Origin of the sequence: Burkholderia sp. 572 (assembly GCF_040545135.1) — a bacterium.
In the GTDB taxonomy this organism is placed as follows: Bacteria; Pseudomonadota; Gammaproteobacteria; order Burkholderiales; family Burkholderiaceae; genus Burkholderia; species Burkholderia cepacia.
Map to the genome: position 1 here is coordinate 1 of NZ_JBEPLH010000015.1, position 55,712 is coordinate 55,712.

A 55,712-nucleotide genomic window follows, 5' to 3' on the forward strand; every position below is an offset into this window, starting at 1 on the left:
CGACACTGCAGCACACCACCAGCTTTGCTTCCCTCTCCCGCGCTGCGTTTCCGTTAGCGCGAAAGAGGCGTGATTCTAAGCACCCGCCCCCATCTACGCAAGCCCTTTGTGAAAATATTTTGAAAAGCCTCCGTGCGCTGGCGCGCACGGAGGCTGGGGCTCGGCGGGCCGAGGGTTATTACACCGACAACCGATACCAGCCAGGCACCGGCCACCTACTTCGGGCAGCGCAATCAGCGGTGCTTGAACACCGGCTTCCGCTTTTCAACGAATGCCGCCATCCCCTCCTTCTGATCTTCGGTCGCGAACAGCGAATGGAACAGCCGGCGCTCGAAGTGAACGCCCTCGGCCAGCGTCGTCTCGTACGCACGGTTCACCGACTCCTTGACCATCATGACCGCCGGCAGCGAAAACTCGGCGATCGTCGCCGCGGCGGCAATCGCCTCGTCGAGAAGCGTCGCGGCCGGCAACACACGCGACACGAGCCCCGCACGCTCCGCTTCGGCTGCATCCATGAAGCGGGCCGTCAGGCACATATCCATCGCCTTCGCCTTCGACACCGCGCGCGGCAGACGCTGCGTACCGCCCGCACCCGGCATGACGCCCAGCTTGATTTCCGGCTGGCCGAACTCGGCCGTGTCCGCCGCGAAGATGATGTCGCACATCATGGCCAGCTCGCAGCCACCGCCCAGCGCAAAGCCCGACACCGCCGCGATGATCGGCTTGCGGATTTCGCGAACCGTCTCCCAGTTACGTGTGATGTAGTCGCCCCGGTAGACATCCATATAGGAATAGGTCGCCATCATGCCGATGTCCGCGCCAGCCGCGAACGCCTTCTCGCTCCCGGTCACGACGATCGCGCCGACGCCATCGTCCGCATCGAACGCCTTCAGCGCATCACCCAGTTCATCCATCAGCGCATCGTTCAGCGCGTTCAGCGCCTTCGGACGGTTCAGCGTAACCAGCCCGACACGCCCCCGGGTCTCCACCAGGATGTTCTCGTAAGCCATCTATTTCTCCTCGATCAATGAAATGAGAAACGCCTCGCACATGCGAATAGTTTGATGCTACCATTCTCCGACCAACCGGTCGGTTAATTAATCGATCCAACCCCTCTCATCGTCCATCAGGCTGCCGCCATGACCCATGCACTGTTCACGAAGCACGAAGACACGCTGAAGCACGCACTCGCCGCCATCGAGAGCCGCGGGTACTGGAGCCCGTTCGCCGAAATGCCGAGCCCCAAAGTGTACGGGGAAAGCGCGAACGCAGATGGCGAGGCCGCGTTCAAGTCATACCTCGACAAGACGTTCGCGCTCGACCAGCCGGCGTCCGGAGAAACGGTCGGCGCGGAACGGTCGCCGTACGGCATCGCGCTGGGCATCCGGTATCCGAAGTCGACGCCCGACGAACTGATCGCCGCCGCTGCCGCCGCGCAGCGTTCATGGCGTGAAGCCGGCCCGAGCGCCTGGATCGGCGTCAGCCTCGAAATCCTCGCGCGCCTGAATCGTGCGAGCTTCGAGATCGCCTACAGCGTGATGCACACCACGGGGCAGGCATTCATGATGGCGTTCCAGGCCGGCGGCCCGCACGCGCAGGATCGCGCGCTCGAGGCCGTTGCCTATGCGTGGGACGAACTGCGCCGCATTCCGGCCGATGCGCACTGGGAGAAGCCGCAAGGCAAGAACCCGCCGCTCGCGATGCACAAGCGCTACACGATCGTCCCGCGCGGCACCGGCCTCGTACTCGGCTGCTGCACGTTCCCGACCTGGAACGGCTACCCGGGATTGTTCGCCGATCTGGCCACCGGCAACACCGTGATCGTCAAACCGCATCCGGGCGCGATCCTGCCTCTCGCAATCACGGTCCGGATCGCTCGCGACGTGCTGCGCGAAGCCGGCTTCGATCCGAACGTCGTCACGCTCCTCGCGACCGAACCCAACGACGGCGCACTCGTTCAGGATCTCGCGCTGCGCCCCGAGATCAAGCTGATCGACTTCACCGGCAGCACGCAAAACGGCACGTGGCTCGAGCGCCATGCCCACCAGGCACAGGTCTATACGGAGAAGGCAGGCGTCAACCAGATCGTGATCGACTCGACCGACGACCTGAAGGCCACCGCCAAGAACATCGCGTTCTCGCTGGCGCTGTACTCCGGCCAGATGTGCACGGCACCGCAGAACATCTACGTGCCGCGCGACGGCATCCGGACGGCGGACGGCCATGCCAGCTTCGACGAAGTCGCACAGGCAATCGCCGTTGCAGTGCAGAAACTCACCGGCGATCCGGCCCGCTCGGTCGAACTGATCGGCGCGATCCAGAACGAAGGCGTGACCGCACGCATCGACGACGCCCGCCAGCTCGGCCGCGTGCTCGCCGACAGCCTTACCCTCCAGCACCCCGCGTTCCCCGATGCCCGCGTGCGCACACCGCTCGTGCTGCAACTCGACGTGGCCGATCGCGAGAAATTCACGCAGGAGTGGTTCGGCCCGATCTCGTTCGTGATCGCAACCGACTCGACCGCGCAGTCGCTCGATCTCGCCGGTGAGATCGCGGCAGAACATGGTGCGCTGACGCTCTCCGTCTACAGTACCGACGAAGCCATCGTCGATGCTGCACACGATGCGGCGGTGCGCGGCGGCGTCGCGCTGTCGATCAACCTGACCGGCGGCGTGTTCGTGAACCAGTCGGCAGCGTTCTCGGATTTCCACGGCACGGGCGCGAACCCGGCAGCCAACGCGGCGCTGGCGGACCCGGCATTCGTCGCCAACCGGTTCCGCGTCGTGCAAAGCCGCGTCCATGTTGCGCCGAAAGCGGCACCCGCGGAAGCCGGTCAACCTGCATAACCCGAATGGTCGACGTGCAAACGCCGCCACGTTCTCTACCATGAACGAATCCGCCACCCGGCGGGTTCGTTGCTCATCGATACGCCCATGACAGACGCCTATATCTGCGACGCGATTCGCACCCCCATCGGCCGCTACGGCGGCGCCCTGAAAGATGTCCGCGCCGACGACCTCGGTGCGGTACCGCTCAAGGCGCTCGTGGAGCGCAACCGTGACGTCGACTGGTCAGCGATCGACGACGTGATCTACGGCTGCGCGAACCAGGCCGGTGAGGACAACCGCAACGTCGCGCGCATGTCCGCGCTGCTCGCGGGGCTGCCGACCGACGTGCCCGGCACGACGCTGAACCGCCTGTGCGGCTCCGGGATGGATGCGGTCGGCACTGCTGCGCGCGCGATCAAGGCCGGGGAGGCGCGCCTGATGATCGCGGGCGGCGTCGAGAGCATGACACGCGCGCCGTTCGTGATGGGCAAGGCCGCGAGCGCATTCGCGCGCCAGGCCGACATCTACGATACGACGATCGGCTGGCGCTTCGTCAATCCGTTGATGAAACAGCTGTATGGCGTCGATTCGATGCCGGAGACGGCCGAGAACGTCGCGGTCGACTACAACGTCAGCCGCGCCGATCAGGATCTGTTCGCGCTGCGCAGCCAGCAGAAGGCTGCGCGTGCGCAGCAGGACGGCACGCTCGCCGAGGAAATCGTCGCGGTCACGATTCCGCAGAAGAAAGGCGATCCGCTGGTCGTCTCGCGCGACGAGCATCCGCGCGAAACGTCGCTCGAAGCGCTCGCGAAGCTGAAAGGCGTCGTGCGCCCGGACGGTTCGGTGACGGCCGGCAACGCATCGGGCGTCAACGACGGTGCGTGCGCGCTGCTGCTCGCCAATGCACAGGCAGCGGACCAGTACGGCCTGCGCCGCCGCGCACGGGTCGTCGGAATGGCGACGGCCGGCGTCGCGCCGCGCGTGATGGGCATCGGGCCCGCACCGGCCACGCAGAAACTGCTGCGCCAGCTCGGGATGACGATCGACCAGTTCGACGTGATCGAGCTGAACGAGGCGTTTGCGTCGCAAGGTCTGGCGGTGCTGCGCATGCTCGGCGTCGCCGACGACGATCCGCGCGTGAACCCGAACGGCGGCGCAATCGCACTGGGCCATCCGCTCGGCGCATCGGGCGCGCGGCTCGTGACCACGGCGCTCCACCAACTCGAGCGTACGGGCGGCCGCTTTGCGCTCTGTACGATGTGCATCGGCGTCGGCCAGGGTATCGCGCTCGCGATCGAACGCGTGTAACCCACGCACCGCGCGCCTATAACGAAGTCATGAAGGAGACACTGCATGTCCTATCAGGCGATTCAGCTGGATATCGATCGCGCCTCGAACGTGGCCACGATTACCCTCAACCGCCCCGACAAGCTGAACAGCTTTACGCGGGCGATGCATCGCGAACTGCAGTCGGCACTCGATGATGTCGAGGCGGCCGGCGCGCGCGCACTGATCCTGACTGGCGCGGGGCGCGGCTTCTGCGCGGGCCAGGACCTGGCCGATCTCGACTTCACGCCGGGCGCGTCCACCGACCTCGGCGCGCTGATCGACGAGCACTTCAATCCGCTGATCCGCCGCCTGCAGCGTCTGCCGATACCGGTCATCGCCGCCGTCAACGGCACCGCGGCCGGCGCCGGCGCGAACCTCGCGCTCGCGTGCGATCTCGTGTTCGCCGCCCGCTCGAGCAGTTTCATCCAGGCCTTCGTCAAGATCGGGCTCGTACCCGATTCGGGCGGCACATGGTTCCTGCCGCAACGCGTCGGCATGGCACGCGCGCTGGGGCTCGCGCTGACCGGCGACAAGCTCGGCGCCGAACAGGCCGAGCAATGGGGCTTGATCTGGCGCGCGGTCGACGATGACACCCTCGCTGCGTCAGTCCGCCAGCTCGCCACCCAGCTTGCGCAGCAGCCGACGCTCGCGATCGCATCGATCAAGCAATCGATGCGCGACAGCGTCACGAACACGCTCGACCAGCAACTCGACCAGGAACGTGACCTGCAGCGCAAGCTCGGTCAGTCGTACGACTATGCGGAAGGCGTGAAGGCATTCATCGAGAAGCGCGCGCCGCGCTTCGAGGGGCGTTGACATGACGGACGCCACTGCCACGCTCGACCCCGACTCGCTCGCCCGTGCCGCCGCGCGAGCCATGTACGACGCCGACGCATGCAGCCGCGCGTTCGGGATGGAAATCGCCGAAGTGCGCGCCGGCTACGCGCGCCTGCAAATGCGCGTGCGGCCCGAATTCCTGAACGGGCATCAAACCTGCCATGGCGGGATCATCTTCACGCTGGCCGATTCGACGTTCGCGTTCGCATGCAACTCGTACAACGTGAACGCAGTCGCGGCCGGCTGCTCGATCGAATTCCTGCGCCCCGTGCACGGTGACGACGTACTGACGGCCGAGGCGATCGAGCAGGCACGCGCCGGCCGCCAAGGGATCTACGACATCCGCGTCACGAACCAGACCGGGGAAACCGTCGCGATGTTTCGCGGCAAATCCGCCCAGATCAAGGGTACGGTCATCCCGGAAGACCGCTGACGCCGACGGCTCGCACATAACAAACACTGGAGACATGCATGACTACCCCGCTACCGCTCGAGCCGATCGAGACCGCCTCACGCGACGAGCTGACCGCGCTGCAGCTCGAACGCCTCAAGTGGTCGCTCCGGCATGCGTATGACCACTCTCCCGTCTATCGTCGCAAGTTCGACGACGCGGGCGTCCATCCGGACGACCTGAAGACGCTCGCCGACCTGGCGCGCTTCCCGTTCACGACGAAGAGCGACCTGCGCGACAGTTACCCGTTCGGGATGTTCGCGGTGCCGCAGGACCAGATCTCGCGCATTCATGCGTCGTCGGGCACGACCGGCAAGCCGACGGTCGTCGGCTATACGGCCGGCGACATCGACACGTGGGCGAACCTCGTCGCTCGCTCGATCCGCGCCGCCGGTGCGCGCCGCGGCGACAAGGTGCACGTGAGCTACGGCTACGGCCTGTTCACAGGCGGGCTCGGTGCGCACTACGGCGCCGAACGCGCGGGGCTGACCGTGATCCCGTTCGGCGGCGGCCAGACCGAAAAGCAGGTGCAGCTGATCCAGGATTTCCGGCCCGACATCATCATGGTGACGCCGAGCTACATGCTGTCGATCGCCGACGAAATCGAGCGCCAGGGTCTCGATCCGGTGCAGAGTTCGCTGCGCATCGGCATCTTCGGCGCGGAACCGTGGACCAACGACATGCGCGTCGCGATCGAGCAGCGGATGGGCATCGACGCGGTCGACATCTACGGACTTTCCGAAGTGATGGGCCCCGGCGTCGCGTCCGAATGCGTCGAGACCAAGGACGGCCCGACCATCTGGGAAGACCACTTCTATCCTGAAATCATCGACCCTGAAACCGGCGAAGTGCTTCCGGACGGCGAACTCGGCGAGCTCGTGTTCACGTCGCTGACGAAGGAGGCACTGCCGATCGTCCGCTACCGGACCCGCGATCTCACGCGGTTGCTGCCTGGCACTGCCCGCACGATGCGCCGGATGGAGAAGATCACGGGGCGTTCGGACGACATGATGATCGTGCGCGGTGTCAACGTGTTCCCGACGCAAATCGAGGAGCAGCTGCTCAAGCAGCGCGCGCTCGCACCGCACTACCAGATCGTACTGACGAAGGAAGGCCCGCTCGACGTGCTGACACTCAATGTCGAGCCCTGTCCGGAGACTGCGCCCGATACGGCGGCGATTCATGCGGCCAAACAGGCGCTCGCACACGACATCAAGTCGCTGATCGGCGTGACGGCCGTAATCAACGTGCTGCCCGTGAACGGGATCGAGCGTTCGGTCGGCAAGGCGCGACGCGTCGTCGACAAGCGCAAGGGCTGACGGCAATCGCTGCGCGTGCACGACGTGCGGTGAATCCGCGGCTGCAAATGAAACAGCCCGATCGGCCAACGCCGATCGGGCTGTTTCATTCCGGGCCGCCTCAAGTCACGAGTTCGGGAACAGCAGCCACATCCGGCCGACCTGCTTCATCCGCCCGGCCTGATCGCCTGCGTCGTCGCCGAGCCCCCAGAAATAGTCGGCCCGCACACCGCCCTTGATCGCGGAGCCCGTATCCTGCGCGAACACGAGCCGGTTCATCGGCGTATTCGTGAGCGGGCGCGTGGTCTGCAGGAACACCGGCGTGCCGAGCGGGATCGACGACGGGTCGACCGCGATCGAGCGTTCCGGCGTCAGCGGCACGCCGAGCGCGCCGATCGGGCCGTCCGCGCCGCCGTGCGGCGCATCCTCCTTGGTCGGCATGTCGCGGAAGAACACGAACCGCGGGTTCGTGTCGAGCAACGCGTCGACGCGATTCGGGTTCGCCTTCGCCCACGCCTTGATACCCTGCATCGTCGCCTGGGCGGGCGTCAGTTCGCCGCGATCGAGCAGCCACTTGCCGATCGAACGGTACGGCTGGTTGTTGGTGCCGCCGAAGCCGACCCGCATCACCGAACCGTCGTCGAGCAGCACGCGCCCCGAGCCCTGCACCTGCAGGAAGAACGCCTCGATCGGGTCGTCGACCCACACGAGTTCGTTGCCGTTCAGGATGCCGGCGCGTTCGAGCTGCGCGCGTGCCGGCAGCGCGGCGCCCGCGCGATAACCGGCCGGCCAGCGGTACAGCGCGTACTGATACGGGCCACGACGCACGCGCGAACCATGCAGCAGCGGCTCGTAATAGCCGGTCACCAGCCCGTCGAGCGTACCGTCGGTGTTCGCGAACTGGAACGGCGTGAAATACGTTTCGAAGAATGCCCGCGCACTGCTGACGTCAAGCTCGTCGAGCCGGTCGGCAGCCGCACACGCACGCTGCCAGGCCGGCTGGCGCGCGAGCCGCGCGCAGTTCTGCCGCAACGCGGCCGTCGCGCCGATCAGCGAATCGTCCTGCCAACCCGGCACCTGCTGCCACGCGACGGGCGTGAGTCGCTTCGCGGCGACCTGCCCCGGCACGATCGCCGCGCCGGTCGGCGGCTTCAGCGACGAAGTCCGCGTCGGCGCGCCGCCGCACGCCGCAAGCAGCGCCGCCACCGCGACCGCTGCCGCCCACCCGGCCAACCGGGGCCCAAACCACATACAATGTCCGTTCTTGATGGAAACCGCCATGTCAGATTTTCTCGACCAATATCCGATGCTCATCTTTGCGCTCGAAGCCTTCGTAGCGCTTGCCCTGCTGATCTTCATCGTCGTGTGGACGTCGTCGGGCAGAAAGAAGCACGCCCGCGGCAACAACGACCGTCAGCCGCGCTGACGCGCTCCGCACGCTCAATGCAGCGTGCGCGGCATGTGGAGTGCGAACTCGTCGACCGGCGCCTCGAAACGCTCGCCGTCTTCCGCCACGCAGAAGTACGCGCCCCGCATCGTGCCGACCGGCGTCGCGATCACGGCCCAGCTCGTGTATTCGAAGTGCTCGCCCGGCTGCAGCAGCGGCTGGTGCCCGACGACGCCGAGCCCCTTCACTTCCTGCACATGGTTCTCGCTGTCCGTGATGATCCAGTGACGCGCGATCAGCTGCGCCGCGACTTGTCCCGTGTTGCGGATCGTCAGCGTGTACGCGAATGCGTATTGACGGCGATCGGGGTCGGATTGTTCCGGCAAGTAGCTGGTTTTCACCGAAACGGTGAACTGATACTGACTCATGATGTTTCCGGTGGAAGGTGACTGTCCGTGCCGGCATGGGCAACGGGGCCGCGGGCGCGCCGCATTGGTTCGGCATTCTATGCGCAATCGGGCCTCGGCCGCACGGCCCGCCGCCGCGCACGGGGTCGCCGGACGGTAGAATGTCGGTTTTGCGCCGCAACGTCCCCGCTCCCCTGCCATGACCCAATTCCGTATCGCTCCCAGCATCCTGTCGGCCGATTTCGCACGGCTCGGCGAAGAAGTCCGCAATGTCGTCGCCGCCGGCGCCGACTGGATCCACTTCGACGTGATGGACAACCATTATGTGCCGAACCTGACGATCGGCCCGCTCGTGTGCGAAGCGATCCGCCCGCACGTGCAGGTGCCGATCGACGTGCATCTGATGGTGCGCCCGGTCGACCGGATCGTGCCCGATTTTGCGAAGGCCGGTGCAAACCTGATCAGCTTCCACCCGGAAGGCTCCGATCACATCGACCGCACGCTGTCGCTGATCCGTGACCACGGCTGCAAGGCCGGTCTCGTGTTCAATCCGGCGACACCGCTGAACTACCTCGATCACGTGATGGATCGCCTCGACTTCGTGCTGCTGATGTCGGTCAACCCGGGCTTCGGCGGCCAGTCGTTCATCCCGGAAACGCTGAACAAGCTGCGCGAGGCACGCGCACGCATCGACGCGTACACCGAGCGCACCGGCCGCGAGATCCTGCTCGAAGTCGACGGCGGCGTAAAAGCCGACAACATCGCGGAAATCGCGGCGGCCGGGGCCGACACCTTCGTCGCGGGTTCGGCGATCTTCGGCAAGCCCGACTACCGCAAGGTGATCGACGAGATGCGCGCCGCGCTCGCTACCGTCGAGCGGAGCTGACGCCGTGGCCGATTCGTCGCTCGCCGGCCATGCGCCGGCCGGGGCCGCAACCGAAGCCGCCCCGATCCGCTTCGCCGCGCCGCGCATCGACGCGGCGCTGATCGATCTCGACGGCACGATGGTCGACACGGCCGACGATTTCACGGCCGGCCTCAACGGGATGCTCGCGCAGCTCGGCGCGCCGGCCACGTCGCGTGACGAGGTGATCGGCTACGTCGGCAAGGGCTCCGAACACCTGATCCAGAGCGTGCTGAAACCGCGCTTCCCGGCCGACGAAGCGCACGCGCGCTTCGACGACGCACTGGCGATCTACCAGACCGAATACGCGAAGATCAACGGCCGCCACACGCGCCTTTATCCGGACGTAGCCGCCGGCCTCGACGCATTGCGTGCGGCCGGCATCCGGCTCGCGTGCGTGACGAACAAGCCGCATCGCTTCGCCGTCGAACTGCTCGAGCAATACGGGCTGGCCGATTGCTTCGGCGTCGTGCTCGGCGGCGACAGCGTCGCGCGCAAGAAGCCCGATCCGCTGCCGATGCTGACGGCCTGCAGCGCGCTCGGCGTCGCCCCGGATGCGGCAGTCGCGATCGGCGACTCGGAAAACGATGCGCTGGCCGGCCGCGCGGCCGGGATGGCGACACTGACTGTGCCGTACGGCTACAACCACGGCAAAGCTATACAAACGATAAATTCGGATGGTATAGTCGATTCGTTGCTGGTCGCAGCTCGCGCAATTACCGCGCACAACACCGGCCGGCCAACCATCTGATTATTTCTTCCATCTGCATGTTTCTGAATAAAAAACGGAGTCTGAGCAGCATCGACCGGGGAGCCTGGCCCTGGCGTCGCTGGTCGCGCTAACCTCTTCGATGAGGTACGCTGAAGCACGTCTTCAGCGCCGTTTTTTATCTCGCTGCGCATCCGCGCGCCGACCGTCGCACCACCTCGAGTTCCACCGCGTCCGAACGCTTGCGTTCAGGATCGGCCGCAGGCTCGCGACGTTCACGCCCGGAGTGCCGGCCGGCAACAGGCACTTCTCGATCGACCGCCCTTTCGCCGACGGCAACCCGCGCAGCGTCAAATGATCCCTGGCGCACGCGCCGCTCGTCCCGAACAGGACCGGAACATGACCGAACTCGAATTCCAATCGCTCGCGAACGAAGGCTACAACCGCATCCCGCTGATCGCGGAAGCCCTCGCCGATCTCGAAACGCCGCTGTCCCTCTACCTGAAGCTGGCCCAGCCCGAACGCGCGGGCGCCAACTCGTTCCTGCTGGAATCGGTGGTCGGCGGCGAACGCTTCGGCCGCTACTCGTTCATCGGCCTGCCGGCCCGCACGCTCGTCCGCACCCGTAACGGCGTGTCGGAAGTCGTGCGCGACGGCCAGGTCGTCGAGACGCATGAAGGTGACCCGTTCCAGTTCATCGAATCGTTCCAGGCGCGCTTCAAGGTGGCGCAGCGCCCGGGTCTGCCGCGCTTCTGCGGCGGTCTCGCCGGCTACTTCGGCTACGACGCGGTGCGCTACATCGAGAAGAAGCTCGCGAACACCGCGCCGCGCGACGATCTCGGCCTGCCCGACATCCAGTTGCTGCTGACCGAGGAAGTTGCGGTCATCGACAACCTCGCCGGCAAGCTGTACCTGATCATCTACGCGGACCCGAGCCAGGCCGAAGCCTACACGAAGGCGAAACAGCGCCTGCGCGAACTGAAACAGCGCCTGCGCACGACCGTGCAGCCGCCCGTCACGTCGGCGAGCGTGCGCACCGAAACCTTCCGCGAGTTCAAGAAAGACGACTATCTGGCCGCCGTGCGCCAGGCGAAGGAATACATCGCGGCCGGCGAGCTGATGCAGATCCAGGTCGGCCAGCGGCTGACGAAGCCGTACCGCGACAATCCGCTGTCGCTGTATCGTGCGCTGCGTTCGCTGAACCCGTCGCCGTACATGTACTACTACAACTTCGGCGATTTCCACGTGGTCGGCGCGTCGCCGGAAATCCTCGTGCGCCAGGAGAAGCGCGGCGAAGACCAGATCGTCACGATCCGTCCGCTCGCAGGCACGCGCCCGCGCGGCAACACGCCCGAGCGCGATGCCGAACTCGCGACCGAACTGCTCAACGATCCGAAGGAGATCGCCGAGCACGTGATGCTGATCGACCTCGCGCGCAACGACGTCGGCCGCATCGCGGAGATCGGCTCGGTGCAGGTGACCGACAAGATGGTCATCGAGAAGTACTCGCACGTGCAGCACATCGTCAGCTCGGTCGAAGGCAAGCTGAAACCCGGGATGACGAACTACGACGTGCTGCGCGCGACGTTCCCGGCGGGCACGTTGTCCGGCGCGCCGAAGGTGCGCGCGATGGAACTGATCGACGAGCTCGAACCGGTCAAGCGCGGGTTGTACGGCGGCGCCGTCGGCTACCTGTCGTTCTCGGGCGAGATGGATCTCGCGATCGCGATCCGGACAGGCCTGATCCACAACGGCAACCTGTATGTGCAAGCGGCGGCCGGCGTCGTCGCGGATTCGGTGCCCGAATCCGAATGGCAAGAGACCGAGAACAAGGCGCGCGCGGTGCTGCGTGCGGCCGAACAGGTCCAGGACGGCCTCGATAGCGACTTCTGACCGGAGACTGACCATGCTGCTCATGATCGACAACTACGACTCGTTTACCTACAACCTGGTCCAGTACTTCGGCGAACTCGGCGAGGACGTACGCACCTACCGCAACGACGAAATCACGCTCGACGAGATCGCGCGCCTGAATCCCGACGCGATCTGCCTGTCGCCCGGCCCGAGCAACCCGCAACACGCGGGCATCACGCTCGACGTGCTGCGTGAATTTTCGGGCAAGAAGCCGATCCTCGGCGTCTGCCTCGGCCATCAGGCGATCGGCGAGGCATTCGGCGGCCGCGTCGTGCGCGCGAAGACCATCATGCACGGCAAGGTGAGCAAGATCGAAACCGACTGCCGCGGCGTGTTCGCCGACCTGCCGAAGCATTTCGACGTCACGCGCTACCACTCGCTCGCGATCGAGCGCGAATCGCTGCCCGACTGCCTCGAGGTGTCCGCGTGGACCGACGACGGCGAGATCATGGGCGTGCGCCACAAGACGCTGCCGATCGAAGGCGTACAGTTCCACCCGGAATCGATCCTGTCCGAGCATGGCCATGCACTGCTCGAGAATTTCCTGAAACAGGCACGCGCCGCAGCCGCGCAAGCCGCCTGACGGGAGCCACACGATGACGATTACCCCGCAGGAAGCGCTGCAGCGCACGATCGAACACCGCGAGATCTTCCACGACGAGATGCTGCACCTGATGCGGCTCATCATGCGCGGCGACATGTCGCCCGTGATGGCGGCCGCGATCATCACCGGGCTGCGCGTGAAGAAGGAGACGATCGGCGAGATCGCCGCGGCCGCGACCGTAATGCGCGAATTCGCGAACCACGTCGAGGTGCAGGACAACTCGAACTTCGTCGACATCGTCGGCACCGGCGGCGACGGCTCGCATACGTTCAACATCTCGACCGCGTCGATGTTCGTCACGGCCGCGGCCGGCGCGAAGGTCGCGAAGCACGGCAACCGCGGCGTATCGAGCAAGTCCGGCAGCGCCGACGTGCTCGAGGCGCTCGGCGTGAACATCGACCTGCAGTCGGAGCAGGTTGCCGCGTCGATCGCCGAAACCGGCATGGGCTTCATGTTCGCGCCGAACCATCACCCGGCGATGAAGAACATCGCGGCCGTGCGCCGCGAACTCGGCGTGCGCACGATCTTCAACATCCTCGGCCCGCTGACCAATCCGGCCGGCGCGCCGAACCAGCTGATGGGCGTGTTCCACCCCGACCTCGTCGGCATCCAGGTGCGCGTGATGCAGCGTCTCGGCGCACAGCACGTGCTCGTGGTGTACGGCAAGGACGGGATGGACGAGGTTTCGCTCGGCGCCGCGACGCTCGTCGGTGAATTGCGCGACGGCAAGGTGCACGAATACGAGATCCATCCGGAAGATTTCGGCCTGCAGATGGTGTCGAACCGCACGCTGAAGGTGGAAAATGCCGACGAATCGCGCACGATGCTGCTCGGCGCGCTGGACAACCAGCCGGGCGTCGCGCGCGAGATCGTCACGCTGAACGCGGGCACAGCACTCTATGCGGCGAACGTCGCCGAATCGATCGCGGACGGCATCCAGCTCGCCCGCGAAGCGATCGCGAGCGGCAAGGCCCGCGCGAAGGTCGACGAACTCGTGCGCTTCACGCAGCAGTTCAAGCGCTGACTCCCCTTACGAATCAAGCAGGAACCCACATGAGCGACATTCTCGACCGAATCATCGCCGTCAAGCGCGAAGAAGTCGCGGCGGCCATGCGCAGCGCGCCGCTCGAGGCACTGAAACTGGAAGCCTCCGCGCGCGACCTGCGCGACTTCGTCGGCGCACTGCGCGCGAAACACGCAGCCGGCCACGCGGCCGTGATTTCCGAAATCAAGAAGGCAAGCCCGTCGAAGGGCGTGCTGCGCGAGCATTTCGTGCCGGCCGACATCGCCCGTTCGTATGCGGAGCACGGCGCCGCGTGCCTGTCGGTGCTGACCGACGAGCAGTTCTTCCAGGGCAGCGTCCGCTATCTCGAGGAAGCGCGCGCGGCCTGCACGCTGCCGGTGCTGCGCAAGGACTTCATCGTCGACGCGTACCAGATCGTGGAAGCACGCGCGATGGGCGCGGACGCGATCCTGCTGATCGCCGCCGCGCTCGACACGCCGCTGATGCAGGATCTCGAAGCGTATGCTCACTCGCTCGGCCTCGCGGTGCTGGTCGAAGTGCACGACCGCAACGAGATGGAACAGGCGCTGACGCTCAAGACGCCGCTGCTCGGCATCAACAACCGCAACCTGCGCACGTTCGAGACGTCGATCCAGACCACGCTCGACATGCTCGACATGATTCCGGCGGACCGCATCGTCGTGACCGAGTCGGGGATCCTGTCGCGCACCGATGTCGACACGATGCGCGCGGCGAACGTGAACACGTTCCTCGTCGGAGAAGCGTTCATGCGTGCCGACCAGCCGGGCGAGGAGCTCGCACGGATGTTCTTCTGATGGCGATCGAAAAGGAAATCAAGCTCGCGCTACCGGCCGGCCAGGCCGAGGCCGCGCGACGCTTCTTCGAGACGCTGACCGGCGAACCCGGCCAAGACATCACGCTCGCGAACGTCTACTACGACACGCCCGATCTCGCGCTGGCCCGCTCGAAGAGCGCGGTGCGCGTGCGCCGCGCGCCGCAGGGCTGGCTGCAGACGTTCAAGACGGTCGGCAGCGCGGAAGGCGGCCTGCACCGCCGCCACGAATGGGAGCTGCCGGTCGCCGGCGACGCGCTCGAGATCGATGCGCTCGTCGCGGCCTGCGACGTGCCGGAGGCCGCCGCCGCGCTGAATGACGCGGCCGGCGCGCTGCGTGCGCTGTTCCGCACGGATTTTTCGCGTACGCTGTGGCGCATCGCAATCGGCGGCGCAACCGTCGAAGCCGCGGTGGACATCGGCGAGATCGTCGTCCAGGCGGAACACGAAACGCGCCGCGAACCGATCAGCGAAATCGAACTCGAACTGATCGACGGCCCGGAAGCGGCGCTCGCAACGCTCGCCGCCGAACTGCAGCAGGCGCTGCCGGGCCTCGCTCCCGAAAACATCAGCAAGGCGCAGCGCGGCTACCGGCTGCGCGCGCAATAACACGCATCACGCATGGCAACCCGCAAGACTTCCCGCGCGCCGCAACAGGCGTCGCTGTTCGACGATCCCGTGCCGGAAACGGCACCGGCCGATCTTCCGTCCCCGCCTTCCGAGCCGCCCGCGGCCGGGCGCAAGCCCGCCAAGAAAGCCGCCGCATCGGCTGCGGCACCAGCGGCACCGGCGGCACCGCAGCCTGCCGCCGCCAACGTTCCGCACCTCGCCGCGCAATTCGACGCGCTGCCTGCCGTCTGGCGCGACGTGCTGAAACCCTTTACCGACAGCGACGCATATGCGCCGCTGTGCCGCTTCGTCGACGACGAGCGTGCGGCCGGCAAGACGGTCTACCCGACCGACGTGTTCCGCGCGCTGCGCCTGACGAGCCCGGACGACGTGAAAGTCGTGATCCTCGGCCAGGATCCGTATCACGGCGACGATCGCGGCACGCCGCAGGCGCACGGGCTCGCATTCTCGGTGCCGCCCGCCGTGCGCACGCCGCCGTCGCTGCGCAACATCTTCAAGGAAATCGCCGCGAACTTCGGTCATGACACACCACGCCACGGCTGCCTCGACACCTGGGCGCGCCAGGGCGTGCTGCTGCTCAACACGGTGCTGACGGTCGAGCGCGGCGCGGCCGCGAGCCATGCGAAGCGCGGCTGGGAGCAGTGCACGGACACGCTGATCCGCGAACTCGCCGGCCGCCATCGCGGGCTCGTGTTCATGCTGTGGGGCGCACACGCGCAGGCGAAGCGCGCGCTGTTCGACGCAAGCGCGCATTGCGTGCTCGAGGCGCCGCATCCGTCGCCGCTGTCCGCGCACCGCGGTTTCCTCGGTTGCCGCCATTTCGCGCTCGCGAACGACTATCTGGTCGATGCCGGCCGCGAGCCGATCGACTGGCGCCTGCCGGAAGTCGCCGAAACGCTCGCGTAACGCGCTGCCGGTTCCTTCGTGCCGGCAAGCATGCAAAAACGCCGCGTCCCTTTCGGGAACGCGGCGTTTTTTATCGGCAATGCAGCAGGTGCGTCGCACCCGCGTCGGCCTTCCTTACGCGGCGGCGATCGCTTCGCGTGCGCTGGCGAGCGCGGCGCTCTGCGCGTCCGGCCCGAGGTTCAGGCCTTCAGCGTGAATGAAGTTCACGTCGGTCAGGCCGATGAAGCCGAGGAACGAGCGCAGGTACGGCGTCTGGCTGTCGTTCGGCGTACCCAGGTACTTGCCGCCGCGGGCCGTCACCACGTGAACCTTCTTGCCCTTGATCAGGCCTTCCGGACCGTTCTCGGTGTAGCGGAACGTGACGCCTGCACGGGCGATCCAGTCGAAATACGCCTTCAGTTGCGACGACACGCCGAAGTTGTACATCGGTGCGCCGATCACGACGATGTCGGCGGCTTGCAGTTCGGCGATCAGTGCATCGCTCTTCGCGACGATCGCATTCTGTTCCGCGGTGCGCTTGTCGGCCGGCGTGAAGAACGCGCCGAGCACCGATTCGTCGAGGTGCGGCAGCGCATCGGCCAGCAGGTCACGAACCACGACCTTCGCGCCGGGGTTCGATTGTTGCAGCTTTGCTGTCAGTTCATTGGCCAGCAGCGTGGATTGCGCACCTTGCGAACGCGCCGCGGAATTGATTTGCAGAATGGTCGTCATGTCAGGCTCCAGTAGGGTTGCGCTTCGGTAGCGCGAGTGACGCCATTGTGCGTGGCCGCATGACCGCGAAAAAGCGGGTTCAGGGCGACGGATTGTTGCAACAACAGAACAATCCTCGATCGCGCCCCGATACCCGCCTTCGTACGATCAGCCCTTCAGCCAGGCTTCCCGGGCCTTCGATACCGCCGCCGGCTTCGCGGCCGCCGTTAGCCGGTAGCGCGTGACTTCGGGGCCGTCGAGCTTCAGTTTCGCGGTGCGCAGCTCGTCGCGACGGAATGCGTGAACCTCGACCTTGTCGCCCGGCCGGTAGCGCGCGAGCAGCGCGTCGAGGTTGGTGCCCGTGACGCGCAGCCCGTCGACCGCGATCAGCGTGTCGCCGGCCGACAACCCCGCGCGATGCGCGGCGCCGCCTTCGTAGACCGCCGCGAACGTGCAGTCCGCCCCGCCGCGCAGGCGTGCGCCGATCGTCGGCTTCGCGGCAGCGCCGTTCGCGACATCCGGCGTGAGCGTCACGCCGAACGGTGCGAGCAGCTCGGCGAGCGGCAGGTCGCGCGTGCCGTGCACGGCATCGGTGAACAGGCGGCCGAGCGCGACGCCCGTCGCTTCCTCGATCAGCGTCTCGACTTCGTTTTCCTCGACGCCTGCCTGCTTGCCGCGGTAGAAATCGCGGCCGTAGCGCTGCCACAGCAGGCGCATCACGTCGTCGAGCGACTTCCGGTTGCGCGTCTGCGCGCGGATCGCGAGATCGAACGCGAGCGCGACCAGCGAACCCTTCGTGTAATAGCTGACGATCGCGTTGGTCGCGTTCTCGTCCTGGCGGTAGTACTTGATCCACGCGTCGAACGAGCTTTCCGCGACGCTTTGCTTGAGCCGGCCCGTGCCGCGCAGCACGCCGCCGACCGTGCGGCCGAGCGCCGCGAAATATTCGTCCTGCGACATCAGCCCGCTGCGCACCAGCATCAGGTCGTCGTAATACGACGTGAAGCCTTCGAACAGCCACAGCAGCGACGTGTAATTCTCGCGCGTCAGGTCGTACGGCACGAACGCCGCCGGCTTGATGCGCTTCACGTTCCAGGTATGGAAGTATTCGTGACTGCAGAGACCGAGGTACGTGCGATAGCCTTCCGTCGTTTCGGGTCGCCCCTTCACCGGCAGGTCGGTGCGGTTGCAGATCAGCGCGGTCGACGCGCGATGCTCGAGACCGCCGTAACCGTCGCTGACCGCAAGCGTCATGAACACGTAGCGGTCCATCGGCGCCTTCTTCGATTTCGGCTCGAACAGCGCGATCTGTGCTTCGCACACGCGCTTCAGGTCGGTGCGCAGGCGCTCCATGTCGAGCTGCGTCACACGCCCCGCGATCACGATGTCGTGCGGCACGCCGTGCGCGTCGAACGTCGCCAGCGCGAATTCGCCGATCGTTACCGGATGGTCGGAAAGCTCGTCGTAGTTCGCTGCGCGGTACGCGCCGAACCCGTAGCGCTTCGTGCCGCGCGCCTCGGGCAACGCGGTGCCGACGCGCCACGTGCGGAACGCCGCGCCGGCCGGCTTCCCAATGTCGACTTCACACGGCGCGTCCTCGCGGCCGGCGACGCTCAGGAACACGGCCGTCGCATTGAAGAAGCCGCCCGATTCGTCGAGATACGCGGAGCGCACCGACAGGTCCCATGCGTACACGTCGTAGCGCAGGGTCAGCGTGCCGTTCACGGGTGCGGCCTGCCACGTGTGCTTGTCGGTCTTTGCGATCCGCACCTTGCGGCCCGCGTCGTTGAATGCGCCGAGCGTCACGATGTTGCGCGCGAACTCGCGCACGAGGTAGCTGCCCGGAATCCACACCGGCAGCGAAAAGCGCTGGCCTTCGGGGTCGGGATCGGTGACCGTCACCGACACTTCGAACAGGTGCGCGGCAAGATCTTTCGGGACAATCGAATAGCGGATCGGCTGGGTCATCGTGGGAATCGGACGGTCGAATACGGCGGCGGAAACGAAGAGAGGCGCCGGCAGGTCACGCGGGCGCCCCTCGCTGGCCGGGCCATGCGGCCCGGCGTGTGGTCGGTTACTTGCTCGACGCGAGCGCCTGGTTGAGCTGGTCGGCCGATACGGCGCCCGGCAGGCGGCGGCCGTCCGGCAGGAAGATCGTCGGCGTGCCCGTGACGTTCATCCCGCGGCCGAGCGCGAGGTTCTTGTCGAGTGCGGCGGTATCGCAGGTACCGGCGCCGGTCGGTGCGCGATGGTCGAGCATCCAGCTCTCCCACGTTTTCGCGCGATCGGCCGCACACCAGATCGCCTTCGACTTCGCGGTCGAATCCGGCGACAGCACCGGGTACAGGAACGTGTAGACGGTCACGTTGTCGACCGACTGCAGCGTCGTCTCGAGCTTCTTGCAGTACGGGCAGTTCGGATCGGAGAACACCGCGATCTTGCGGGCGCCGTTGCCCTTGACGACCTTGATTGCATTCGCGAACGGCAGGCTCGCGAAGTCGATCTTGTTGATTTCGGACAGGCGGGCGTCGGTCAGGTTCTTGTGCGTCTTGGTGTCGACGAGATCGCCGAGCAGCACGTAGTCGCCCGCCGCATCGCTATAGATGATCTGCGAGCCGAGGTTCACTTCGTACAGGCCCGCGACCGGCGATTTCGACACGCTCTTGATCGGCGCATCGTTGCCGAGGCGGGCCTGCAGCGTGGCTTTCAGCTTGTCGGTGGTCTGGTCGGCCTGCGCGGTGCAGCCAAGCGTCGCCATCGTGACGGCCAGCGCCAGCGACGCGATGCGGATCGTTTTTTTCATCGAAATCTTCCTTCAGCTCAATCGGTGTTCACGGCACAGTGTACGCCGTAACGGAACCGTGTCCGACCGGCGAAGCGGCCGAAGGTTCGATCAGCCGAGCGCAGCCGACACGAGCCAGCGCTTCACGAGCGGCTGCGCACCGACGAAGGCCATGCCCGCATTGCGCACGGCCTTCGCGAGCGAGCCCGGCACCGCGAACAGCCGCTGCAGGCCGTCGGTTGCGACCATCAGCGCGCGGATGTCCTCGCGGCGCGAACGCTCGTAGCGGCGCAGCAGCACCGTATCGCCGAGGTTGCGGAAGCTTTCCTTGCCGGCGATCGCGTCGGCAAGCGCCGCCACATCGCGCAGGCCGAGGTTCATCCCCTGTCCCGCGAGCGGGTGGATCAGGTGCGCGGCATCGCCGACGAGCGCGACGCGCGGCGCGATCAGCTTGTCGACCGTCTGCAGCGCCAGCGGGAAGCCGGCGGCCGGCGTCACGCAGTCGAGCGTGCCGACCTGGCCATGAGACACGCGCTCGACCTCGGCCGCGAGCTGCGCCGGATCGAGTGCGAGCAATTCGTCCGCATGCGCGGTGTGCGCGGACCAGACGAGCGACACATGGCCGTCCGGCAGCGGCAGCAGCGCGACGATCTCGCCTTCGTGGAACCACTGGTAGGCCGTCTCGCGATGCGGCAGCGACGCCTTGAAGTTCGCGACGACTCCGGTTTGCCGGTAGTCGCGCCGTTCGACTTTGGCCCCCATTTGCGAGCGCACCCACGAATGCGCGCCGTCCGCGCCGACGACGAGATCCGCTTCCAGCACCTGCCCCGACGACAGCGTGAGCACGGCTGCGTCGTCGTGTACGTCGAAGCCCTGCGCGCGCGCCTCGAACCACGTGAGGTTCGGCTGGAACCGCAGCGCGGCGTCGAGCGACGCCTCGACCAGCGACGATTCGGCGATCCACGCGAGCTGCGGCACGGATGCCTGGTACGCGGAAAAATGCAGTTCCGCGTGCGCATCGCCGTACACGCGCATGTCGTAGACCGGTGCGAGGCGGCCATGGTCGAGCGCCTGCCAGACCCGCAGCCGCTCGAGCAACGCCTGCGAACTGGAAGACAGCGCGTAGACGCGCGTGTCGAATACGAGATCGGCGGGGCGCGGCGCGGCCGGCTGGGCGAGCAAGGCAGTCTTGTAGCCGGACTGGGTCAGCGCGAGCGCGGCAGTCTTGCCGACGAGCCCGCCGCCGACCACGGCGACGTCGAAGGAGTGGTGGGCAGTCATGGCGGGCATTATAGCCGCGGGGCCAAACCCTTACGCGGCCGGACTTTGCGGGAAATCAGCAGAATCGCAGGCGGCCGATGCAGCGCGGCGGCCCGCCGCATCGGCCGTTCGGCGCAACCCCGGAATCCGGGGCGTCGGCACGGTACAATAGCGTCTTTGACCGTCGGCCCGCCGCGCCCCAAGCGCCGGCCGCCCTTTTTTCCCGCGCCGCCGTGCCCTGTCCGGCCGCGCCGCCTTACCCGTCCGAAGGATTCCATGAGTCTCAAATGCGGCATCGTCGGCTTGCCCAACGTCGGCAAGTCCACCCTGTTCAATGCGCTGACCAAGGCCGGCATCGCCGCCGAGAACTACCCGTTCTGCACGATCGAGCCGAACGTCGGCATCGTCGAAGTGCCCGATACGCGCCTGAAGGCGCTCTCCGAGATCGTCAAGCCGGAGCGTGTCGTGCCGGCCGTCGTCGAGTTCGTCGACATCGCGGGCCTCGTCGCAGGCGCGAGCAAGGGTGAAGGCCTCGGCAACCAGTTCCTCGCCAACATTCGCGAAACCGATGCAATCACGCACGTCGTGCGCTGCTTCGAGGACGAGAACGTCATTCACGTCGCCGGCAAGGTCAGCCCGATCGACGACATCGAAGTGATCAATACCGAGCTCGCGCTCGCCGACCTCGGCACCGTCGAGAAGGCGCTCACGCGCTATTCGAAGGCCGCGAAGTCGGGCAACGACAAGGAAGCGGCGAAGCTCGTCGCGGTGCTCGAGAAGGTGCGCGCGCAGCTCGACCAGGGCAAGGCCGTGCGCGGTCTCGCGCTGTCGGACGACGAAGAGGCACTGCTCAAGCCGTTCTGCCTGATCACCGCGAAGCCGGCCATGTACGTGGCCAACGTGAAGGACGACGGTTTCGAGAACAACCCGCACCTGGATGCCGTGCGCAAGTACGCGGAAAGCGAAAATGCGCCGGTGGTCGCCGTGTGCGCGGCGATCGAGGCGGAAATCGCCGATCTCGACGATGCCGACAAGGAAGCATTCCTCGCCGACATGGGCATGGAAGAGCCGGGCCTCGACCGCGTGATCCGCGCGGGCTTCAAGCTGCTCGGCCTGCAGACCTACTTCACCGCGGGCGTGAAGGAAGTGCGCGCGTGGACGATCCATATCGGCGACACGGCGCCGCAGGCGGCCGGCGTGATCCACACCGACTTCGAGCGCGGCTTCATCCGCGCGCAGACGATCGCGTTCGACGACTTCATCACGTACAAGGGCGAGCAAGGCGCGAAGGAAGCCGGCAAGATGCGCGCCGAAGGGAAGGAATATGTCGTGCACGACGGGGATGTGATGAATTTCCTGTTCAACGTCTGACCCTTGCATCGGCCGATGCCGTGTGAATCACACGGCATCGCGCAACGCGTGCCCGGCACGAAAAACGAATGGCCCGACGGCAAGCGCCGTCGGGCCATTTTTCATTGCAGGACGTTCTGCCAGCCGGCGGCGAACACCGTGCGTCCGCCGCCGCTTCGTCACGGCATCACGTCGCCGACACCCGCCGCCCCGCGCTCGCCTGCGCATCGCGGCCGCGCTTGTTCAGCCACGATGCCAGCAGCACGATCAGCGCCAGCACGGCCGTCGCGCCCACTTCCATACGGTGATCCTCACTCACGAGCATCACAGTCAGCGTGCCGCAGATGAACAGGATCACCAGCCACGTGAGCCAGGGGAACAGCCACATCCGCAGCGTCAGGTCGGCGCCGGTCGCTTCGAGCGTCTTGCGCATCCGCAGCTGCGAGATCGCGATCACGAGATACACGAGCAGCGCGATCGCGCCCGACGTCGCCAGCAGGAAGCCGAACACCTGTTCCGGCATCAGGTAGTTCGCGATCACGGTCAGGAAGCCGAATGCGGTCGATGCGAGCACGGCCGCGCGCGGCGTGCCGGTCGCATCCGTGCGGTGCAGAAACGCGGGCGCGTCCTTGCGCTTCGACAGCGAGAACAGCATCCGCGACGCGGTGTACAGCGCCGAATTCAGGCAGCTCGCGACCGACACGAGCACGATCACGTCGATGATCGCCTTCGCGTTCGGAATGCCGATCAGCTCCATCGCGCGCTGATACGAACCGTGCTTCGGCAGCAGCGGATCGTTCCACGGCACGATGGCCGCGACGATCAGGATCGAGCCGAGATAGAACAGCGTGATGCGCCAGATCACCGAGTTGGTTGCGCGCACGATCTGGCGTTGCGGGTTGTCCGATTCGGCGGCCGCGATCGTCACGATCTCCGTGCCGAGGAACGAGAACATCGTCGTCAGCATCGCCGCGAGCACCGCACCGGCACCGTGCGGCATGAAGCCGCCATGGACGAACAGGTTCGATACGCCCGACACCGCAGGGGCGGGAATGATGCCGACGATCGCCGCGCCGCCGATGCACAGGAACACGACGATCGCGACGACCTTGATCAGCGCGAACCAGAATTCGAATTCGCCGTAGTTCTTGACCGAGAAGAGGTTGGTCACCGTCAGCACCAGCGTGATGCCGAGCGCGAAGACCCAGGTTGCAACGCCGGGGAACCATGCATTGAGGATGGTCGCGGCGGCGGTCGCCTCGATCGGGATCACGAGCACCCAGAACCACCAGTACAGCCAGCCGATCGAGAAACCGGCCCAGTGGCCGATCGCGCGATCGGCATAGGTGGAGAACGAACCGCTGTCCGGATGCGCGACGGCCATCTCGCCGAGCATGCGCATCACCAGCACCACCAGCACGCCCGCGATCGCATACGCGAGGATCGACGCCGGGCCGGCTTCCGCGATCGCGTGGCCGGAGCCGACGAACAGGCCCGCGCCGATCACGCCGGCAATCGACATCATCGTCACGTGCCGCTGCTTCAGGCCCGTACCGAGGCCTGTGTTGCTTCCACTCATCTGTCTCTCTCCAAAAAACGGTTCCGGTATGGCCGGGTGTCGCGTGAAGGCAGCGGGGGGAGTTGTCGTTCTTGAATCCGGCTGCGAGCGCACGTGCATCGCACGCGGGCATGCGGCCGGATGGGACCGTTCGGATCGGCGCGCCGCGCAGTCTGCGAAGCTGCGGGTGCGATGCGGCGCGCGGTGCGCCGACGCATCGCGTGCGCCGTTTCCGTCGGCTTTCGTCAGCTGCCGTCGAAGCGAAGGAGTGTAAGCACCAAACGGTTCTTCACTAAGAACCAATTGAAGAATTTCGATGGAACCACTCGTTGCATCGACGTCGATCGATGCAACGCTTATACCCGTTCGGGCCGGCGCGCGAGCCGCGCCGAAAGCGCCCGGCGACGCCGGGCAGCAGGCCGCAACCGGCGTGTCAGTTCGCGCCGTGCACCCTCTCGTCGCGCCATTTGGCAGGGACGACGGCCTGCCATTCTCGCAGAAGCAGTTTTTCCACGGCGTCCGGACAGGCCGCCGACAGCCGCACCAGCACGATCGGCCAGCCGACGTAGTGATCCGTCACGTAATACACGTCCGGTTCCGATTCGATCAGCCACGCGCGCTCGTCGGGGCCGACACCTTTCACGACGAGCGTGTCGCCGTCCTCGCGCAGCCGCGCGAGCATCTTGCCCCGCACCTTGAGCGCAGGCGTGCCGTACGACGTACCTTCCTCGACGCCGCGCCATGCCAGCGCGATCTGGCGGACTTCGTCGAATGTCATGAGGCCTCCCGGCTGCACTTCCTCGGTTCACGATCCGGCCACCCTACCGGAATTCGCGAAGGCACGCCGCGGGACGTGCGCCTATCCGCGCGCCGCACGTGCGGCCACCGGCGCACGCCCCGTCGTCGCGACGATCGCGAAGGCGATCGCATTCGCGGCGGCGCTGGCCAGGATCGGCACGAGATAGCCGCCGCCCGCGTCGTAGATGAAACCGGCCGCGGCCGGCCCGATCAGCGTGCCGAATGCGACGCTCGTATAAAGCACGCCGATGATCCCGCTCACGTTGCGCCCGCCGAAGTAGTCCATCACGACCGCCGGCAGCACGGCGACCCAGCCGCCGTAGAACACGCCGAACACGAGCGCGAACGCGGCAAGCGTCGCGACGGTGTCGGCACCGGCCCACGCGACGAGCGCGACGGCCATGCCCGCGAACATCGCGAGCAGCGACGCACGGCGGCCGAAGCGGTCGGCGAGGCCGCCGAGGAAGAAGCGGCCGGCCGTGCTGCCGACGCCGATCGCGCCGAGCAGCAGCACGGCCGTCGACGGCGCGACGCCATGATCGAGCGCGTACGGCACGAGGTGAACGAACGGGACGAACACGCCGAACGAGCAGGCGAGGCATGCGGCGTACAGGCTCGCGAACGGCCGCGACATGACGGCTTCGCGCACCGTCGCGCCGGCAGGCGCCGAAGCGGCGACCGGCTGACGCCCCGCGGCGGCACCGGACACCGAGGCCCTCGCACCGCGCCCGGCGACTTGCGCCCCGCCGCCGGGCTCATGCGCGGCCTCCCCGTCCGGCAGCAGCCCCCGCCCGCGCGGGTCGTTCTCGATCAGCAGCGACATCCCCGCGCCGATCACGACCGCGATCACGGCCAGCGTGAAATACGCGCCGCGCCAGCCGACCTGCGCGATCAGCGTGGACGCGAGCGGCGGCATCACCAGCGTGCCGACACCGATCCCCGCGACCGCGAGCCCCGATGCGAAGCCGCGCCGGCACACGAACCAGCGCTGCACGGCGCCGACCGCCGGTACGTATGCGCAGCCGACGCCGAAACCGACACCAAGCCCGTACGCGACATAGACCTGCAGCAGCGTGTGCGCGGCGCCGGCAGCCGCGAGCCCGGCGGCCGTCAGCAGCATCCCGGCGACGGCGAGCCGCCGCGAGCCGAAGCGGTCGGCCAGCGGCCCGCTGACGATGCCGAAACCGAAATACAGGAAGCCGGCGAGCGAGAACACGAGCGAGATCTGGCCGCGCGACGCGGCGAAGTCCCGCTGCAGCGACTCGACGAACGCACTGAACGTATAGGCGCTGCCGAATCCGACGAACGTGACGGCAAACGCGGCCGCGACCACGTACCAGCCGTAGAAATGGCGCGATGCGCCCGGGTGGTTCATGACGATGCTCCTCTCAGGTCCAGCCGGACACGTCACGGCGTCCGGTTTGCCTCGTGGATATAGTTGAACTATGTTGATCGCATTGGTCGCTGCAATGCAGCCCCCAAGCACGCAATCGGATGCGACAACGGTACTCGTGCACACGCGCCGCCTCAAACGATATTTCATCGGCCATTCGCTTTAGAAAAACTCAATGAATCGTTCCCGCCTGCCGCCGCTCAACGCGCTGCGTGCATTCGAAGCAGCCGCCCGCCACCTGTCGGTGAAATCGGCGGCCGAGGAGCTGTCGGTCACGCCCGGCGCGGTGAGCCAGATGATCCGCACGCTCGAGACGCACCTCGGCGTGCAGCTGTTCGAGCGCGTCAACCGCGGCATCCTGCTGACGGCCGCCGGTCGCGACTACCTGCCGCCGGTGCGCAATGCGTTCCGGCAGATCGCCGACGCGTCGCAGCGCGTGTCGGGCGCCGCCGACAGCGGCGTGCTGACGGTGAGCGTCACCCCGTTCTTCGCATCCGCGTGGCTCGTCCCGCGCCTCGCGCAATTCCGGCACGCGTGCCCTGACGTCGACCTGCAGGTCGTCACGAGCCACGCACTCGCGGATTTTTCGCGCGACGGCGTCGACGTTGCAATCCGTCATGGCCTCGGGCGCTACATCGGCCTGTGCAGCGAGCGCCTGCTGACGGTGGAAATCGTCGCGCTCGCGTCGCCCGACCTCGTCGCGCGGCTCGGCATGCCGGCGACGCCCGCCGATCTGGTCGGCTGGCCGCAGCTGCATGACGCCGAGCGCAAGGGCTGGCACATCTGGTTCGGCGCGCAGCGGATCGACGATATCGGGCCGCCGCGCGGCCCCGCGTTCGACGACTCGGGCCTGTTGCTGCAGGCGATCGTCGCCGGTCAGGGCGCCGGGCTGCTGCCGGCCGCGATGGTGCGCGGCGAGCTGGCAAGCGGCCGGCTCGTGCAGCTTGCCGACGTCGCGTGGCTCGACGATTTCGCGTACTACCTCGTCTATCCGCCGCATCACGCCGAGCGGCCGAAGGTCGCCGCTTTTCGCCGGTGGATCCTCGAGGCCGCGCAGGCCGACGGCGCGGCCTCGATGTCGGGCGCGGCGTAGCGTCACGCCGCCGCGCCGGTACCGGTCGGGCGCCGATCCGCTAACATGCGGCGCGGGCCATCCGCCCGACATCGATAACAACAAGCCGACCGGGAGAGACCATGCCTGCCCTGTTCTGCCGCACGACACGCATCGCGGCACTGTCCGCCGTCTTCTTCGTCGCCTGCGCCGCGTTGCCCCAACCCGCACACGCGTACCGCGCACCGCCCGGCTACGGCAACGAAGCCGATCTCGACCGTCACGACACGTATCGCAACCGCGACGGCGAAACCGTGCACGCACCCGCGCATTCGAAATCGGGCCGCGTGCCCGAAGGCGCGAGCGCGCGCTGCCGCGACGGCACCTACAGCTTCAGCCGCCATCGGCGCGGCACGTGCTCGGGGCACGGCGGCGTCGCCGCGTGGCTGTGAGCACAGCCCCGGCCAAAAGGCCAGGTGTCGCGCCAGCGGCAGCCGGCGGCGAAGTACAATAGCCGCTCGCGCCGCCGACACGCGGCGACGCCGCCGCGCCGTGCGCGGCACGCTCCGTACCGAATCACCCGACGCCGCCACGCCCGCGCGCTGCGCGGCAGTCTCAACCATTTCTGACTTTCACACCCAAATGGCCCAATACGTTTTCACGATGAACCGGGTCGGCAAGATCGTGCCGCCCAAGCGCCAGATCCTGAAGGACATCTCGCTGTCGTTCTTTCCCGGCGCGAAGATCGGCGTGCTCGGCCTGAACGGCTCGGGCAAGTCGACGCTGATCCGCATCATGGCGGGCGTCGACAAGGACATCGAAGGCGAAGCGACGCCGATGCCGAACCTGAACATCGGCTATCTGCCGCAGGAGCCGCAGCTCGACCCGACGAAGACGGTGCGCGAAGCCGTCGAGGAAGGCCTCGGCGACCTGTTCCAGGCCAACAAGAAGCTCGAGGAAATCTACGCGGCGTACGCGGAGCCGGACGCCGACTTCGACGCGCTCGCGGCCGAGCAGGCGAAGTACGAAGCGATCCTCGCGTCGAGCGACGGCGGCAGCCCCGAGCAGCAGCTCGAAGTGGCCGCCGACGCACTGCGCCTGCCGTCATGGGATGCAAAGATCGAGCATCTTTCGGGCGGTGAGAAGCGCCGCGTCGCGCTGTGCAAGCTGCTGCTCGAAAAACCCGACATGCTGCTGCTCGACGAACCGACCAACCACCTCGACGCGGAATCGGTCGATTGGCTCGAGCAGTTCCTGGTGCGCTTCCCGGGCACCGTCGTCGCGGTCACCCACGATCGCTACTTCCTCGACAACGCGGCCGAGTGGATTCTCGAACTCGACCGCGGCCACGGCATTCCGTGGAAGGGCAACTACAGCAGCTGGCTCGACCAGAAGGAAGAGCGCCTGAAGCAGGAAGAGGCGTCGGAATCGGCGCGCCAGAAGGCGATCAAGAAGGAACTGGAGTGGGTGCGCCAGAACCCGAAGGGCCGGCAGGCGAAGTCGAAGGCACGTATCGCGCGCTTCGAGGAGCTGAACAGCCAGGAATACCAGAAGCGCAACGAGACGCAGGAAATCTTCATCCCGGTCGGCGATCGCCTCGGCAATGAAGTGATCGAGTTCAAGAACGTCAGCAAGGCGTTCGGCGACCGTCTGCTGATCGACAACCTGAACCTGAAGATCCCGGCCGGCGCGATCGTCGGCATCATCGGCCCGAACGGCGCCGGCAAGTCGACGCTGTTCCGGATGCTGACGGGCAAGGAGCAGCCGGATTCGGGCGAAGTCGTAATGGGGCCGACCGTGAAGCTCGCGTACGTCGACCAGAGCCGCGACGCGCTCGACGGCACGAAGACGGTGTTCGAGGAAATCTCGGGCGGCGCCGACGTGCTGACGGTGGGCAAGTACGAAACGCCGTCGCGCGCGTATATCGGCCGCTTCAACTTCAAGGGCGGCGACCAGCAGAAGATCGTCGGCAACCTGTCCGGCGGTGAACGCGGCCGCCTGCACCTCGCGAAGACGCTGATCTCGGGCGGCAACGTGCTGCTGCTGGACGAACCGTCGAACGACCTCGACGTCGAAACGCTGCGCGCGCTGGAAGACGCGCTGCTCGAATTCGCGGGCTCGGTGATGGTGATCTCGCACGATCGCTGGTTCCTCGACCGGATCGCGACGCACATCCTCGCATTCGAAGGCGATTCGCAGGTCACGTTCTTCGACGGCAACTACCAGGAATACGAAGCCGACAAGCGTGCGCGCCTCGGCGAGGAAGCCGCGAAGCCGAAGCGTCTGCGCTACAAGCCGATCAGCCGCTGAGCGGCGCGGCCCGGGCGCCCGGCACTGCGGTAACGCAGGAACGGGCACCGAGGCTGGTCGCTCCGGAAGCGGGACAACAAAAAACGGGCCGCTGGCCCGTTTTTTTTATCCGACGGCTGGCTGCCGGCTTGCCGCTTACGTTAGCGCGCCCAGTTCACGCAGCCGTGCCTCGGTCGTGGCCGCACTCGTGTGATGAATGCCGTGCCAGCCGAGCGCCGTCGCGGCCGCGGCGTTCTTCGCGTTGTCGTCGATGAACACGAGTTCGTGCGGCGCGATGCCCGGCAAGTGCGGCTCGATCCGCGCATGCATCTCGCGGTAGATCGCCGGATCGGGTTTCACGAGCTTCACACGGCCCGACACGACGATGTCCCTGAAACGCCGCAGCACCGGGAAGTTGTCCCACGCATACGGAAACGTCTGCGCCGACCAGTTCGTCAGCCCGAACAGCGGCATCCCCTGAGCGTCGAGCCGGTCGACGAGCGCGGCGCCTTCGTCGAGCACGCCGCCGATCATCTCGTGCCAGCGCGCATAGAACGCGCGGATCAGCCCCTCGTGCGCCGGAAACTTCGCGACGAGCTCGGCCGTCCCCTCTTCGATCGTCTGCCCGCCGTCCTGGCGGACCACCCAGTCCATCGTGCAGACATGCGTGAAGAACCAGCGACGCTCGGTGTCGTCGGGAATCAGTTCCCGGTAAAGGTACTCGGGGCTCCAGTCGATCAGCACGCCGCCGAAATCGAACACCACGGCCTTGATCGTCATGCGAACTCCGTCGCAAGGACATCCGCGAGCGGGCGCGGCATCACCGGGTTGCCCGACAGCGAATTGTTTTCCCATACGAAGTGATGATGCGCGACGATCTGCGCGGCCGACAGGTGCGTGCGCTCGTTCGTGGTGTGCAGGTCGGACACGACGGTCGTCCGGTAGCCGAGCAGCGCGGCGCGGCGCGCGGCCGAATCGACGCAGAACTCGGTCGCATAACCGCAGATCAGCACCGAACGGATGCCGCGGCGCTCGAGTTGCGCCGCGAGCGGCGTATCGTGAAACGAATCGCTCATCTGCTTGCGCACCCGCCAGTCACCGTTCCCGACGACCAGCCCCGCGTGCAGTTCCCAGCCCGGCGTGCCGGGCACGACGTCGTCGTCCGCGTCGCCGTCGTGCTGCACGAAGCACACGGGCGCGTTTGCCGCACGCGCCGCCGCCGTCAACCGGTTGATGCCCGACACCACGTCATCGAGCCGGTACGCGGGCCTTGCCCGCTCCACCAGCCCGCGCTGCATGTCGACCACGATCACTGCCGTGTCCGCCATCGTCGCCCTCGCTGTTGTTGTTCGGCCGGCACCCGGCCGCTTTCCTGCGTTGCGTCAGATCGGCTGCGTGCGCGCGTCGAGCCACGCCTTGGCATCGCCGCTCAGATGGCGGCCGACGCGCTCGCGCACCGTTGCGTGATACGCGTTCAGCCACGCGCGTTCTTCTTCATGCAGCATCTCGATCAGCACGCAGCGCGTGTCGATCGGGCACAGCGTCAGCGTCTCGAACGCGAGGAAATCGCCGAACTCGGTCTGCCCGGCCGCGCGGTTCACGACCAGGTTCTCGATCCGGATGCCCCACTGGCCGGGACGGTACACGCCCGGCTCGATCGACGTGATCATGCCCTCTTCCATCGCCGTATACGGCTCGGCCGGCGCGTAGTGCGAGATCACCTGCGGGCCTTCGTGCACGTTCAGGAAGTAGCCGACACCGTGCCCCGTGCCGTGCCCATAGTCGAGCCCGGCCGCCCACATCGGCGCGCGCGCGATCGCGTCGAGCATCGGCGAGCGGATGCCGCGCGGGAATCGGGCACGCGACAGCGCCATCATCGATTTCAGCACGATCGTGAAATCGCGCCGCTGCAGGTCGCTGACGGTGCCGACCGGCACGACGCGCGTGATGTCGGTCGTACCCGTCACGTACTGGCCGCCCGAATCGATCAGCAGCAGCCCGTCGCCGGCGATCGTCGCGTGCGACTCCGGCGTCGCGCGGTAATGCGGCATCGCGCCGTTCGCGTTGAAGCCCGCGATCGTCGCGAAGCTCGGCGACACGTAGCCGGGGCGCCGCGCGCGCGCGGCAGTGAGCTTCTCGTCGATCGTCAGTTCGGTGATCGTCTCGCGGTTCACGGCCTGTTCGAACCAGGAGAAGAATTCCGCGAGCGCGGCGCCGTCGTGCTCCATCGTCACGCGCACGTGCTCGATCTCGGTGGATGTCTTGCGCGACTTCGCGAACGTCGACGGATTCACGGCCTCGACGAGCTTCACGCCGGCCGGCACGGCCTCGAGCGTGCCGAACGTCACGCGGCGCGGGTCGATCAGCAGCGTCGCGCCGTCGGGCAGTGCCGCGAGCGCGGCGCGCGCGGCGTCGTAGGCGCGGACGTCGACGCCGTCCTGCGCGAGCGACGCGGCCAGTGCCGGCGACACCTTGCCGTCGGCGACGAACAGCGTCGCGCGATCGGCGCCGATCATTGCGTGCGCAACGAATACGGGATTGAAGTTGACGTCGGCGCCGCGCAGGTTGAACAGCCATGCGAGGTCGTCGAGCGTCGAGACGAAATGCCACTGCGCGCCCTGCGCACGCATCGCGCGGCGCACTTCGGCCAGCTTGCTCGCGCGCGTCGTGTCGGCCTGCGGCGCCGCGTGCTCGAACACCGCGTCGCCGGGCAGCCCCGGCCGCTCGGGCCAGATCGCGTCGAGCAGGTCGAGGTCGGTGCGCAGCGCGATGCCGCGCGCGTTCAGCGCGGCCGTCAGCCCGCGTGCGGCCGCGACGCCGAGCACCGCGCCGTCGACGCCGACCGTCGCCCCCGCCGCCACGTTCTGCGCGAGCCAGTCGACGTGCGGCGCGCTCTGCTGCCCGCCCGTCATCTTCATCAGTTGCACGCCCGTGCCGGCCAGTTCGGCGTCGGCCTGCACCCAGTAGCGGCTGTCGACCCACAGCCCCGCGAAATCCGCGGTCACGACCAGCGTGCCGACCGAGCCCGTGAAGCCGGACAGCCAACGGCGGGCCTGCCAGCGCTCCGGCAGATATTCGGACAGGTGGGGATCAGCGGACGGCACGAGATAGGCGGCCAGGTTCTCGCGGGCCATCGCGCCACGCAGCAGCGCGAGACGGGCCGGCACCGGCGAGACTTCGGGAAGACGGGCATTCATGATTTCACCTGAGAGCATTCAGCGACGGGCCGACAGCGCAACCGTCACGGCTACTGCGAGGAACGCGACGCCGGTGCAGACCGGCCATTCGAGCGTCTCGCCATCGTAAAACAGTCCAGAGAGATTGCCGGCCATGCGGGCCGCAGCCGCGCCGACGATACCGGCGAGCACCGCGATCCACCACGCCGGCCGGCCCGTGCGCCGCATCGGATGCAGCCATCGGCCGAACAGCCCGACGGCCGCTCCCAGGACAAGGATTCCAAACCAGTTCATTCGACGCCTTCCATAAATTCGGATTCGTCCCATAGGCGCGAACGTTGCCAGCGGCTAGCATCGATTCATCCATCGAACCCGAGACCAGCCGGGTGCCGCGAACATTCGAGTGTAGGGGCCGACTCGACGTTATGGCAAGCGCGCACCGGCTGCCGTATTGAAGAAATTCTCATGCGAATCGCTCTGATCGATCCGGACGCGCGCCATGCCGCGCTCCTGAACCGCCTGCTCTTTGCGGGCGGTCACGTATGCCACGCGTTTCCGTCCAGTACGGCGTTCTTCGAGTGGCTCGCCGCCAATACCTGCGACATGCTGATCACCGGCCACTGGGCCGGCGACCAGCCGGCCGAGGAAGTCATTCCGCGTGCGCAGACGGTCCTGCCCGGACTGCCGGCGATCGCCGTGATGCAAATGCCGCGCGAAAGCCAAATCGTATCGTGCCTGCACGCGGGCGCCGACGATTGCCTCGTGCGCCCGGTGAGCGGGCCCGAGCTGCTTGCGCGCGTCAACGCGCTGAGCCGGCGCGCCGGCGTGCGCCGGCCGCCGGCCCGCTCGCGCGAAATGTATGGCGAATACGCTTTCGACGCCACGCACTGCCTCGTTCGCTTCGGCAACGCAATCGTTTCACTCACGCCGAAGGAGTTCCGTTTTGCGCAGTTGCTGTTCGCGAACCTGTCGCGGCCCGTGTCGCGTGCCCATATTCTCGAAACGGTGTGGGCGTGCCGCCGCGACATGAAGTCGCGCACGCTCGATACCCACGCGTCCCGGCTGCGCAGCAAGCTGCACCTGCTTCCGGAGCGCGGCTACCGGCTGCTGCCCCTCTACGGCTATGGCTATCAGCTCGACCGCGTGCCGATCGAGCCCCCAAATTCCCGGCCCCGCCACGCCGATGCCCGGTACGCCGCGAGTGAGGAAATCATTGAAACGCTATAATATGGGGCTAAACGATAGCCCTCGATATGCAACTCCTCACGATCGGAATCAATCACCACACTGCGCCTGTCGCCCTGCGCGAACGCGTGGCGTTTCCGCTCGAGCAGATCAAGCCGGCTCTCGTCACGTTCAAGAACGTGTTTCTCGGCCCCCAGGCGCCCAATACGCCCGAAGCGGCGATCCTCTCCACCTGCAACCGCACCGAACTGTATTGCGCGACCGATGATCGCGCCGCACGCGAAGGCGCGGTCCGCTGGCTGTCGGAGTATCACCGGATTCCGGTCGACGAGCTCGCACCGCACGTCTATGCGCTGCCGCAGTCGGAAGCAGTCCGGCACGCGTTCCGCGTCGCATCCGGCCTCGATTCGATGGTGCTGGGCGAAACCCAGATTCTGGGCCAGATGAAGGATGCCGTCCGCACCGCAACGGAAGCCGGCGCGCTCGGCACCTACCTGAACCAGCTGTTCCAGCGCACGTTCGCGGTAGCGAAGGAAGTGCGCGGCACGACCGAAATCGGCACGCAGTCGGTGTCGATGGCCGCCGCCGCGGTACGCCTCGCGCAGCGGATCTTCGAAAAAGTGCCCGATCAGCGCGTGCTGTTCATCGGCGCCGGCGAGATGATCGAGCTGTGCGCGACGCACTTCGCCGCGCAAGGCCCGCGCGAACTCGTCGTCGCGAACCGCACGGCCGAACGCGGCCAGCGCCTTGCCGAACGCTTCAGCGGCCGCGCGATGCCGCTCTCGGATCTGCCGACCCGCATGCACGAATTCGACATCATCGTGTCGTGCACGGCGTCGACGCTGCCGATCATCGGCCTCGGCGCAGTCGAGCGCGCGGTGAAGGCACGCCGCCACCGGCCGATCTTCATGGTCGACCTCGCGGTGCCGCGCGACATCGAGCCCGAAGTCGGCAAGCTGAAGGACGTGTTCCTCTACACCGTCGACGATCTCGGCGCGATCGTGCGCGAAGGCAACGCATCGCGCCAGGCTGCGGTCGCACAGGCCGAAGCGATCATCGAAACGCGTGTGCAGAATTTCATGCAGTGGCTCGACACGCGCAGCGTCGTGCCGGTGATCCGTCACATGCATACGCAGGCCGACGCCTTGCGCCGGGCCGAAGTCGACAAGGCGCAGAAGCTGCTCGCGCGCGGCGACGATCCGGCCGCCGTGCTCGAAGCGCTGTCGCAGGCGCTGACCAACAAGCTGATCCACGGCCCGACGAGCGCGCTCAATCGCGTGAACGGCGCCGATCGCGATTCGCTGATCGACCTGATGCGCGGCTTCTACCAGCACGCGCCACGCTCGAACGACCAGTCCGGCCACTAGCGCCGGCCGATCGCCCTGCCGCCGGCCGCGCGCCGGCCTATCCTTTCCGAATACCCCTTGCCCGGGAGCGCCGCTCCACACCATGAAGACGAGCATGCAACGCAAGCTCGACCAGCTGTCCACACGGCTGGCCGAACTGAACGACCTGCTGAGCCGCGAAAACGTCACGGCCGACCTCGACCAGTACCGCAAGCTGACGCGTGAACATGCGGAACTTGGCCCGGTGGTCGAACAGTACGCGCTGTGGCGCCAGTCGCGCAGCGACGAGACGGCCGCGCAGGAGCTGCTCGGCGATCTGTCGATGCGCGACTTCGCGGAAGACGAAATCCGCAGCGCGCGCGAGAGCATGACCCGCCTCGAGACCGAGCTGCAGAAGATGCTGCTGCCGAAGGATCCGAACGACGACCGCAACATCTTCCTCGAAATCCGTGCGGGCACGGGCGGCGACGAATCCGCGCTGTTCGCCGGCGACCTGCTGCGCATGTACCTGCGCTTCGCGGAACGCCAGCGCTGGCAGGTCGAAATGATGTCGGAGAGCGCATCGGATCTCGGCGGCTACAAGGAAGTGATCGTGCGGATCGCGGGCCAGGGCGCGTATTCGCGCCTGAAGTTCGAATCGGGCGGCCATCGCGTGCAGCGCGTGCCGGCAACCGAGACGCAAGGGCGCATCCACACGTCCGCGTGCACGGTCGCGGTGATGCCGGAAGCCGACGAAATCGGCGAGGTCGAAATCAATCCGGCCGACCTGCGGATCGACACGTTCCGTGCGTCCGGCGCGGGTGGCCAGCACATCAACAAGACCGACTCGGCGGTGCGCGTCACGCACATCCCGACCGGGATCGTCGTCGAGTGCCAGGACGACCGTTCGCAGCACAAGAACAAGGATCGCGCGCTGAAGGTGCTCGCCGCGCGCATCAAGGACAAGCAGTATCACGAGCAGCACGCGAAGGAAGCCGCGACGCGCAAGAGCCTGATCGGCTCCGGCGATCGCTCGGAACGAATCCGCACGTACAACTTCCCGCAGGGCCGGATGACCGACCACCGGATCAACCTGACGCTGTACCGGCTCGAGGCGATCATGGACGGCGACCTCGACGAACTGATCAGCGCGCTGGTCAGCGAGCACCAGGCCGAACTGCTCGCGTCGCTCGGCGACGCCGACTGAGGTCACGATGCCCGACACGACCGCCGACGAACTGCTGCGCGCGTCCGCGCTCGACGCGGTCGATGCGCGCGTGCTGCTCGCGCACGCGCTTGGCTGGACCCGCACGCAACTGATCACGCGCGGCGACGCGCCGCTCGACGCGGCCGCGGTCGAACGCTACCGCACGCTCGAGGCGCGCCGCATGGCCGGCGAGCCGGTCGCGCAGCTCGTCGGGATGCGCGAATTCTTCGGCCGGCCGTTCGACGTGACGCCCGACGTGCTGATCCCGCGCCCTGAAACCGAACTGCTCGTCGAAGCCGCACTCGATGCGATCGACGGGCTGCCGCATCCGGCCGTGCTCGATCTCGGCACGGGCAGCGGTGCCATTGCCGTCTCCATCGCCGCCGAGCGGCCCGATGCACGCGTGTGGGCGCTCGACCGTTCGCCGGCAGCACTCGAGGTCGCGCAACGCAACGCACGCAAGCTGCTCGACGCGCACCGCCCCGGCGGCCCGCTGCACTGGTTGCAGAGCGACTGGTACGCGGCGCTCGATCCTGCGCTCGCCTTCGACACGATCGTCAGCAATCCGCCGTACATCGCGCAGCACGATCCGCACCTCACGCAGGGCGACCTGCGTTTCGAGCCGCGCGGCGCACTCACCGACGATGCCGACGGCCTCAGCGCGATCCGCACGATCGTCGCGGGCGCCGGCACTTACCTGAAACCGGGCGGCACGCTCTGGATCGAGCACGGTTACGACCAGGCCGAGGCCGTGCGCGCCGTACTCGCATCGCACGGCTTCGTCGCGGTCGAATCGCTCGCCGATCTGGCCGCAATCGAACGCACGACAGGCGGCCGCCTGCCGGGCTGATGCCCGGCCCGTCCGGTTGAAATCCGCTATCATTTCGATCTAACGCCCCGCAAACGCAAGGTCAGTCATGGACACCCAACAACGTATCAAGCAAATCGTCGACGAAAACCAGGTCGTGCTCTTCATGAAGGGCAACGCGCAATTCCCGATGTGCGGCTTTTCGGGCCGCGCCATCCAGGTGCTGAAGGCCTGCGGCGTCGATCAGTTCAAGACGGTCAACGTGCTCGAAGACGACGAGATCCGCCAGGGCATCAAGGAATTCTCGAACTGGCCGACCATCCCGCAGCTCTACGTGAAGGGCGAATTCATCGGCGGCTCGGACATCATGATGGAGATGTACCAGTCGGGCGAACTGCAGCAACTGTTCGCCGCCGCGTAATACGCCCCGCCCCCTTTTCGATGGCATCTCCCAGCGCGCCGCCACGCCGGCTGATCGTCGCGATCACCGGCGCCACCGGCGCGATCTACGGCGTACGGCTGCTCGACCTGCTGCGCGCCGCCGGCGGCGTCGAAACGCACCTGCTGATTTCGAACGCCGGCTGGCTCAACATCCAGCACGAACTGAAGCTGTCGAAGGCCGAGGTCGAAAGCCGTGCGGACGTCGTGCACTCGGTGCGCGACGTCGGCGCGACGATCGCATCGGGGTCGTTCGCGACCGACGGGATGGTGATCGCGCCCTGCTCGATGAAGACGCTCGCGAGCGTCGCGCACGGGCTGTCCGACAACCTGATCACGCGCGCGGCCGACGTCACGTTGAAGGAGCGCCGCCGCCTCGTGCTGATGGTGCGCGAAACGCCGTTCAACCTCGCGCATCTGCGCAACATGACCGCCGTGACCGAAATGGGCGGCATCGTCTTCCCGCCGCTACCCGCGTTCTACGCGATGCCGAAGACGATCGAGGAACTCGTCGACCAGACCGTCACCCGCGTGCTCGACCTGTTCGCGCTCAGTGCACCGATGACGACGCCGTGGGCCGGCATCCGGCCGGCGCAGTAAGCCGCTCGCTGCAGCGCTTCCGCGCCGTTCTTCGCGTATCTTCGTCGATTCATTTGCCTTCCGGCCTGATTCGGCCACCTCGAACCCTCGTCCGCTCTAGCGCTCGCAGAATCGGCCCGATTATCAACCAATACGACTCAATCAAATTCCACGCGACGGATTTATCAATGCCCGGTGCGCGCCTATAGTCACAGGCAAATCCCTTTGCAGGCCACCACCATGAACCGCTTGCCTTCGCTCTACCTGTCCCACGGCGCCCCGACGCTGCCGATCGACCCGACGCTGCCGTCCGGCGCGTTCACCCACCTTGGCGCCGAATTGCCGCGCCCGCGCGCGGTACTGATGCTGTCCGCGCACTGGGGCACGCAGCGTCCCGTCGCCAGCGTCGCCGCGCATCCTGAAACGATCCACGACTTCTACGGTTTTCCGCAGGCGCTGTACGACATCCGCTACCCGGCGCCCGGCGCGCCCGACGTCGCCGAGCGCGCGGCCGGACTGCTGAATGCGGCCGGCATCGCCACCGCGACGACCGAGCACGGCCTCGACCACGGCGCGTGGGTACCGATGCTGCTGATGTTCCCGGAAGCCGACGTGCCGGTGGCACAGCTGTCGATCCAGCCGCGGGCGGATGCTGCGCATCACTTCGCGCTCGGCCGCGCGCTGCGACCGCTGCGCGACGAAGGCGTGATGGTGATCGGCTCCGGCCAGATCACGCACAACCTGCGCGCCGCCGATTTCGGTGCGGCACCGGAAGATGCGGACCCGCGCGTCGCGGAATTCACCGACTGGTTCGAGGCGAAACTGGCCGCGCGCGACGTCGACGCGCTGCTCGACTACCGTCGGCAGGCGCCGCATGCCGCGCTGATGCATCCGACCGACGAGCATCTGCTGCCGGTGTTCACGGCGCTCGGCGCGGCGGACGACGACTACCAGCTTGGCATCCAGTCGCTCGGCACGTACCAGCGCGTGCTCGCGATGACGAACTACGTGTTCGCGAGCGCGGCCGCCTGAGCGTCGCGCGGCAACCGTCGAGCGCCAATAAAAAGCCCGCCCGAGCATCGCTCGGGCGGGCTTTTTTCCGCTGCTGGCTGCCGCCGCCGAATCCGGCGACAGGTCACGCGTCAGGCACCGACCCCCTCGAGGATCTCGTCGTGCGATTCACGCTCGTCGAGATACTGGGTCCGGTAGCCGGTATTCACGCCCCAGAAGTAGAACACCAGCGAGATTGCGGCGACGATCAGCATGTCCCAGCCGTACGGCAGCACGCCGTAGCCGCCGAACTCCTTGCTGCCGATCAGCGACAGCACGGCCATCGTCGGCAGGTACGCGACCAGCCACCATGCGGCCTTCAGGTCGGCACCCCAGCCGGTCCAGCCCGACTTCGCCTGGAAGTAGAAGTACACCGGCAGCGCGACGATCATCAGCAGGATGATCTCGCCCGTCAGCGGCCACTTCGCCCAGTAGAGGATCAGCGACGCGCAGACGAACGCGAACGGCGCGATCAGCTTCATCAGCGGAATCGACAGCGGACGCTCGATGTCGGTCGCCGAGCGGCGCAGCGCCATCAGGCTGATCGGGCCGGTCAGGTACGAGATCACCGTCGCGACCGAGATCACCGCCGCGAGCGAGCTCCAGCCGCGGAAGAAGAACAGGAAGATGAACGAGACCAGCAGGTTGAACCACATCGCCTGGCGCGGCACGCCGTAGAGCGGGTGCACGTTGCCGAACATCTTCGGCATCGTGTTGTTGCGCTCCATCGCGTAGATCATGCGGGTGGTGGTCGCCATGTACGTCGTGCCGGTGCCGCTCGGGCTGACGAACGCGTCGACGTACAGCAGGATCGCGAGCCAGTTCAGGTTCAGCGCGATCGCCAGTTCGGCGAACGGCGACTTGAAGTTGAAGTGCGACCAGCCCTGCGCGACGTCAGCCGGATTCACCGAGCCGATGTACGCCATCTGCAGCAGTACATAGATCACGAGCGCGATCAGGATCGACGTGATCACCGCGAACGGCACGCTGCGCGACGGGTTGCGCGCTTCGCCCGCGAGGTTCACCGGGCTCTGGAAGCCGTTGAACGCGAACACGATGCCGCTCGTCGCGACCGCGGTCAGCACCGCTGACCAGCCGTACGGCGCAAAGCTTGCATTGGATGCGGTGCCGAGGTTTTCCGGATGGTAGCTCGTCAGCATCAGGCCGAGGATCGTGAGGCCGGGGATCAGGAACTTGAAGATCGTGATCGTGGTGTTCGCCCGGGCAAACGCCTTCACGCCCCAGTAGTTCAGCAAGAAGTAGATGACGACCAGCACGGCCGACAGCAGCAGGCCGGGTGTCGTCAGCTCGCCGTTTACGAACAGCGCATGCGCCCACGGATACGGCCACGTGCTCATGTACTGGATCGACGCTTCAGCCTCGATCGGGATCACGGATACGATCGCGATCCAGTTCGCCCACGCGCTGATGAAGCCGACCAGCGAGCCATGCGAGTAGCGCGCGTAGCGCACCATGCCGCCCGACTCGGGGAACATCGCGCCCAGTTCCGCGTACGTCAGTGCAATCGCGAGAATCACGACCGCGCCGATGATCCATGCGCAGATCGCTGCCGGACCGGCGATCTTTGCGGCCTTCCAGGCGCCGAACAGCCAGCCCGAGCCGATAATCGAACCCAGCCCCGTCAGCATCAATGCAAACGGGCCGATGTTCCGTTGAATAGAACTCTTCACATCCTCTCCTGTGTCTCAAAAAGCATGGTCGGCCCGCGGTCCGGGATCGGCTCGGACTGCACCGCGCACGCATTCTTGGGGGGACGCGTCACCCGATCAGGGCAACCCGTCCGCGCGGCGCGTAGTTTAACGGTTGCACCTCAAGCGTGGCGCCAAAATCGTTCGGCCCCTACAAAAAATTCGCATCGTTTGCAAGCTTTGTAAACCTGATATACGCAATAACCCTGAGTCCATGGAAATACGGTTGACCACGCGGGTGATAAGCCGTATAAAGGACTTCGCAGGATTTCAAGTGGCGAGTGAATTGGTTCTTTCGTAGTTCGCCCATCAACGGTACTCCGGTTGGTCCTATTACCCCTTCCTTGATTTTCCGCACACCATGGGCTTCGGCCCCGTTTTATCTTTTTAGGAACAAGTAACATGGCAACCGGTACCGTCAAGTGGTTCAATGACGCAAAGGGCTTCGGCTTCATCACCCCGGAAGGCGGCGGCGACGATCTGTTCGCGCACTTCTCGGAAATCCGCGTCGAAGGCTTCAAGACGCTGCAAGAAAACCAGAAGGTTGAATTCGAAGTGAAGACGGGCCCGAAGGGTCTGCAAGCTGCGAACATCCGTCCGGTCTAAGCTTGGCGCGATTATTCGTGTAAAAAAGCCCCGCTTCGGCGGGGCTTTTTGTTTTTCGGCGCCGGTCGCCCGGCATGACGGCCTTTCAGCCGCCCGCATTCAGCCGAACAAGCGCTGCGCGTGAATGCCGAGCCCCGTCGCGACACTCGCGAGGCGGTCGCCGAACACCGGCTGCGCATCCGGGAACGCACCTGCGAGCGCACCCGACAGGAACGCGAGCCCCGTCGAGCCGCCGGTGAAATACAGTGCGCCGACGTCGCGCGGCGCGACACCCGCCAGCCGCACCGTCTCGCGCGCGGCATCGACGATGCGGGCGGTGTCGTCGCGGCTCGCATCGACGAGGCGCTCGGCATCGAACGCGATCTGCAGATCCTCTTCCACGTCGTTCAGGTCGATTATCGTCTCGCCGCCCGCCGCGACGCCGATCTTCGCTTCCTCCGCGCGCGCCATCAACGCATGCCCGAGCCGCTGCTCGACCACGCTCGTGAGCCGGTCGTACTGCTGCACATCGCGGTACAGGTGCTTCATCAGCTTCAGCTCGCCGAGCCGCTTCGGCGTGTAGACCGTGTTGATCAGGTGCCAGGTCGCAAGATCGAAGTAGATCTTGTTCGGCAGCTCGCGCCCTTCGGGATCGAGCGAACGGTAGCCGAATGCGGGCAGGATCGCGGCCAGCTCGACACGCCGGTCGTAGTCGGTGCCCGCGACGTGCACGCCGTGGTGGGCCAGCACGTCGTCCTTGCGCTCGAGCCGCGCCATCCGCTCGGGCCCGACGCGCACCAGCGAGAAGTCGGACGTGCCGCCGCCGATGTCGGCGACGAGCACGAGGCGCTCCGCCTGCTGGCGCGACTCGTAGTCGAACGCGGCCGCGATCGGTTCGTACTGGAATTGAACGTCCGTGAAGCCGACCGACCGCGCGGCAGCCTCGAGCTGGTCCTGTGCAAGGCGGTCGGCGCGCGGATCGTCGTCGACGAAGAACACGGGCCGGCCGAGCACCGCACGACCGATCGGCGCAGCCGCGCGGGTTTCGGCCTTGTGCTTCAGGTGCGTCAGGAAGCGCGCGATGATGTCGGTGTACGCGATCGCGCTGCCGTCGCCGAGATCGGTCGTCGTTTCCGCGAGCGGCGAGCCGAGAATGCTCTTCATCGAGCGCATCAGCCGGCCGTCGAAACCGTCGATGTAGGAAGCCAGCGCCGCACGGCCGTATTCGACCGTCTCTTCGTCGTTGTTGAAGAAGATCGCGGTGGGCAGCGTCAGGTGGTCGCCCTCGACGGGCGCGAGGCGCATGCCATCGCCGTCGGGCAGCGCCACGGCGGAATTGGACGTGCCGAAATCGATCGCGCAGTAAGTCATGGGAAATTGCCGCAGCAGGGCCGGCGCGAAAACGGAAAGGACGGGCTTTTTAACATGAAGCCCGCGGGATCACAACCGGGGCCGGCCACCGGTGCCGCGCAGCGGGCCCCGGTGGCGACGGCGCGCAGACGGGCGCGCCGGGAAGACAGGCGGACGGGATGCGCGACGCAGCCCGCTCCAGGCAGGTCAGGCCGCCGCGTCGAAGCCCTTCTTCCACGCGCCCGCATAGACGACCTCGCCGATCGCATGACGCGTGCGCGGCGCCTTCTCGCGATCGCGCAGCACGGGATCGAGCTTGTCGACGTTGCCGTAGTGACCGAGCGAGATGATCGCCGGAATCGCGACGTCGGCCGGAATCGCAAACGCGTCGCGGAACGCCTTCGCGTCGAAGCCGCTCATCTGGTGGGCGGCCAGGCCCAGCGCGTGCGCCTGCAGCACCAGCGACATCGCGGCGGCGCCCGCGTCGTACAGCGCGGTCGGTGCCGGTTCCCCCTTCGGCGTGAGCGTATGCGCGGTCACGGCGATCAGCACGGGCGCCGGCGCATTCCAGCCCTGGTTGAACGGCACCAGCGTCGCGAACGCGCGCTTGAATGCGTCTTCGTCCTGCGTGCGGTCGAATACGATGAAGCGCCACGGCTGCGCGTTGTACGCAGACGGTGCCCAGCGGGCAGCTTCGAGCACCGCGTGCAGATCGCCGGCGCTGACGGGTTCATCCGAATACGCGCGCGGGCTCCAGCGGCCCGCGATCAGATCGTGAATCGAAACAGTGGTGGGAGCAGGTTTGACGGACATGCGGATCCTCGCTGACATCGATGAAGGGGCGCGAACGCCTGGCGAACCGCAAGCATACCCGCTTGAGCCGATCCGCGCCCGATCCTGCCGAGCTATGCAAATCTGCGTGCGTGCATTGGCCGGCCGCCCGCCGCGCGGGCCGGCCGGACTGCCGGCTTGCCGCGATCAGGCCGCCTGCGCAGCCGCGCGCGACGGGCCGCGGTTGATGCGCAGCACGATCAGCGCGCCGAAGATGCACAGCCCGCCCGAAATCATCGATGCGATCGTGTAGGTGCCGAGGCTCGCGCGCAGCAGCCCTGCGCCGAGCGCCGCGAACGCCGCGCCGAGCTGGTGGCCGGCGACGATCCAGCCGAACACGACCGGCGCCGCGGCCTTGCCGAACACGTCGGTCGCGAGCCGCACGGTCGGCGGCACGGTCGCGATCCAGTCGAGCCCGTAGAACATCGCGAACAGCGGCAGCCCGAAGAAATCGATCCCGAACGCATGCGGCAGGTAGATCAGCGACAGCCCGCGCAGCCCGTAGTACCAGAACAGCAGCACGCGATTGTCGTAGCGGTCGGACAGCCAGCCCGACAGCGTCGTGCCGAACAGGTCGAACACGCCCATCGCGGCGAGCAGCGATGCGCCCTGCACTTCCGTCATCCCGTAGTCGCTGCACATCGCGATCAGGTGCGTGCCGACGTAACCGTTGGTGCTCGCGCCGCAAATGAAGAAGCTGAAGAACAGCAGCCAGAAATCGCGCGAGCGGCTCGCCGTCAGCAGCGTACGGAACGCGACCGCGAGCGGGTTCTCCTTGGTCGCATCGGGCGCGGGCGGCGCATCGGCCGGCTCGCCGTAAGGGCGCAGCTGCACGTCGGCCGGCCGCTCGGGCAACAGGAACGCAACGAGCGGAATCACTATCGCGGCCGCCACCGCGACGACCAGCACGACCGGCCGCCAGCCGTGGCGCTGCGCGATCGCCGCGAGCATCGGCAGGAACACGAGCTGGCCGGTGGCCGTGCTCGCGGTCAGGATCCCCATCACGAGGCCGCGCCGCGCATGGAACCAGCGCGTAACGAAGGTCGCGGACAGCGTCAGCGCGACGACACCCGTCGAGCAGCCGACCATCAGGCCCCAGATCACCACCATCTGCCAGCTCTGCGTCATCATCGACGACAGCGCGACGCCCGCGCTCATCGTCACGAGCGCGGTGAGGATGGTCGGGCGCAGCCCGAAGCGCTGCATCGCGGCGGCCGCGAACGGGCCGGTCAGGCCATACAGCGCGATGTTCACCGAGATCGCCAGCGAAATCGCCGCGCGGCTCCAGCCGAGCTCGCGTTCGAGCGGCACCATCAGCACGCTCGGCGTCGCGCGCGTGCCGGCGGCCGCCAGCAGGATCAGGAATACCACCGCCGCCGCGAGCCATCCGTAGTGGAAGCGCCCGCCGATTCGTGTCACCGCCCAGTTCATCTTCGCGTTCTCCAGTTGGCGGCGCCGGCGCCTCCGCACCCGCTCCGCCCCACCCAGCCAGGCCACCTCCGCCGCACGCTGCATCGGCTGACCCGGGCCGACGCTTGGCATTTGTCTGTCGATCCGGTCGGCATTGTTACCGACCGGTCACAAGTGTGTTGCGATCGTAGTGACCAATCGGTAACATGTCAAGCAATCCAATATGCAGTCGAGGGTCATCATGTCGGGCATCGAGATCGCCAAACCGCCGGCGCGTCGTACGCGCCGGCCGATCGACGGCGCCACCGCGCAGGAGCACCTGCTGCGCGCCGCCGAGGAGCTGTTTTACAGAGAAGGCGTTCGGACGGTGGGCGTCGAGGCGGTCGTGGAACGCGCGGGCGTCAACAAGATGAGCCTGTATCGGCAGTTCTCGTCGAAGGACGACCTGATCCTCGCGTATCTGGAGCGGATGGATGCGTGTTTCTTCGAGCGTCTCGACACAAGCACCGCGAAGCATCCGGGCCAGCCGAAGGCGCAACTGATCCAGTATTTCGTCGACCTGGCCGAGCGCGCGACGCAGAAAGACTATCGCGGCTGCCCGTTCGTCAACGTCGCGGCGGAGTTTCCGGATGCATCGCACCCGGCGCGCGAGCGCGTCGCGCAGAACAAGGAACAGTTGATGAAGCGGCTCGTCGCGCTATGCGAAGGCGCCGGCGCGCGGCAACCGCAGGCGCTCGCCGATGCGCTCGCGCTGGTGGTCGAGGGTATCTACGCGGCGAGCCAGACCTATCGGCACGGCGAAACGCCGATCGGCACCGCGCCCGCGCTCGTCACGCAATTGATCGAAGCCGCGTGCGCGTGACGGGCCGCGCGCGTCCGCACCCTGCGCGCCCGCTACAATGCGGCCCTCGCCGCCCTTCCGCCCGACTGGTTTCACGATGACCGACACCCGCCCCGAATCGCATGACGACATCCTCGCCGCCACGCGGCACTGGCTCGCGCGCGCGGTGATCGGGCTCAATCTGTGCCCGTTCGCGAAAAGCGTCTATGTGAAGGAACAGGTGCGCTACGCGATCAGCGAAGCGACGACGCTCGAAGACGCGCTCGCCGAACTCGAAACGGAACTGCGCGCGCTCGACGCGGCCGACCCGCAGCAGGTCGACACGACGCTATTGATCTTCCCGCATGCGTTCGCCGATTTCGTCGACTACAACGATGCGCTGTTCTTTGCCGACCGCCTGGTGGGGCAACTGCGGCTCGACGGCGTGCTGCAGATCGCGAGCTTCCACCCGCAGTACCGGTTCGAAGGCAGCGAGCCCGACGACATCGAGAACTACACGAACCGCGCGCCGTATCCGATCCTGCACCTGCTGCGCGAGGACAGCATCGCGCGCGCGGTCGACGCGTTCCCGGACGCGTCCGCGATCTACGAAAGGAATCAGGAAACACTGCGCCGCCTCGGCCACGACGGCTGGCGAGAATGGATGCGCCGGCCGGGCGACGACGTCTGACGCGGCGTGCGGCGTGCAACGTGCGCCGCGTGGCGCACCGCCCGCCCGCGCGTCAGCCTTCGGCCGGCTCCGCGACCTCGCCGCCCGCCGCCGCGGCTTCCGGCACGAAGAAACGTGCGTTCAGCTCGGCAAGCCCGAACATCCCAAGGATCTCGTTCAGCCGCTCGCCGGGCCGCCGACGCGGCAGGTTCTTGTACTGCGCGATGATCAGCTCGTTCTTCATCGAATGCTCCCAGCCGACCAGCTCGGTCACGCTGACCTGGTAGCCGTGCGCTTCGAGCTGCAGGCAGCGCAGCACGTTGGTGATCTGGCTGCCGAATTCGCGCGTATGCAGCGGATGCCGCCACACTTCCGTCAGCGCGTTCGCGAGCGATTTGCCCTTGTTCTTGCGCAGCACGCCCGCGACTTCCGCCTGGCAGCACGGCACGAGCACGATGTGCTGCGCGCGCTTCGCGAGCGCGAAGCGGATCGCGTCGTCGGTCGCCGTGTCGCACGCATGCAGCGCGGTGACGACGTCGACCGTTTCGGGCAGCTTCGGCGACGTGATCGAATCGGCGACCGACAGGTTCAGGAACGACATGCCGCCGAACCCGAGCCGCGCGGCGAGCTCGGCCGAACGCGTGACCAGCTCCTCGCGGGTCTCGATCCCGTACACGTGCGACGCAAATGCCGCCGTGCCGTGCCCCGGCTGCTGCTTGAAGAACAGGTCGTACAGGATGAAGCCGAGATACGACTTGCCGGCGCCGTGATCGACGAGCGTCACGCTGCCACGGTCGGCCTGCACGCCGGCAAGCAGCGGCTCGATGAACTGGAACAGGTGATAGACCTGTTTCAGCTTGCGGCGGCTGTCCTGGTTCAGCTTCCCGTCGCGGGTAAGGATGTGCAGTTCCTTCAGCAGCTCGACGGACTGCTCCGGGCGGATTTCGTGGGTCTTGTTCGACATCGTGAAGCGGCGCCGGGCCACGGTCGGCAGACCACGGCCCGGCGGCGGGAATTCGTGAGGAATGGCGATAGTTTACCGAAAATGCGCGGTCAGGCTCGTGCGCCGAGCCGCCAGAGCGACGTGACCTCGGCGCGGCGTGCCGCGTGCAGCGGATCGTCGGCGTCGGCGGACTTCGGGTGTGCGGGGCGGATGTCTTCGCGGCCGAGCACGACGAGGCCGGCTTCGTCGATCCACTGCAGCAGGGTGTCGCGCGGCCGCAGGCCGAGATGCTCGGCGAAATCGGACAGGATCAGCCAGCCTTCGCCGCCCGGTTCGAGATGGTCGGCGAGCCCCGCGAGGAAACCGCGCAGCATGCGGCTGTCGGGATCGTAGACCGCGTATTCGATCGGTGCGCTCGGACGGGCCGGCACCCACGGCGGGTTGCAGACGACGAGCGGCGCACGGCCGGCCGGAAACAGATCCGCCTCGACGACCTCGACGCGGCCCGCGTGGCCCAGCCGCTCGACGTTCTCGCGCGCACAGGCGAGCGCCCGCGGATCCTGATCGGTCGCGACGATGCGCTCGACGCCGCGCGACGCCAGCACGGCCGCGAGCACGCCGGTGCCCGTGCCGATGTCGAACGCGAGCGACGTCGCGGGCAGCGGCGCGCGCGCGACGAGTTCGACGTATTCGCCGCGCACCGGCGAGAACACGCCGTAGTGCGGATGGATCGGCGTGCCGCCCAGCGCCGGGATCGGCACACCCTTCTTGCGCCATTCATGCGCGCCGACGAGGCCGAGCAGCTCGCGCAGCGACACGACCGACGGTGCGCCGCCCGGGCCGTACGCTTCCTCGCACGCGGCGCGCACGTCGGGCGCGCGGCGCAGCGGGATCGTGTAGTCGGCATCGAGCGGGATCAGCAGCATCCCGAGCGTGCGGGCGCGCTGCGACTGCGCGAGACGATGCAGGTTGAATGCGTCGACGCCCACCGCGGCCTTCGCCTTCTTCGGCTTGCGTTCGACACGGCGCGCCATCGCCTGCACGAGCTGGCGCGCATTCTGGAAGTCGCCCTGCCAGACGAGCGCGGTGCCTTCGCAGGCCAGGCGGTAGGCCGCGTCGGCGGTGAGACGGTCGTCGGCGGGCACCGCGCGCTTCGGCGGCTGCACGCCGGCTTCGGAGCGCCAGCGCACGGCATGTTCGGCGCCGTCGGCGTCGGTCCAGTGGAAAACGGGGAAATCGGTCACGCGAGCTCGGCTACGGTTGGCTTCAGACAGGCGGCGCTACAGACGCGCGCCGCGCGGACCACACCATACCGCGCTTTGCCCGCGCGGCAAAGCGCGGGCGACCGCCCCGACCGCCGCCCGCGCGATGCTCGCGGCGTGCTGGCGCTGACGGGCCGGTCAGCTCTGGTCGTCGAGCGCGGCGTCCGGCGCGTTCTGCTTCACCGACGCGATGCCGTTCTCGCGGCTCGCTTCGGCCTTGTACAGCTCGCTCGTGCCGATGATCTCGTGATTGCCGGCCTTCAGGTTGAACATGAACTGGCCGTTGCTCGCGGTCTTGCGCTCGTAGCGCGCGTCGTCCGGCGCGTTCTTGCGCACCGACGCGACGCCGTTTTCCGCCGACGCCTTGGTCTTGTACAGCTCGCTGCGCAGAATGATCTCGCCGTTGGCGGCCTTCAGGTGGAACAGGAACTGCCCGTCGCTCGCTTTCTTGATGACGAATTTCGCTGCCATGGTGCCCTCTCGAAAAAGTCGCCCGGCCCTCCGGACTGAGGCAGTCTAAACGCGATTGACGCGCAAGACGTAAGGCACGTGAAGCTCGATCGTCAGGAATCGTCAGACGGCGCCGCGATCGCGACGCTTCGTCCGGCCCGGCGTCCGGCATCCCGCATCGCGCCGGCATCGTCTACCCGCCCCACCCCGGCATCGCCGGCATGCGCAACGTGCCCGCGTCGCTGAAGCGCACGGTGCCGAGCACGCCGCCCGCGAGCCGGCCGCGCAGCGCATACGGCAACTCGCCGCTGGCAGCCGCGCCGGGCAGGTTCCACGCCTGCCGCGCGGCGGCGAACGCCGACACGGAAACCGGCACGTCGAGCACGGCCTCGCCGAAGCGCGGCACGACGCCCGAGCGGTCGCTCACGCCGCTCGCGAACGGCGTGCCGTTCAGGTCGAGCGCCACCGAGATGCCGTCGTATTCGATCGGCGTGTCGTTCGGGTTCTGCACGCGCAGCTTCAGGTTGAAACGCATCTCGAGGCCCTGCCCGACGAGCGGGTCGAGCCCGGCGACCGACACGCGCACGGAATCGCGCGTGAGCCCCGCGCAGCCGCCGAGCAGGAGCACGGCGGCGAACAGCAGCAGCACGGCGCGCAGCGGCGCGATTCGGAACAGGGTTCGTGGCATGGGGGCCTCCTCGCGGCAATCGGTGAGCGGATCGTCGCTGCATTGTACCGAGCGCGCCCCGCACACCGGGTTTCGTAGTTTTCGCGGCCACGCCGGATCGTTAATAGATTAAAACTACGAAAATACCAGCTAAACGGAAAGCGCATTAATGCTTTCCAGCATTCAATGAAGCGCAGTGAATTCAATAGATGCAATTTCTAAATTTTTCGTTTCCTTTACCTAAAACCATCAAGTATATTTACGCATCCTTCGAGCAAGCCGACAAAGCTTGAAGCCGCATGACGGCGATTTTACGGAACGGCGACACGCCTTCCTGCCATCCTGCGGCCCGGCCCGGCCAGCCCCGTAGGTCGTTGGTTCAATGGAATCGCGCGCCCGCGCAGGGCGCGCGGCTCCGTGTCGTGCGCGCGAAATCAACTCAGTACAACACGCGCCCGGCCATTTTGAACCGGCAAGTTAACCGACATCCGGAAATCCAGAGGGGGCAGTAAACCATGATTACCTTCACGTAGTCGGCCGCCGTCTTTTCGAATAATCCGTCATTGGCATTTTCATCGCTGTTGATTAACGGCGAGGGGATTGTTTTTGCCGGCGTTTTCGCAGCACTGAACGATTCTTTCAACAATCGAGGTTTCAGTCATGTCGATCGATATTCGCAAGATGCGTTATCTGCCGCTCGTCGCCGCGCTCGCACTCGCCGGGTGCGGCGGTGACGACGGCGGTGCAGGCTCCGCTTCCGCGCTCAGCTCCGCCGGCGCGCCGCACTCGGGCTCGTCGCCCACCGTCAACGCGCCGCCGAGCGCATCCAACGTCGACAAGAGCGTGTCGCCTGTCGAGTTGCCGGACACCGTGGTGCCCGTGAACTACCGGCTGTGGTTCCGCCCGAACGACGCGCTGAACGCGTTCGACGGCCGCGCCGACGTCGAGATCAAGGTGCTGAAGCCGGTCAACAACATCGTGATCGCCGGCCACCGGATCAAGTTCACGAACGGCCGCATCACGCTGCAGCCGGGCAACATCCAGCTGATCGCGACGCCGCAGGACAAGGGCGACTTCTACCAGCTGCGCCCCGTGAGCGGCACGATCTCGCCGGGCAACTATTCGCTGCACATGGAATGGTCGGGCATCATCAACTTCAAGTCGTATGACGATCCGGGCACGAAGACGGGCGGCAGCTGCGGCGACGATCCGTATCCGGGCTGCTCGGCTGCGGAAGGCGTGTTCCGCGTCGACCTGAAGGGCACCGACGGCAAGACGAGCGGCGCGATCCTCACGCAGGGCGAAACCAACCTGTCGCGCCAGTGGTTCCCCGGCTGGGACGAGCCGGCGTTCCGCCCGACCTATGAAGTGACGGCCGAAGTGCCGTCGAACTGGCGCGTCGTGTCGAACGCGGCCGAGAAGCCGTCGACCAACGTCGGCGGCGGCTACAAGCTCGTGCAGTTCGAGAAGACCCCGCCGATGCCGTCGTACCTGCTGTTCTTCGGCGGCGGCCTGTTCGACACCTATGAAGACGACTTCACGAGCCCGCTGCCGGGCGGCAAGGGCGGCCTGCACCTGCGCGTGTTCACGCCGCCGGGCATGAGCGACTGGGCGAAGCCGGCGATGGACCGCACCAAGCAGGCGCTCGACTTCTACTACCGCTACACGGGCATTGCGCTGCCGCTCACGAAGTTCGACACGGTGGCCGCGAACGACGCGTTCAAGGAGCAGAAGGACCTGAACTTCGGCGGGATGGAGAACTGGGGGTCGATCCTCGAGTTCGCCGACGACATCCTGCCGCAGCCGGGCCAGCCGATGTCGCACTACGGCAACGAGGTGCTGACGCACGAAGTCGCGCACCAGTGGTTCGGCGATCTCGTCACGACCGACTGGTGGGACAACGTGTGGCTCAACGAATCGTTCGCGACGTTCTTCGAGACGAAGACGACGATCCAGTTCTTCCCCGACGAGTTCAGCTGGCTCGACCAGGTGAAGAACAAGTACCGCGTGATCAATCGTGACATCGGCCCGAACGCCTTCCCGGTCGCGCCGAACTTCAACGGCTGGGCCTCGAACGACTTCGTGCTGAGCGCCAGCGCGTTCACGTACGACAAGGGCGGCCACGTGCTGAAGACGCTCGAGAACTATCTCGGCGAACAGACGCTGCGCAAGGGTTTGCAGCAGTACCTCGTCGACTACTCGTTCGGCAACGGCACACCGAAGCGCCTGTGGGATGCGCTGTCGAAGGAAAGCGGCCAGGCGATCGGCGCGATCGGCGACAGCTACGTCCGCCAGACCGGCGTGCCGCTGATCTCGCTCGACACGCAGTGCGACCTGACGAAGAACCAGACGGTCGTCACGCTGAAACAGCAGCCGTTCCCGAACAAGAACGCGTATCCGGGCCTGCAGTGGACGGTGCCGATCACGCTCGCGTACGGCCAGGGTCTCGCGAAACGCACGACGCTCGCGCTGAAGGATACGCAGACGCAAACGCGGATCGACGGCTGCACGGGCGTGGTGGCCGACCCGAGCGGGCTCGACTACTACGTCGTGAACTACAGCGACGCGGCCTGGAGCGGGCTGCTCACGCAGGTCAACGGCTCGACCGATCCGGTGCTGCTCGCGAACCTGAAGAGCGAAGCCGCGCTGCTCGTCGCGAACAACCTCGCGCCGGCATCGCGCTCGACGTCGATCGGCTCGGTCGCTTCGCCGGCTGCGATGAAGCTGCGCCAGACGCCGACCTTCGGCGGCATCGAACCGGTGACGAAGGAACGCCCGGCACTGCAATACCAGGGCATCTTCAAGCCGCGTAAGGTAGTCACGCAGTAACGGTGCGCGCCCGGCCGGTGCCGCGCAGCCTGCGGCGGCCGGCCGGCGTACCGGTTTCTCCGACCTTTGACGGGCCTCGCGTGCGAGGCCCTTTTTCATGCCCGGCGTGCGTCGGGCCCGGCGACACGTCGCCGGCCGTCGTCACGCCCACGCCGCATCCCACGCCGGCTGCGCGAACCACGTCGCGAGGAACGCGACGAGCCGCGACGCGCGTGCGGTGCCGCGCGCCGGCTGGCGCAACACGTGGATCGTCGCCGGCTCGGGCGCCGCCGCGAACTGCGGCAGCACCGCGCGCAAGCGGCCATCGCGCAACGCATCCCCCGCGAGCCAGGTCGGCAGGTGCGCGAGACCGAGCCCGTCGATCGCGGCTTCGAGCAACGCTTCCGAATGATTGCTGCGAAACCGCGGCTGCGCCGGCGCGTGGCGGCGCTCGCCGAAGCGCCACGCGCCCGGCGGCGGCACCCCGTGCCAGGCGAGGCAGTCGTGCCCGGCGAGCGCGTCGGGCGTATCCGGCTCGCCGCGCCGCGCCAGATACGCCGCGCTCGCGCACAGCACGCGCCGCTGCGGCGCCAGCACGGTTGCGACGAGGCGCGTGTCCTCGAGCGGGCCGATGCGCACCGCGAGATCGACATCGGAGCCGAGCCGCGCGCCCTGCAGGTCGACCATGCTGTCGGTCAGCACGAGGTCGACCTGCAGCGCCGGATGACGCTGCATGAACGCGGCCAGCGCGGCCACCAGATGCCGCCGGCCGAACGGCGCCGGACAGTCGACGCGCAGCAGCCCGCTCGGCTCGTCGTGCTGGCTGTGCAGGTCTTCCTGCAGGCCGCGCAGCTCGGCCAGCATCCGCGTCGCGCGCCCGTACAGCAACTGCCCGGCCTCGGTGGGCCGCAGCGCATGCGTGGTGCGATGCAGGAGGCGGATGCCGAGCTGTGTCTCGAGCCGGTCGATGCGCCGCGTGACCGACGACGCGGCGACACCCAGCCGGCGGGCGGCCGCCGAGAAGCTCTGCTGGTCGACCACGTCGACGAACAGCGCCAGGTGCGGGGAAAGGAAATCGTCCATTCGGTGCCTTCGGATTTGGCTATGCGTTCATCGCAAAACAATCATCCGCCTTTGCGGGTTTCCGCGTCAAACCGGGCCGACTAGACTGCGTTCATCCATTTCACTCGCTGCACGCCCCGCCCCACCGGGCCGCGCGGCAGCCAACCGCCACGGAGATCACCATGCGCAGCATCCGCTTCGACGCCCCCGCCGCCGACATCGAGTCGCTCGACGCGCGGGTCAGGGAAATCGACACGCCCGTACCGGCCGACGGCCAGATGCTGATCGAGGTGCACGCGGCCGGCGTGAACCCGAGCGACGTGAAGGCCGCGCTCGGCCGCATGCCGCACGCGGTGTGGCCGCGCACGCCCGGGCGCGACTGGGCCGGCATCGTGCGCAGCGGCCCGGAAGGCTGGATCGGCGCGCCGGTGTGGGGCTCGGGCGGTGATCTCGGCGTCGGCCGCGACGGCTCGCATGCGCAATGGCTCGTGCTCGACGCGGCACTGGTGCGCCGCAAGCCCGCCGTGCTGACGCTCGACGAAGCGGCCGGCGTCGGCGTGCCGTTCGTCACCGCCTACGAAGGCTTGCGCCGCGCCGGCATGCCGACGGCCGGCGACGTCGTGCTCGTGTTCGGCGCGAACGGCAAGGTCGGCCAGGCCGCGATCCAGCTCGCGACCGCGCACGGCGCAACCGTGATCGGCGTCGAGCGCAGCGCCGGCGGCTATCGCGGCCACGCATCGGGCGACGTGCACATGATCGACGCGTCGAAAGAGCCGGTGGCCGACGCGGTGCGCGCGGCGACCGGCGGCCGCGGCGCGGACATCGTCTACAACACGGTCGGCAGCCCGTACTTCGAAGCGGCGAACGCGTCGATGGCGATCGGTGCACGGCAGATCTTCATCTCGACGATCGAGCGCAGCGTGCCGTTCGACATCTTCGCGTTCTATCGCGGCCAGCACACGTTCGTGGGCGTCGATTCGCTGCAGCTCGGCGGCGCCGCGGTCGCGCAGATCCTCGACACGCTCGCGCCCGGCTTCGGCAACGGCACCCTGCGCCCGTTCCCGATCGGCGACGACTACGTCTATCCGCTCGAGCGCGCGCACGATGCGTATCGCGCGGTGCTGGCCGGTGCGCGCGAGCGCGTCATCCTCAAACCCTGACGCCGGATCACACGGGAGACCGCCATGACGGATTACGTGACTTCGCTCGCGGTGGGCCTCGGCGTCGGCGTGTTGTATGCGCTGCTGCACGTGCGCTCGCCGGCCCCGCCGCTCGTCGCGCTCGTCGGGCTGCTTGGAATGGTGATCGGCGAACGCGCGATCGCGCTGTTGCGCTGACGGGTCGATGCCGCTAGCGGTCGTCGCGCCGGCGGAATGCCCACCACGCGGCGAGTGCCGTGAAGCCCGCCACGAGCAGCACCATCAGCCAGAAGCCGTGCTTGTTCTCCGAGAACGGCACGCCGCCGACATTCATCCCGAAGAAGCCGGCAACGATGTTGATCGGCAGCGCGATCACGGTCACGAGCGTCAGCGTGAACAGCGTCCGGTTGTTCTGCTCGTCGAGACGCGAACCGATCTCTTCCTGAAGCAGCTTGATCCGCTCGTTGAGCCCGGCCAGGTCGGCGAGCACCAGCGAAAACTCCTCGGTCGACTCGCGCAGCTCCTGCACGTCTTCCACGTGCAGCCAGGCGGGCGGTTTCGCGAGCAGCCGGAAGATCGACCCGGGCTCGGGCGCGAGCATGCGCTGCAGGCGCGTCAGCGTGCGGCGCATCGCGCCGAGCTCGATGCGGCTCGACGTGAGCCGCTGCGACAGGAAGCGGTCCTCGATGCGATCGACGTCGATACTCGTGCGCCGCATGATCTGGATCAGCAGGTCGGCCTGGTCGCGCAGCAGGTGCACGAGCAGCTCCGCCGGCGACCGGAACTGCTCGCCGTCGCGCACGCACGCGCGCAGCGTGTCGACCGAACGCAGCGGCTTGAGCCGCGCGGTGACCATGATGCGCCGCTCGACGTGGACGAACAGCGTCGCGATCTCCGACGGCGTCAGTTCGAGGTTGAACATCACGTCGTTGACGATCGCGCGCAGTGCGCCGTCTTCCTGCTCGATGCGCGTCGAGCGCGACCCTTCGTGAAGGAATTCGAAGAAG

At 67.1% G+C, this 55,712-nt stretch carries 55 protein-coding genes and 1 pseudogene (1 of these 56 running past the window's edge); 31 read left to right on the top strand and 25 right to left on the bottom strand.

Features of this window, described 5'->3' with window-relative positions; all coding sequences use genetic code 11:
- Nucleotides 1–233 precede the first annotated feature (233 nt).
- Nucleotides 234–1,010, bottom strand: coding sequence for an enoyl-CoA hydratase (locus tag ABIC51_RS26355; RefSeq protein ID WP_354006702.1), 777 nt, complete (start codon nt 1,008–1,010; stop codon nt 234–236).
- 129 nt (nt 1,011–1,139) lie between these two features.
- Between ABIC51_RS26355 and paaN the strand changes: the two genes are divergently transcribed.
- From paaN to paaK, 5 genes are all read left to right on the top strand, one after another.
- Nucleotides 1,140–2,846: a phenylacetic acid degradation protein PaaN gene (paaN, locus tag ABIC51_RS26360; RefSeq protein ID WP_049097931.1), complete on the top strand. Its 1,707-nt coding sequence runs from the start codon at nt 1,140–1,142 to the stop codon at nt 2,844–2,846.
- A gap of 87 nt (nt 2,847–2,933) precedes the next feature.
- A complete protein-coding gene (gene pcaF / locus ABIC51_RS26365) occupies nt 2,934–4,136 on the top strand; it encodes a 3-oxoadipyl-CoA thiolase (protein WP_027788464.1) in 1,203 nt (400 codons plus the stop codon).
- Nucleotides 4,137–4,181: 45 nt separating this feature from the next.
- A complete protein-coding gene (paaG, locus tag ABIC51_RS26370; RefSeq protein WP_021156977.1) occupies nt 4,182–4,973 on the top strand; it encodes a 2-(1,2-epoxy-1,2-dihydrophenyl)acetyl-CoA isomerase PaaG in 792 nt (263 codons plus the stop codon).
- 1 nt (nt 4,974) lies between these two features.
- Nucleotides 4,975–5,427, top strand: coding sequence for a hydroxyphenylacetyl-CoA thioesterase PaaI (paaI, locus tag ABIC51_RS26375; protein ID WP_042973051.1), 453 nt, complete (start codon nt 4,975–4,977; stop codon nt 5,425–5,427).
- 38 nt (nt 5,428–5,465) lie between these two features.
- Nucleotides 5,466–6,764 (top strand): phenylacetate--CoA ligase PaaK, encoded by a 1,299-nt coding sequence (paaK, locus tag ABIC51_RS26380; protein ID WP_027788466.1) that lies wholly within the window; start codon nt 5,466–5,468, stop codon nt 6,762–6,764.
- A gap of 105 nt (nt 6,765–6,869) precedes the next feature.
- Here paaK and mltA read toward each other — a convergent pair whose 3' ends face one another.
- Nucleotides 6,870–7,994, bottom strand: coding sequence for a murein transglycosylase A (gene mltA, locus ABIC51_RS26385; RefSeq protein WP_027788467.1), 1,125 nt, complete (start codon nt 7,992–7,994; stop codon nt 6,870–6,872).
- A gap of 28 nt (nt 7,995–8,022) precedes the next feature.
- Between mltA and ABIC51_RS40870 the strand changes: the two genes are divergently transcribed.
- A complete protein-coding gene (locus ABIC51_RS40870; RefSeq protein WP_027788468.1) occupies nt 8,023–8,169 on the top strand; it encodes a hypothetical protein in 147 nt (48 codons plus the stop codon).
- 14 nt (nt 8,170–8,183) lie between these two features.
- Here ABIC51_RS40870 and apaG read toward each other — a convergent pair whose 3' ends face one another.
- Complete coding sequence (gene apaG, locus ABIC51_RS26390; RefSeq protein ID WP_011350820.1) at nt 8,184–8,558, bottom strand: Co2+/Mg2+ efflux facilitator ApaG/CorD; 375 nt, start codon at nt 8,556–8,558, stop codon at nt 8,184–8,186.
- Between the two features lie 178 nt (nt 8,559–8,736).
- Here apaG and rpe point away from each other — a divergent pair, with 178 nt between their 5' ends.
- From rpe to ABIC51_RS26430, 8 genes are all read left to right on the top strand, one after another.
- Nucleotides 8,737–9,423 (top strand): ribulose-phosphate 3-epimerase, encoded by a 687-nt coding sequence (gene rpe, locus ABIC51_RS26395; RefSeq protein ID WP_006482066.1) that lies wholly within the window; start codon nt 8,737–8,739, stop codon nt 9,421–9,423.
- Nucleotides 9,424–9,427: 4 nt separating this feature from the next.
- The gene (locus ABIC51_RS26400) at nt 9,428–10,192 is read left to right on the top strand and encodes a phosphoglycolate phosphatase (RefSeq protein ID WP_060060611.1); all 765 of its coding nucleotides are present in this window, start codon (nt 9,428–9,430) and stop codon (nt 10,190–10,192) included.
- 357 nt (nt 10,193–10,549) lie between these two features.
- Nucleotides 10,550–12,043 carry an anthranilate synthase component I gene (gene trpE / locus ABIC51_RS26405; protein WP_027788470.1) on the top strand — a complete coding sequence of 498 codons (1,494 nt, stop codon included), beginning with the start codon at nt 10,550–10,552 and terminating at the stop codon, nt 12,041–12,043.
- A 13-nt stretch (nt 12,044–12,056) separates the two neighbouring features.
- Nucleotides 12,057–12,647, top strand: coding sequence for an aminodeoxychorismate/anthranilate synthase component II (locus ABIC51_RS26410; protein WP_027788471.1), 591 nt, complete (start codon nt 12,057–12,059; stop codon nt 12,645–12,647).
- Nucleotides 12,648–12,660: 13 nt separating this feature from the next.
- Entirely contained in the window at nt 12,661–13,692 is a 1,032-nt protein-coding gene (gene trpD / locus ABIC51_RS26415) for an anthranilate phosphoribosyltransferase (protein ID WP_027788472.1), read from the top strand.
- A 29-nt stretch (nt 13,693–13,721) separates the two neighbouring features.
- Nucleotides 13,722–14,507: an indole-3-glycerol phosphate synthase TrpC gene (trpC, locus tag ABIC51_RS26420; RefSeq protein ID WP_027788473.1), complete on the top strand. Its 786-nt coding sequence runs from the start codon at nt 13,722–13,724 to the stop codon at nt 14,505–14,507.
- Nucleotides 14,507–15,133 (top strand): CYTH domain-containing protein, encoded by a 627-nt coding sequence (locus tag ABIC51_RS26425; RefSeq protein ID WP_027788474.1) that lies wholly within the window; start codon nt 14,507–14,509, stop codon nt 15,131–15,133. Before trpC ends, ABIC51_RS26425 begins: the two co-directional genes overlap by 1 nt.
- Nucleotides 15,134–15,145: 12 nt before the next feature.
- The gene (locus tag ABIC51_RS26430; RefSeq protein ID WP_027788475.1) at nt 15,146–16,060 is read left to right on the top strand and encodes a uracil-DNA glycosylase; all 915 of its coding nucleotides are present in this window, start codon (nt 15,146–15,148) and stop codon (nt 16,058–16,060) included.
- A 114-nt stretch (nt 16,061–16,174) separates the two neighbouring features.
- Here ABIC51_RS26430 and ABIC51_RS26435 read toward each other — a convergent pair whose 3' ends face one another.
- The 4 genes from ABIC51_RS26435 to ABIC51_RS26450 all read right to left on the bottom strand — a co-directional run bounded on the left by ABIC51_RS26435 (nt 16,175) and on the right by ABIC51_RS26450 (nt 20,822).
- Nucleotides 16,175–16,771 (bottom strand): FMN-dependent NADH-azoreductase, encoded by a 597-nt coding sequence (locus ABIC51_RS26435; RefSeq protein WP_027788476.1) that lies wholly within the window; start codon nt 16,769–16,771, stop codon nt 16,175–16,177.
- Nucleotides 16,772–16,918: 147 nt separating this feature from the next.
- The gene (locus tag ABIC51_RS26440) at nt 16,919–18,718 is read right to left on the bottom strand and encodes a M61 family metallopeptidase (RefSeq protein WP_060319338.1); all 1,800 of its coding nucleotides are present in this window, start codon (nt 18,716–18,718) and stop codon (nt 16,919–16,921) included.
- Nucleotides 18,719–18,824: 106 nt separating this feature from the next.
- Complete coding sequence (locus tag ABIC51_RS26445; protein ID WP_060173927.1) at nt 18,825–19,553, bottom strand: DsbC family protein; 729 nt, start codon at nt 19,551–19,553, stop codon at nt 18,825–18,827.
- 90 nt (nt 19,554–19,643) lie between these two features.
- Nucleotides 19,644–20,822, bottom strand: a complete 1,179-nt coding sequence (locus ABIC51_RS26450) for a UbiH/UbiF family hydroxylase (protein WP_027788478.1) — start codon at nt 20,820–20,822, stop codon at nt 19,644–19,646.
- Between the two features lie 246 nt (nt 20,823–21,068).
- On the opposite strand from ABIC51_RS26450, the gene ychF reads away from it, so the two are divergent.
- Nucleotides 21,069–22,163, top strand: coding sequence for a redox-regulated ATPase YchF (gene ychF / locus ABIC51_RS26455; RefSeq protein WP_027788479.1), 1,095 nt, complete (start codon nt 21,069–21,071; stop codon nt 22,161–22,163).
- 166 nt (nt 22,164–22,329) lie between these two features.
- On the opposite strand, the gene gabP is transcribed toward ychF, so the two are convergent.
- From gabP to ABIC51_RS26470, 3 genes are all read right to left on the bottom strand, one after another.
- The gene (gene gabP, locus ABIC51_RS26460; RefSeq protein WP_175855701.1) at nt 22,330–23,721 is read right to left on the bottom strand and encodes a GABA permease; all 1,392 of its coding nucleotides are present in this window, start codon (nt 23,719–23,721) and stop codon (nt 22,330–22,332) included.
- Between the two features lie 412 nt (nt 23,722–24,133).
- On the bottom strand, nt 24,134–24,478 hold the full coding sequence (locus tag ABIC51_RS26465; protein ID WP_175901129.1) for an MmcQ/YjbR family DNA-binding protein: 345 nt from the start codon (nt 24,476–24,478) through the stop codon (nt 24,134–24,136).
- Nucleotides 24,479–24,559: 81 nt separating this feature from the next.
- The gene (locus ABIC51_RS26470) at nt 24,560–25,873 is read right to left on the bottom strand and encodes an MFS transporter (protein WP_175901131.1); all 1,314 of its coding nucleotides are present in this window, start codon (nt 25,871–25,873) and stop codon (nt 24,560–24,562) included.
- A gap of 193 nt (nt 25,874–26,066) precedes the next feature.
- Here ABIC51_RS26470 and gcvA point away from each other — a divergent pair, with 193 nt between their 5' ends.
- The 3 genes from gcvA to ettA all read left to right on the top strand — a co-directional run bounded on the left by gcvA (nt 26,067) and on the right by ettA (nt 29,252).
- Nucleotides 26,067–26,984, top strand: a complete 918-nt coding sequence (gene gcvA, locus ABIC51_RS26475) for a transcriptional regulator GcvA (RefSeq protein WP_027788483.1) — start codon at nt 26,067–26,069, stop codon at nt 26,982–26,984.
- A gap of 101 nt (nt 26,985–27,085) precedes the next feature.
- The gene (locus ABIC51_RS26480; protein ID WP_027788484.1) at nt 27,086–27,394 is read left to right on the top strand and encodes a DUF3761 domain-containing protein; all 309 of its coding nucleotides are present in this window, start codon (nt 27,086–27,088) and stop codon (nt 27,392–27,394) included.
- Nucleotides 27,395–27,584: 190 nt separating this feature from the next.
- Nucleotides 27,585–29,252: an energy-dependent translational throttle protein EttA gene (ettA, locus tag ABIC51_RS26485; protein WP_027788485.1), complete on the top strand. Its 1,668-nt coding sequence runs from the start codon at nt 27,585–27,587 to the stop codon at nt 29,250–29,252.
- Nucleotides 29,253–29,387: 135 nt separating this feature from the next.
- Here ettA and ABIC51_RS26490 read toward each other — a convergent pair whose 3' ends face one another.
- The 5 genes from ABIC51_RS26490 to ABIC51_RS26510 form a co-directional block, all read right to left on the bottom strand.
- Nucleotides 29,388–30,011, bottom strand: a complete 624-nt coding sequence (locus ABIC51_RS26490; protein WP_124818722.1) for an HAD family hydrolase — start codon at nt 30,009–30,011, stop codon at nt 29,388–29,390.
- Nucleotides 30,008–30,559: a cysteine hydrolase family protein gene (locus ABIC51_RS26495; RefSeq protein WP_175855705.1), complete on the bottom strand. Its 552-nt coding sequence runs from the start codon at nt 30,557–30,559 to the stop codon at nt 30,008–30,010. The genes ABIC51_RS26490 and ABIC51_RS26495 overlap by 4 nt, the downstream gene beginning before the upstream one ends.
- 54 nt (nt 30,560–30,613) lie before the next feature.
- Nucleotides 30,614–32,428 carry an aminopeptidase P family protein gene (locus ABIC51_RS26500; RefSeq protein WP_027788488.1) on the bottom strand — a complete coding sequence of 605 codons (1,815 nt, stop codon included), beginning with the start codon at nt 32,426–32,428 and terminating at the stop codon, nt 30,614–30,616.
- 18 nt (nt 32,429–32,446) lie between these two features.
- Entirely contained in the window at nt 32,447–32,701 is a 255-nt protein-coding gene (locus tag ABIC51_RS26505; protein ID WP_027788489.1) for a DUF1129 domain-containing protein, read from the bottom strand.
- 129 nt (nt 32,702–32,830) lie between these two features.
- A complete protein-coding gene (locus ABIC51_RS26510) occupies nt 32,831–32,956 on the bottom strand; it encodes a hypothetical protein (RefSeq protein ID WP_267131051.1) in 126 nt (41 codons plus the stop codon).
- A 54-nt stretch (nt 32,957–33,010) separates the two neighbouring features.
- Here ABIC51_RS26510 and ABIC51_RS26515 point away from each other — a divergent pair, with 54 nt between their 5' ends.
- The 7 genes from ABIC51_RS26515 (at nt 33,011) to ABIC51_RS26545 (ending at nt 38,981) form a co-directional block, all read left to right on the top strand.
- Nucleotides 33,011–33,634, top strand: coding sequence for a response regulator transcription factor (locus tag ABIC51_RS26515; protein WP_226129707.1), 624 nt, complete (start codon nt 33,011–33,013; stop codon nt 33,632–33,634).
- Nucleotides 33,635–33,660: 26 nt separating this feature from the next.
- Nucleotides 33,661–34,959 (top strand): glutamyl-tRNA reductase, encoded by a 1,299-nt coding sequence (gene hemA, locus ABIC51_RS26520; protein ID WP_175901137.1) that lies wholly within the window; start codon nt 33,661–33,663, stop codon nt 34,957–34,959.
- Between the two features lie 82 nt (nt 34,960–35,041).
- Complete coding sequence (gene prfA, locus ABIC51_RS26525) at nt 35,042–36,124, top strand: peptide chain release factor 1 (RefSeq protein WP_027788492.1); 1,083 nt, start codon at nt 35,042–35,044, stop codon at nt 36,122–36,124.
- Between the two features lie 7 nt (nt 36,125–36,131).
- Complete coding sequence (gene prmC, locus ABIC51_RS26530; protein ID WP_027788493.1) at nt 36,132–36,974, top strand: peptide chain release factor N(5)-glutamine methyltransferase; 843 nt, start codon at nt 36,132–36,134, stop codon at nt 36,972–36,974.
- Between the two features lie 67 nt (nt 36,975–37,041).
- Nucleotides 37,042–37,353 carry a Grx4 family monothiol glutaredoxin gene (grxD, locus tag ABIC51_RS26535; protein ID WP_021161789.1) on the top strand — a complete coding sequence of 104 codons (312 nt, stop codon included), beginning with the start codon at nt 37,042–37,044 and terminating at the stop codon, nt 37,351–37,353.
- A gap of 20 nt (nt 37,354–37,373) precedes the next feature.
- Nucleotides 37,374–37,970, top strand: coding sequence for a UbiX family flavin prenyltransferase (locus tag ABIC51_RS26540; RefSeq protein WP_059688460.1), 597 nt, complete (start codon nt 37,374–37,376; stop codon nt 37,968–37,970).
- Between the two features lie 219 nt (nt 37,971–38,189).
- Nucleotides 38,190–38,981 (top strand): DODA-type extradiol aromatic ring-opening family dioxygenase, encoded by a 792-nt coding sequence (locus ABIC51_RS26545; protein WP_042976606.1) that lies wholly within the window; start codon nt 38,190–38,192, stop codon nt 38,979–38,981.
- A 110-nt stretch (nt 38,982–39,091) separates the two neighbouring features.
- On the opposite strand, the gene ABIC51_RS26550 is transcribed toward ABIC51_RS26545, so the two are convergent.
- Entirely contained in the window at nt 39,092–40,690 is a 1,599-nt protein-coding gene (locus ABIC51_RS26550) for an APC family permease (protein ID WP_021161792.1), read from the bottom strand.
- Between the two features lie 420 nt (nt 40,691–41,110).
- Here ABIC51_RS26550 and ABIC51_RS26555 point away from each other — a divergent pair, with 420 nt between their 5' ends.
- Nucleotides 41,111–41,314 (top strand): cold-shock protein, encoded by a 204-nt coding sequence (locus tag ABIC51_RS26555; protein ID WP_006477070.1) that lies wholly within the window; start codon nt 41,111–41,113, stop codon nt 41,312–41,314.
- Nucleotides 41,315–41,413: 99 nt separating this feature from the next.
- On the opposite strand, the gene ABIC51_RS26560 is transcribed toward ABIC51_RS26555, so the two are convergent.
- The 3 genes from ABIC51_RS26560 to ABIC51_RS26570 form a co-directional block, all read right to left on the bottom strand.
- Complete coding sequence (locus tag ABIC51_RS26560; protein WP_175901140.1) at nt 41,414–42,664, bottom strand: Hsp70 family protein; 1,251 nt, start codon at nt 42,662–42,664, stop codon at nt 41,414–41,416.
- Nucleotides 42,665–42,850: 186 nt separating this feature from the next.
- Nucleotides 42,851–43,456, bottom strand: a complete 606-nt coding sequence (locus ABIC51_RS26565) for a nitroreductase family protein (protein ID WP_021161795.1) — start codon at nt 43,454–43,456, stop codon at nt 42,851–42,853.
- Nucleotides 43,457–43,621: 165 nt separating this feature from the next.
- Nucleotides 43,622–44,905 carry an MFS transporter gene (locus tag ABIC51_RS26570; protein ID WP_027788497.1) on the bottom strand — a complete coding sequence of 428 codons (1,284 nt, stop codon included), beginning with the start codon at nt 44,903–44,905 and terminating at the stop codon, nt 43,622–43,624.
- A 220-nt stretch (nt 44,906–45,125) separates the two neighbouring features.
- On the opposite strand from ABIC51_RS26570, the gene ABIC51_RS26575 reads away from it, so the two are divergent.
- Both ABIC51_RS26575 and ABIC51_RS26580 read left to right on the top strand, forming a co-directional pair.
- Nucleotides 45,126–45,746, top strand: a complete 621-nt coding sequence (locus ABIC51_RS26575; protein WP_027788498.1) for a TetR/AcrR family transcriptional regulator — start codon at nt 45,126–45,128, stop codon at nt 45,744–45,746.
- Between the two features lie 76 nt (nt 45,747–45,822).
- Entirely contained in the window at nt 45,823–46,395 is a 573-nt protein-coding gene (locus ABIC51_RS26580; RefSeq protein ID WP_146254887.1) for a DUF1415 domain-containing protein, read from the top strand.
- A gap of 52 nt (nt 46,396–46,447) precedes the next feature.
- Here ABIC51_RS26580 and ABIC51_RS26585 read toward each other — a convergent pair whose 3' ends face one another.
- The 4 genes from ABIC51_RS26585 to ABIC51_RS26600 form a co-directional block, all read right to left on the bottom strand.
- Nucleotides 46,448–47,338: a class I SAM-dependent methyltransferase gene (locus tag ABIC51_RS26585; protein ID WP_021161799.1), complete on the bottom strand. Its 891-nt coding sequence runs from the start codon at nt 47,336–47,338 to the stop codon at nt 46,448–46,450.
- Between the two features lie 89 nt (nt 47,339–47,427).
- Entirely contained in the window at nt 47,428–48,561 is a 1,134-nt protein-coding gene (locus ABIC51_RS26590; protein ID WP_146254886.1) for a methyltransferase, read from the bottom strand.
- A gap of 156 nt (nt 48,562–48,717) precedes the next feature.
- Complete coding sequence (locus tag ABIC51_RS26595) at nt 48,718–49,050, bottom strand: YegP family protein (protein ID WP_027788501.1); 333 nt, start codon at nt 49,048–49,050, stop codon at nt 48,718–48,720.
- A 172-nt stretch (nt 49,051–49,222) separates the two neighbouring features.
- On the bottom strand, nt 49,223–49,717 hold the full coding sequence (locus tag ABIC51_RS26600) for an LEA/WHy family protein (RefSeq protein ID WP_027788502.1): 495 nt from the start codon (nt 49,715–49,717) through the stop codon (nt 49,223–49,225).
- 639 nt (nt 49,718–50,356) lie between these two features.
- Between ABIC51_RS26600 and ABIC51_RS26605 the strand changes: the two genes are divergently transcribed.
- A complete protein-coding gene (locus tag ABIC51_RS26605) occupies nt 50,357–52,525 on the top strand; it encodes a M1 family metallopeptidase (RefSeq protein WP_059710380.1) in 2,169 nt (722 codons plus the stop codon).
- Between the two features lie 141 nt (nt 52,526–52,666).
- On the opposite strand, the gene ABIC51_RS26610 is transcribed toward ABIC51_RS26605, so the two are convergent.
- Nucleotides 52,667–53,587, bottom strand: a complete 921-nt coding sequence (locus tag ABIC51_RS26610; RefSeq protein ID WP_021161804.1) for a LysR family transcriptional regulator — start codon at nt 53,585–53,587, stop codon at nt 52,667–52,669.
- A gap of 161 nt (nt 53,588–53,748) precedes the next feature.
- On the opposite strand from ABIC51_RS26610, the gene ABIC51_RS26615 reads away from it, so the two are divergent.
- Nucleotides 53,749–54,726 (top strand): quinone oxidoreductase family protein, encoded by a 978-nt coding sequence (locus ABIC51_RS26615; RefSeq protein WP_059699712.1) that lies wholly within the window; start codon nt 53,749–53,751, stop codon nt 54,724–54,726.
- A gap of 24 nt (nt 54,727–54,750) precedes the next feature.
- A pseudogene (locus ABIC51_RS26620) lies at nt 54,751–54,900 on the top strand (DUF1427 family protein); the annotation flags it as partial.
- A 16-nt stretch (nt 54,901–54,916) separates the two neighbouring features.
- Here the strand turns inward: ABIC51_RS26620 and ABIC51_RS26625 are convergent.
- Nucleotides 54,917–55,712: the 3' portion of a transporter gene (locus tag ABIC51_RS26625; RefSeq protein WP_060359935.1), read on the bottom strand. Its footprint extends 230 nt past the window's final position; the window shows 796 of its 1,026 coding nt (coding positions 231–1,026); its start codon lies off the right edge, out of view; its stop codon occupies nt 54,917–54,919.

Excerpts from the sequence above, each read along its gene's own strand:
- ABIC51_RS26355 (WP_354006702.1), bottom strand. The coding sequence starts at position 1,010 with ATGGCTTACGAGAACATCCTGGTGGAGACCCGGGGGCGTGTCGGGCTG.
- paaN (WP_049097931.1), top strand. The coding sequence starts at position 1,140 with ATGACCCATGCACTGTTCACGAAGCACGAAGACACGCTGAAGCACGCA.
- pcaF (WP_027788464.1), top strand. The coding sequence starts at position 2,934 with ATGACAGACGCCTATATCTGCGACGCGATTCGCACCCCCATCGGCCGC.
- paaG (WP_021156977.1), top strand. The coding sequence starts at position 4,182 with ATGTCCTATCAGGCGATTCAGCTGGATATCGATCGCGCCTCGAACGTG.
- paaI (WP_042973051.1), top strand. The coding sequence starts at position 4,975 with ATGACGGACGCCACTGCCACGCTCGACCCCGACTCGCTCGCCCGTGCC.
- paaK (WP_027788466.1), top strand. The coding sequence starts at position 5,466 with ATGACTACCCCGCTACCGCTCGAGCCGATCGAGACCGCCTCACGCGAC.
- mltA (WP_027788467.1), bottom strand. The coding sequence starts at position 7,994 with ATGTGGTTTGGGCCCCGGTTGGCCGGGTGGGCGGCAGCGGTCGCGGTG.
- ABIC51_RS40870 (WP_027788468.1), top strand. The coding sequence starts at position 8,023 with ATGTCAGATTTTCTCGACCAATATCCGATGCTCATCTTTGCGCTCGAA.
- apaG (WP_011350820.1), bottom strand. The coding sequence starts at position 8,558 with ATGAGTCAGTATCAGTTCACCGTTTCGGTGAAAACCAGCTACTTGCCG.
- rpe (WP_006482066.1), top strand. The coding sequence starts at position 8,737 with ATGACCCAATTCCGTATCGCTCCCAGCATCCTGTCGGCCGATTTCGCA.
- trpE (WP_027788470.1), top strand. The coding sequence starts at position 10,550 with ATGACCGAACTCGAATTCCAATCGCTCGCGAACGAAGGCTACAACCGC.
- ABIC51_RS26410 (WP_027788471.1), top strand. The coding sequence starts at position 12,057 with ATGCTGCTCATGATCGACAACTACGACTCGTTTACCTACAACCTGGTC.
- trpD (WP_027788472.1), top strand. The coding sequence starts at position 12,661 with ATGACGATTACCCCGCAGGAAGCGCTGCAGCGCACGATCGAACACCGC.
- trpC (WP_027788473.1), top strand. The coding sequence starts at position 13,722 with ATGAGCGACATTCTCGACCGAATCATCGCCGTCAAGCGCGAAGAAGTC.
- ABIC51_RS26425 (WP_027788474.1), top strand. The coding sequence starts at position 14,507 with ATGGCGATCGAAAAGGAAATCAAGCTCGCGCTACCGGCCGGCCAGGCC.
- ABIC51_RS26430 (WP_027788475.1), top strand. The coding sequence starts at position 15,146 with ATGGCAACCCGCAAGACTTCCCGCGCGCCGCAACAGGCGTCGCTGTTC.
- ABIC51_RS26435 (WP_027788476.1), bottom strand. The coding sequence starts at position 16,771 with ATGACGACCATTCTGCAAATCAATTCCGCGGCGCGTTCGCAAGGTGCG.
- ABIC51_RS26440 (WP_060319338.1), bottom strand. The coding sequence starts at position 18,718 with ATGACCCAGCCGATCCGCTATTCGATTGTCCCGAAAGATCTTGCCGCG.
- ABIC51_RS26445 (WP_060173927.1), bottom strand. The coding sequence starts at position 19,553 with ATGAAAAAAACGATCCGCATCGCGTCGCTGGCGCTGGCCGTCACGATG.
- ABIC51_RS26450 (WP_027788478.1), bottom strand. The coding sequence starts at position 20,822 with ATGCCCGCCATGACTGCCCACCACTCCTTCGACGTCGCCGTGGTCGGC.
- ychF (WP_027788479.1), top strand. The coding sequence starts at position 21,069 with ATGAGTCTCAAATGCGGCATCGTCGGCTTGCCCAACGTCGGCAAGTCC.
- gabP (WP_175855701.1), bottom strand. The coding sequence starts at position 23,721 with ATGAGTGGAAGCAACACAGGCCTCGGTACGGGCCTGAAGCAGCGGCAC.
- ABIC51_RS26465 (WP_175901129.1), bottom strand. The coding sequence starts at position 24,478 with ATGACATTCGACGAAGTCCGCCAGATCGCGCTGGCATGGCGCGGCGTC.
- ABIC51_RS26470 (WP_175901131.1), bottom strand. The coding sequence starts at position 25,873 with ATGAACCACCCGGGCGCATCGCGCCATTTCTACGGCTGGTACGTGGTC.
- gcvA (WP_027788483.1), top strand. The coding sequence starts at position 26,067 with ATGAATCGTTCCCGCCTGCCGCCGCTCAACGCGCTGCGTGCATTCGAA.
- ABIC51_RS26480 (WP_027788484.1), top strand. The coding sequence starts at position 27,086 with ATGCCTGCCCTGTTCTGCCGCACGACACGCATCGCGGCACTGTCCGCC.
- ettA (WP_027788485.1), top strand. The coding sequence starts at position 27,585 with ATGGCCCAATACGTTTTCACGATGAACCGGGTCGGCAAGATCGTGCCG.
- ABIC51_RS26490 (WP_124818722.1), bottom strand. The coding sequence starts at position 30,011 with ATGACGATCAAGGCCGTGGTGTTCGATTTCGGCGGCGTGCTGATCGAC.
- ABIC51_RS26495 (WP_175855705.1), bottom strand. The coding sequence starts at position 30,559 with ATGGCGGACACGGCAGTGATCGTGGTCGACATGCAGCGCGGGCTGGTG.
- ABIC51_RS26500 (WP_027788488.1), bottom strand. The coding sequence starts at position 32,428 with ATGAATGCCCGTCTTCCCGAAGTCTCGCCGGTGCCGGCCCGTCTCGCG.
- ABIC51_RS26505 (WP_027788489.1), bottom strand. The coding sequence starts at position 32,701 with ATGAACTGGTTTGGAATCCTTGTCCTGGGAGCGGCCGTCGGGCTGTTC.
- ABIC51_RS26515 (WP_226129707.1), top strand. The coding sequence starts at position 33,011 with ATGCTGATCACCGGCCACTGGGCCGGCGACCAGCCGGCCGAGGAAGTC.
- hemA (WP_175901137.1), top strand. The coding sequence starts at position 33,661 with ATGCAACTCCTCACGATCGGAATCAATCACCACACTGCGCCTGTCGCC.
- prfA (WP_027788492.1), top strand. The coding sequence starts at position 35,042 with ATGAAGACGAGCATGCAACGCAAGCTCGACCAGCTGTCCACACGGCTG.
- prmC (WP_027788493.1), top strand. The coding sequence starts at position 36,132 with ATGCCCGACACGACCGCCGACGAACTGCTGCGCGCGTCCGCGCTCGAC.
- grxD (WP_021161789.1), top strand. The coding sequence starts at position 37,042 with ATGGACACCCAACAACGTATCAAGCAAATCGTCGACGAAAACCAGGTC.
- ABIC51_RS26540 (WP_059688460.1), top strand. The coding sequence starts at position 37,374 with ATGGCATCTCCCAGCGCGCCGCCACGCCGGCTGATCGTCGCGATCACC.
- ABIC51_RS26545 (WP_042976606.1), top strand. The coding sequence starts at position 38,190 with ATGAACCGCTTGCCTTCGCTCTACCTGTCCCACGGCGCCCCGACGCTG.
- ABIC51_RS26555 (WP_006477070.1), top strand. The coding sequence starts at position 41,111 with ATGGCAACCGGTACCGTCAAGTGGTTCAATGACGCAAAGGGCTTCGGC.
- ABIC51_RS26560 (WP_175901140.1), bottom strand. The coding sequence starts at position 42,664 with ATGACTTACTGCGCGATCGATTTCGGCACGTCCAATTCCGCCGTGGCG.
- ABIC51_RS26565 (WP_021161795.1), bottom strand. The coding sequence starts at position 43,456 with ATGTCCGTCAAACCTGCTCCCACCACTGTTTCGATTCACGATCTGATC.
- ABIC51_RS26570 (WP_027788497.1), bottom strand. The coding sequence starts at position 44,905 with ATGAACTGGGCGGTGACACGAATCGGCGGGCGCTTCCACTACGGATGG.
- ABIC51_RS26575 (WP_027788498.1), top strand. The coding sequence starts at position 45,126 with ATGTCGGGCATCGAGATCGCCAAACCGCCGGCGCGTCGTACGCGCCGG.
- ABIC51_RS26580 (WP_146254887.1), top strand. The coding sequence starts at position 45,823 with ATGACCGACACCCGCCCCGAATCGCATGACGACATCCTCGCCGCCACG.
- ABIC51_RS26585 (WP_021161799.1), bottom strand. The coding sequence starts at position 47,338 with ATGTCGAACAAGACCCACGAAATCCGCCCGGAGCAGTCCGTCGAGCTG.
- ABIC51_RS26595 (WP_027788501.1), bottom strand. The coding sequence starts at position 49,050 with ATGGCAGCGAAATTCGTCATCAAGAAAGCGAGCGACGGGCAGTTCCTG.
- ABIC51_RS26600 (WP_027788502.1), bottom strand. The coding sequence starts at position 49,717 with ATGCCACGAACCCTGTTCCGAATCGCGCCGCTGCGCGCCGTGCTGCTG.
- ABIC51_RS26605 (WP_059710380.1), top strand. The coding sequence starts at position 50,357 with ATGTCGATCGATATTCGCAAGATGCGTTATCTGCCGCTCGTCGCCGCG.
- ABIC51_RS26610 (WP_021161804.1), bottom strand. The coding sequence starts at position 53,587 with ATGGACGATTTCCTTTCCCCGCACCTGGCGCTGTTCGTCGACGTGGTC.
- ABIC51_RS26615 (WP_059699712.1), top strand. The coding sequence starts at position 53,749 with ATGCGCAGCATCCGCTTCGACGCCCCCGCCGCCGACATCGAGTCGCTC.